The 52,516-nt window shown below is 62.7% G+C and carries 41 protein-coding genes and 6 pseudogenes; 31 read left to right on the top strand and 16 right to left on the bottom strand.

Annotated features, from left to right (window positions below; all coding sequences use genetic code 11):
• The first annotated feature begins 311 nt into the window (after positions 1-311).
• Both ACFU5V_RS40310 and ACFU5V_RS40305 read left to right on the top strand, forming a co-directional pair.
• Positions 312-1,499: a YncE family protein gene (locus ACFU5V_RS40310; protein ID WP_378706657.1), complete on the top strand. Its 1,188-nt coding sequence runs from the start codon at positions 312-314 to the stop codon at positions 1,497-1,499.
• Between the two features lie 678 nt (positions 1,500-2,177).
• Positions 2,178-3,062 (top strand): arginase family protein, encoded by an 885-nt coding sequence (locus ACFU5V_RS40305; protein WP_378706655.1) that lies wholly within the window; start codon positions 2,178-2,180, stop codon positions 3,060-3,062.
• Between the two features lie 210 nt (positions 3,063-3,272).
• Here ACFU5V_RS40305 and ACFU5V_RS40300 read toward each other — a convergent pair whose 3' ends face one another.
• Positions 3,273-4,727, bottom strand: coding sequence for an NF041680 family putative transposase (locus ACFU5V_RS40300; RefSeq protein ID WP_378706653.1), 1,455 nt, complete (start codon positions 4,725-4,727; stop codon positions 3,273-3,275).
• A gap of 311 nt (positions 4,728-5,038) precedes the next feature.
• Here ACFU5V_RS40300 and ACFU5V_RS40295 point away from each other — a divergent pair.
• Both ACFU5V_RS40295 and ACFU5V_RS40290 read left to right on the top strand, forming a co-directional pair.
• Positions 5,039-5,182 (top strand): annotated as a pseudogene (locus ACFU5V_RS40295) (transposase); the annotation flags it as partial.
• 208 nt (positions 5,183-5,390) lie between these two features.
• A complete protein-coding gene (locus ACFU5V_RS40290) occupies positions 5,391-5,570 on the top strand; it encodes a hypothetical protein (RefSeq protein ID WP_378706665.1) in 180 nt (59 codons plus the stop codon).
• 899 nt (positions 5,571-6,469) lie between these two features.
• Here the strand turns inward: ACFU5V_RS40290 and ACFU5V_RS40285 are convergent.
• From ACFU5V_RS40285 to ACFU5V_RS40275, 3 genes and pseudogenes are all read right to left on the bottom strand, one after another.
• Positions 6,470-6,643, bottom strand: coding sequence for a hypothetical protein (locus ACFU5V_RS40285; protein WP_378706661.1), 174 nt, complete (start codon positions 6,641-6,643; stop codon positions 6,470-6,472).
• A 20-nt stretch (positions 6,644-6,663) separates the two neighbouring features.
• Positions 6,664-6,948 (bottom strand): hypothetical protein, encoded by a 285-nt coding sequence (locus ACFU5V_RS40280; protein ID WP_378706663.1) that lies wholly within the window; start codon positions 6,946-6,948, stop codon positions 6,664-6,666.
• Between the two features lie 305 nt (positions 6,949-7,253).
• Positions 7,254-8,419: pseudogene (locus ACFU5V_RS40275) on the bottom strand (IS701 family transposase).
• 188 nt (positions 8,420-8,607) lie between these two features.
• Between ACFU5V_RS40275 and ACFU5V_RS40270 the strand changes: the two are divergent.
• The 3 genes and pseudogenes from ACFU5V_RS40270 to ACFU5V_RS40260 all read left to right on the top strand — a co-directional run.
• Positions 8,608-9,567: pseudogene (locus tag ACFU5V_RS40270) on the top strand (IS1380 family transposase); the annotation flags it as partial.
• Between the two features lie 665 nt (positions 9,568-10,232).
• Entirely contained in the window at positions 10,233-11,627 is a 1,395-nt protein-coding gene (ltrA, locus tag ACFU5V_RS40265; protein ID WP_378706659.1) for a group II intron reverse transcriptase/maturase, read from the top strand.
• 113 nt (positions 11,628-11,740) lie between these two features.
• Positions 11,741-12,178: pseudogene (locus ACFU5V_RS40260) on the top strand (transposase); the annotation flags it as partial.
• 176 nt (positions 12,179-12,354) lie between these two features.
• On the opposite strand, the gene ACFU5V_RS40255 reads toward ACFU5V_RS40260, so the two are convergent.
• Positions 12,355-13,083 carry a GntR family transcriptional regulator gene (locus ACFU5V_RS40255; protein ID WP_378706651.1) on the bottom strand — a complete coding sequence of 243 codons (729 nt, stop codon included), beginning with the start codon at positions 13,081-13,083 and terminating at the stop codon, positions 12,355-12,357.
• A 353-nt stretch (positions 13,084-13,436) separates the two neighbouring features.
• On the opposite strand from ACFU5V_RS40255, the gene ACFU5V_RS40250 reads away from it, so the two are divergent.
• The 7 genes from ACFU5V_RS40250 (at position 13,437) to ACFU5V_RS40220 (ending at position 20,460) form a co-directional block, all read left to right on the top strand.
• Positions 13,437-14,024, top strand: a complete 588-nt coding sequence (locus ACFU5V_RS40250; RefSeq protein WP_378706649.1) for an amino acid synthesis family protein — start codon at positions 13,437-13,439, stop codon at positions 14,022-14,024.
• A 47-nt stretch (positions 14,025-14,071) separates the two neighbouring features.
• The gene (locus ACFU5V_RS40245; protein ID WP_378706647.1) at positions 14,072-15,247 is read left to right on the top strand and encodes an amidohydrolase family protein; all 1,176 of its coding nucleotides are present in this window, start codon (positions 14,072-14,074) and stop codon (positions 15,245-15,247) included.
• Positions 15,248-15,824: 577 nt separating this feature from the next.
• A complete protein-coding gene (locus tag ACFU5V_RS40240) occupies positions 15,825-17,198 on the top strand; it encodes an MFS transporter (protein WP_378706645.1) in 1,374 nt (457 codons plus the stop codon).
• 48 nt (positions 17,199-17,246) lie between these two features.
• A complete protein-coding gene (locus tag ACFU5V_RS40235; RefSeq protein ID WP_378706643.1) occupies positions 17,247-18,068 on the top strand; it encodes an alpha/beta fold hydrolase in 822 nt (273 codons plus the stop codon).
• The gene (locus tag ACFU5V_RS40230) at positions 18,065-18,823 is read left to right on the top strand and encodes an SDR family NAD(P)-dependent oxidoreductase (RefSeq protein ID WP_378706642.1); all 759 of its coding nucleotides are present in this window, start codon (positions 18,065-18,067) and stop codon (positions 18,821-18,823) included. The genes ACFU5V_RS40235 and ACFU5V_RS40230 overlap by 4 nt, the downstream gene beginning before the upstream one ends.
• Positions 18,816-19,604, top strand: coding sequence for an enoyl-CoA hydratase/isomerase family protein (locus ACFU5V_RS40225; protein ID WP_378706640.1), 789 nt, complete (start codon positions 18,816-18,818; stop codon positions 19,602-19,604). Before ACFU5V_RS40230 ends, ACFU5V_RS40225 begins: the two co-directional genes overlap by 8 nt.
• A gap of 7 nt (positions 19,605-19,611) precedes the next feature.
• Positions 19,612-20,460, top strand: a complete 849-nt coding sequence (locus tag ACFU5V_RS40220) for a MaoC/PaaZ C-terminal domain-containing protein (RefSeq protein ID WP_378706638.1) — start codon at positions 19,612-19,614, stop codon at positions 20,458-20,460.
• 14 nt (positions 20,461-20,474) lie between these two features.
• On the opposite strand, the gene ACFU5V_RS40215 is transcribed toward ACFU5V_RS40220, so the two are convergent.
• Positions 20,475-21,140, bottom strand: coding sequence for a GntR family transcriptional regulator (locus ACFU5V_RS40215; protein ID WP_378706636.1), 666 nt, complete (start codon positions 21,138-21,140; stop codon positions 20,475-20,477).
• 103 nt (positions 21,141-21,243) lie between these two features.
• On the opposite strand from ACFU5V_RS40215, the gene ACFU5V_RS40210 reads away from it, so the two are divergent.
• The 4 genes from ACFU5V_RS40210 to ACFU5V_RS40195 are packed head-to-tail and all read left to right on the top strand — an operon-like array spanning position 21,244 to position 26,316.
• Positions 21,244-22,653, top strand: coding sequence for an amidase (locus tag ACFU5V_RS40210; RefSeq protein ID WP_378706634.1), 1,410 nt, complete (start codon positions 21,244-21,246; stop codon positions 22,651-22,653).
• 34 nt (positions 22,654-22,687) lie between these two features.
• Positions 22,688-24,388 carry an acyl-CoA synthetase gene (locus ACFU5V_RS40205; RefSeq protein WP_378706632.1) on the top strand — a complete coding sequence of 567 codons (1,701 nt, stop codon included), beginning with the start codon at positions 22,688-22,690 and terminating at the stop codon, positions 24,386-24,388.
• 43 nt (positions 24,389-24,431) lie between these two features.
• On the top strand, positions 24,432-25,577 hold the full coding sequence (locus ACFU5V_RS40200) for an acyl-CoA dehydrogenase family protein (protein WP_378706630.1): 1,146 nt from the start codon (positions 24,432-24,434) through the stop codon (positions 25,575-25,577).
• Positions 25,578-25,617: 40 nt separating this feature from the next.
• Positions 25,618-26,316: a hypothetical protein gene (locus tag ACFU5V_RS40195; RefSeq protein WP_378706628.1), complete on the top strand. Its 699-nt coding sequence runs from the start codon at positions 25,618-25,620 to the stop codon at positions 26,314-26,316.
• A gap of 1,450 nt (positions 26,317-27,766) precedes the next feature.
• Here the strand turns inward: ACFU5V_RS40195 and ACFU5V_RS40190 are convergent.
• The 7 genes from ACFU5V_RS40190 to ACFU5V_RS40160 form a co-directional block, all read right to left on the bottom strand.
• Positions 27,767-29,449 carry a purine-cytosine permease family protein gene (locus tag ACFU5V_RS40190; RefSeq protein WP_378706626.1) on the bottom strand — a complete coding sequence of 561 codons (1,683 nt, stop codon included), beginning with the start codon at positions 29,447-29,449 and terminating at the stop codon, positions 27,767-27,769.
• Between the two features lie 165 nt (positions 29,450-29,614).
• Positions 29,615-31,021: an NAD-dependent succinate-semialdehyde dehydrogenase gene (locus tag ACFU5V_RS40185; protein WP_378706624.1), complete on the bottom strand. Its 1,407-nt coding sequence runs from the start codon at positions 31,019-31,021 to the stop codon at positions 29,615-29,617.
• A gap of 57 nt (positions 31,022-31,078) precedes the next feature.
• Positions 31,079-31,540 (bottom strand): hypothetical protein, encoded by a 462-nt coding sequence (locus ACFU5V_RS40180; protein WP_378706622.1) that lies wholly within the window; start codon positions 31,538-31,540, stop codon positions 31,079-31,081.
• A 28-nt stretch (positions 31,541-31,568) separates the two neighbouring features.
• On the bottom strand, positions 31,569-33,173 hold the full coding sequence (locus ACFU5V_RS40175) for a GMC family oxidoreductase (RefSeq protein WP_378706620.1): 1,605 nt from the start codon (positions 33,171-33,173) through the stop codon (positions 31,569-31,571).
• Between the two features lie 41 nt (positions 33,174-33,214).
• Positions 33,215-34,363, bottom strand: coding sequence for an amidohydrolase family protein (locus ACFU5V_RS40170; protein WP_378706618.1), 1,149 nt, complete (start codon positions 34,361-34,363; stop codon positions 33,215-33,217).
• A 47-nt stretch (positions 34,364-34,410) separates the two neighbouring features.
• Positions 34,411-34,998 (bottom strand): amino acid synthesis family protein, encoded by a 588-nt coding sequence (locus ACFU5V_RS40165; protein WP_378706616.1) that lies wholly within the window; start codon positions 34,996-34,998, stop codon positions 34,411-34,413.
• Complete coding sequence (locus ACFU5V_RS40160; protein ID WP_378706614.1) at positions 34,998-35,696, bottom strand: aspartate/glutamate racemase family protein; 699 nt, start codon at positions 35,694-35,696, stop codon at positions 34,998-35,000. Before ACFU5V_RS40160 ends, ACFU5V_RS40165 begins: the two co-directional genes overlap by 1 nt.
• A gap of 198 nt (positions 35,697-35,894) precedes the next feature.
• Between ACFU5V_RS40160 and ACFU5V_RS40155 the strand changes: the two genes are divergently transcribed.
• The gene (locus ACFU5V_RS40155; RefSeq protein ID WP_378706612.1) at positions 35,895-36,092 is read left to right on the top strand and encodes a hypothetical protein; all 198 of its coding nucleotides are present in this window, start codon (positions 35,895-35,897) and stop codon (positions 36,090-36,092) included.
• A 213-nt stretch (positions 36,093-36,305) separates the two neighbouring features.
• Here ACFU5V_RS40155 and ACFU5V_RS40150 read toward each other — a convergent pair whose 3' ends face one another.
• Positions 36,306-37,442 carry an NADH:flavin oxidoreductase gene (locus ACFU5V_RS40150; protein WP_378706610.1) on the bottom strand — a complete coding sequence of 379 codons (1,137 nt, stop codon included), beginning with the start codon at positions 37,440-37,442 and terminating at the stop codon, positions 36,306-36,308.
• A gap of 565 nt (positions 37,443-38,007) precedes the next feature.
• The gene (locus ACFU5V_RS40145; RefSeq protein ID WP_378706608.1) at positions 38,008-39,009 is read right to left on the bottom strand and encodes a LacI family DNA-binding transcriptional regulator; all 1,002 of its coding nucleotides are present in this window, start codon (positions 39,007-39,009) and stop codon (positions 38,008-38,010) included.
• A 191-nt stretch (positions 39,010-39,200) separates the two neighbouring features.
• On the opposite strand from ACFU5V_RS40145, the gene ACFU5V_RS40140 reads away from it, so the two are divergent.
• From ACFU5V_RS40140 to ACFU5V_RS40090, 11 genes and pseudogenes are all read left to right on the top strand, one after another.
• Positions 39,201-40,181, top strand: coding sequence for an asparaginase (locus tag ACFU5V_RS40140; protein WP_378706606.1), 981 nt, complete (start codon positions 39,201-39,203; stop codon positions 40,179-40,181).
• A gap of 85 nt (positions 40,182-40,266) precedes the next feature.
• Complete coding sequence (locus ACFU5V_RS40135; RefSeq protein ID WP_378706604.1) at positions 40,267-41,145, top strand: polysaccharide deacetylase; 879 nt, start codon at positions 40,267-40,269, stop codon at positions 41,143-41,145.
• Between the two features lie 214 nt (positions 41,146-41,359).
• On the top strand, positions 41,360-42,556 hold the full coding sequence (locus tag ACFU5V_RS40130; RefSeq protein WP_378706602.1) for a GAF domain-containing protein: 1,197 nt from the start codon (positions 41,360-41,362) through the stop codon (positions 42,554-42,556).
• A 114-nt stretch (positions 42,557-42,670) separates the two neighbouring features.
• A complete protein-coding gene (locus ACFU5V_RS40125; protein ID WP_378706600.1) occupies positions 42,671-43,975 on the top strand; it encodes an MFS transporter in 1,305 nt (434 codons plus the stop codon).
• Complete coding sequence (locus ACFU5V_RS40120) at positions 43,972-44,820, top strand: TIM barrel protein (protein WP_378706598.1); 849 nt, start codon at positions 43,972-43,974, stop codon at positions 44,818-44,820. Before ACFU5V_RS40125 ends, ACFU5V_RS40120 begins: the two co-directional genes overlap by 4 nt.
• A pseudogene (locus ACFU5V_RS40115) lies at positions 44,817-45,509 on the top strand (NAD(P)-dependent oxidoreductase); the annotation flags it as partial. The gene ACFU5V_RS40120 and the pseudogene ACFU5V_RS40115, both read left to right, overlap by 4 nt.
• A gap of 4 nt (positions 45,510-45,513) precedes the next feature.
• On the top strand, positions 45,514-45,834 hold the full coding sequence (locus tag ACFU5V_RS40110; protein ID WP_378706596.1) for an NAD(P)-dependent oxidoreductase: 321 nt from the start codon (positions 45,514-45,516) through the stop codon (positions 45,832-45,834).
• A 12-nt stretch (positions 45,835-45,846) separates the two neighbouring features.
• Positions 45,847-46,455 (top strand): NAD-dependent epimerase/dehydratase family protein, encoded by a 609-nt coding sequence (locus ACFU5V_RS40105; protein ID WP_378706593.1) that lies wholly within the window; start codon positions 45,847-45,849, stop codon positions 46,453-46,455.
• A 919-nt stretch (positions 46,456-47,374) separates the two neighbouring features.
• Positions 47,375-48,688: an MFS transporter gene (locus tag ACFU5V_RS40100; protein WP_378706591.1), complete on the top strand. Its 1,314-nt coding sequence runs from the start codon at positions 47,375-47,377 to the stop codon at positions 48,686-48,688.
• A 98-nt stretch (positions 48,689-48,786) separates the two neighbouring features.
• Entirely contained in the window at positions 48,787-49,509 is a 723-nt protein-coding gene (locus ACFU5V_RS40095) for an Asp/Glu racemase (RefSeq protein WP_378706589.1), read from the top strand.
• Positions 49,510-49,765: 256 nt separating this feature from the next.
• Positions 49,766-50,557, top strand: a complete 792-nt coding sequence (locus ACFU5V_RS40090; RefSeq protein ID WP_378706587.1) for an HpcH/HpaI aldolase/citrate lyase family protein — start codon at positions 49,766-49,768, stop codon at positions 50,555-50,557.
• A gap of 1,294 nt (positions 50,558-51,851) precedes the next feature.
• Here ACFU5V_RS40090 and ACFU5V_RS40085 read toward each other — a convergent pair.
• Entirely contained in the window at positions 51,852-52,067 is a 216-nt protein-coding gene (locus ACFU5V_RS40085; RefSeq protein WP_378706585.1) for a hypothetical protein, read from the bottom strand.
• A 315-nt stretch (positions 52,068-52,382) separates the two neighbouring features.
• Here ACFU5V_RS40085 and ACFU5V_RS40080 point away from each other — a divergent pair.
• Positions 52,383-52,516, top strand: a pseudogene (locus tag ACFU5V_RS40080) (IS110 family transposase); the annotation flags it as partial.

Here is a 52,516-nt window from a genome sequence, read left to right as displayed (position 1 = left end):
GGGTTCGGTCTCCATCGAATCGGACTTGTGTCGGCTATCACAACCGCGTACCGTCGCTTCTACGAGGCAACGCCCCAGCGCAGCACCCGGCTCGACCGGATGGTCAGCGAGGTGGCCCGACACCCGCTCACTTTGACCGCTCCGCCGGAGCGATCGGGGAAGAAGTTCGGTGACTCGGCCCGCGAAAGGCTTCGTCCACGAAACGACAAGCAGCCGGATCGATCCCCTGTACACCCAATCCGCTCCGACGCCCAGGCGACGGAATTCGGGACATTCATTGCGGCAAGTCCCGTTCGAGAAAGGCAGTATCCATGCCCCGTCCGGTCAACTCGATCCCCACGACACCAGGGAAATGGGTGTCGCGCCGAACGGCCTCAGCCCGTCGCCACCCTCTGCGGCGAAGCCTGATCTCGGCGCTCGGCGTGGTCGCGGCTGTAGCGTTGGCGTCCTGCTCCACCGTGCAGGAAACGGCGGCCTCTGCGCCGACCAGGCTCGCGGCGGGGACCGAGCACAGTGAGTGCACACCCGAGGGTGGCGCCGAATACATTTGCGGTGTCAACAATGTTGAGGATTTCGTGCGTCTACCCGGTGACCGGTTGATCGGCAGCGATCTCGCAGCACCAGGAAAGCAGGGTTACCTCTATCTGTTTGGTGTCGATCGTACCGTCCACACGATCTCTGCCGAGGAAATCGGCATCGCACCCGATCCCGCCTACGCCAGGTGTGCAGGCGCCCCCGATTGGACCGTGTTCAGACCACACGGAATGGATATCGCCACCACCACGGGAGATCACGCGACTCTGTATGTGGTCAACCACGGCGGCCGTGAAGCCGTGGAGATCTTCTCGGTCGATCTGTCTGTCGGCGACCCGACGCTGACCTGGACCGGCTGCCTGACCGCGCCCCAGGACGCGTGGCCGGACGACGTGGCCGCACTCCCCGACGGGGGACTGCTGGTCACCAGTCTCTGGGACCCGCGTGACGAGGAAAAATTTCAGAAGGCGGTCGAGGGTGAGCCGAACGGCGAGCTTCTCGAGTGGCACGCCGACAGTGGCTGGACCTCGCTGCCGACGGTGGCGGGCCGGTCCGGACCGAACGGCGTCATCGTCTCTCCGGATGGATCGACGGTGTACCTGGCGGCGTGGTCCGGCAAGCAGTTGTTGACGATCGATCGAACCACGGACGCGGTCGACACCATAAACTTGGACTACACCCCCGACAATCTCACCTGGGCGGCCGATGGCAAGACCATCTTCGTCGGCGGAACCACCGCAAACGTCAAGGACGCACTGGATTGCGATACCTCCCCCAATGTCAACTGCCCGTGGACCGGAGTGCGAGTCGATCGCTTCGACCCGGCCAGCGGCACGATCGACACCCTGATCAATGGAAACGAATTCGGCGAGTTCGGCATGACTACCGGAGCGATCGACCTCGGGGACGAATTGTGGGTGAACAGCTACCACAGTGATCGGGTCGCCGTGTTCCCACTGAACTGACCTACCACCCGAACCCAGCCTGAAGTCGCGGGGCGGTGGTCATCGCGTGCTCCTACTTCGAGTGACTTGTTGCAGCCACCCCAGACCATGCCCGATGAAGCTGCGCCTACCGAATCCGAGCGCACCGGAATCTTCTGTCCCCCCAGCAGCGCCGGGCGCCGGCCGGTAGTCGGGCAGCGAGTGCAGCGCCCGGGGCAAGACGGTGACACGGTCGGCAGTGGTATCGCTCCCCGGCATTCCCGGACCGCAGCAGCGCGGCCATCACCTGGCCCCGGCCGATGTCGGGACGGTCCAGGTACGCTGACAACGGGTGGTTACCGAAGGTCTTCTCCAGGTCGCGGGCATGATTCGACCGCCCAGAAGACCCACATGCACTGCAGGGCAGATTCTTTCGCCTATTTGGACGACCCAGTCGACGTTATGCCGCCAGATGCTGGGGCTAAGGCGGCCGGGAGTTGGTGCCGCGAGTAGAGTGCGAGGCGAGTATCTGGAATCGGTGTGTGTTTCAGCCGGCGCAGCTCCCATTCGTAGCCATCAACCCGATGTACGCTGCCGTTCAGTGACCCCAGAACCGCGGCATGAACGCGGGAGGTCAGGGAGTTTCACCACACCCACGACGACGAATTCACCGATAGAGCTCGTCCAGACAACTGTTCTGCATCGAGAAAGGACCCTGACATGTCGCCCGATCGAGAGCGAGATGCACTTCGACTCATTTTTCCCCAGTGGCAGGCCTGCGGAGCCGATTACGCTGCGGAGTTCACAGCGAACCTGTCACGAGAGTCGGTTCGTCATGGCTACGAGCTCGGCTCCCGACTCTTGAGCGCTGTCTTCCCTGCGACGGACGACGATACGGTGATCGTTCCAGTCGTCGAATACGACACCGGTGTCGATCGCGGCATCGAATCTCGACCGGCCGTTCTGGAAAACCTTCGAACAGCGACGAGGTTGATCGCGGATCGGGACCCGGACCGGATCGTCACCTTCGGCGGCGATTGCTCGGTAAGCGTTCCATCACTGACCTATCTGGCGGCGAAGTACGGTGATGATCTGGCGATCGTCTGGCTGGACTCTCATCCTGATTGCTCGTTGCCCGGCGGGAACTACCAGGGCTATCACGACATGGCACTGGCTCATATCACCGGACACGGCGACGACGAGTTCCTCGCGGAGTTACCGGCGACGGTTTCGCCCGATCGGGTTGTCCTTGCCGGTACTCACTCGTGGAATGATGACGAGTACGAGAACTTCCAGAACTGGGGCATCGCTCATCTGCCACCGGACACCCTTCGGCAGTCCCCACAAAAGGTCATGGAGTGGCTGCACTCGACCGGTTGCCGCAAGGTGGTCCTGCACCTCGACGTCGACAGTGTCGACGCGAACCAATTTCACCTCGGAATGGGCGCCGAGCCCGATGGACTGACGAAGGATCAAGTACAGGCCATCATCTCGGCAGTATCCACGCACCAGAACTTCGACCTAGTGGGCTTCACTCTCGGTGAGTTCATTCCGCGACAGGTTCTGGCAATACAAGAACTCGTCCAGGACGTGCCGTTACTCTAACGCCGATTTTCGCGGAGCGGTGATTGCCTGATAATTGGGTGCCGCGGACCGTGCTCATGGCGTCGCGAGAATTGGGCGGATTTGTGCAGTAGGCGATTCGGTGCGCGGCGATGTGATCACCGCACGAGATGGTGAAGGCCATTCGCTGACTGGTAGGCGGATTCCCGACTGGCATTCCCGCCGTCCGGCCGAAGGCCTTGAGCTTGTTTTTTAACCTGGGCAGGCGGCCCCGACGGGTTTTCTCGCTTTGGTTTCGGCGCGTTTGCCCACGTGGTGATGCGGTGCGCGGTGGGTGTTTTTCGATCCGGGTGGGAGTCCGGGTCCGGGTCGACTGGGTTTCGGTGCACTGGCCGGAACAGGCATCGTCGCGCGGGTGCGCGAAAACCCTCGACGGACCCGTGCCGGCGTCAATCGTGTTGGTGGGACGGGCCGTTCCCACGGGCGGCGGAGGTCCTCGGCCAGAGGACGGGCGAGCCGGAGTTGGGCGTAGGCCACCAGCACGATCCAGGTCCAGCGGTCGGCCGCCTCGGGACTGCGGAGCTTCGGGGCGGTCCACCCCAACGTCTGCTTGAAGAAACGGAAGGTGTGTTCGAGGTCGAAGCGCCGCAGAAACATCTGCCACAATCGGTCGATATCGGCGGTTCCCCCACCAGGATGTGAGTACCAGAGCCACACCGGTTTGGGATGCCGGTCCCCGGGCAGGTGATCGACCGTCAGCCGGATCACCGTGCCTTCGACGATCGGCGGCGGTCCTGGGTGGTCCGCCCACGAGCCACGGTGGACGAGCCTCGGGTGCAACCGATTCCACGACGCAGCGGTGGCTGTGCCATATCGGTCCGTCTCGGTGCTCGAGGTGGTCTCGGGTGCAGGCCACGTAATCGGGTCGGCGAATCGAAACTCGGGGCCGTGCCGGGAGCTGTGCTTCCCGGTACGGCCTCGCGGCGGCGCCGGGAAGCACAGCACCCGGTCCGAACGCATCCGACCCAACACCTGCACCGGGAGATCGGCGAGCACGAACGCCAACCTCGCCAACTCGTATCCGGCGTCGAACACCAGCAGAATGTCCGGGTCGCCGTCGCGGTGGTGCCCGGCCTCGCGCAACCGCGTGTTCACTTCACGCACCTGGGTCGCCGTCACATCGGTTTCGTCATCGTCGGGACGCAAGCGGACCGCGTCGAGCACCGACGTCCACGAGGTACGCCCGGTCTCGAGTGCGGCGACGAACGAGTACGGCCACCCCGGGATCAGCTGCGCCTGATTCTTCCCGCGGCCGTAGACGTGGCAGAACCCGCGCTGCGGACTGGTCGATGCGTCCGGGCGCAACCAGGCACTGATGTCGACGGCCAACACGATCCGGCCGCCGCGATCACGCAGGATTGTCAGCCCGCCGAGGGCGCGGCGCAGCCGAGTGAGATCTATTCGGCCGCAGTTGATTGCGTCGTACAAGGCGCCGTGACCGCGCCGATGCTCGGCGGCCAGTGACAACTCGACCAGGGTGCGAACCGCGGTGCCGGAACACAGCAGCGCATCGGTCAACTCGAACAATGCATCACCTCGGGCCGGCAGACACCGGTAGAACTCTTCGCGGAACGACACCAGGTCGACACGCGGATCGGGGACCGATTCTTCCCCGACCGCCCACCGATCGGGCACACTGATACTCACGGCCACCGCCTGTTTTCGTCTCGAAAGTTCTGTGGAAGGAACCTCAAGATGATCAGGCGGTGGTCGCCTCATGCCGCGGCGACACGCCGAACAACACCAGCACCAACTGCCCCACGCGATGGCCGAGGTCAAACGACAAGCTGAGAGAGTGTTTTGAAAGTGTTCGATCGGGGCGTGGCGGACGGGCCGGTGGCGGCATGATGGGTTTGTGGTTGCTCGCAGGAAACGTCGCAAGCCGACGCCGTATCCGTCCGATCTGACCGACGCCCCATGGGAGTTGATCGCACCGATGGTGCCCACGGCGCTGCCGGGTGGTCCACGATCGTCGGCGGATCGTGGAGGCGATCCTCTATGTCAACCGCACCGGTTGCTCATGGCGGCAGCTCCCGCACGACTTCCCGCCCTGGCAGACCGTTTTCGGGTACTTCCAGCGATGGAACGAGTCCGGGGTGACCGACCGCATCCACGACGCGCTGCGGGCGAAGGTCCGTGACCGTAGCGGCCGGGATCCGATGGCGTCGGCGGGGATGGTCGACGCGGAGGCGGTCGAGGGCGCCGACACGGTGGGCTCGGACACCCGCGGGTGGGACGGCGGGAAACGGGTCAACGGCAGGAAGCGACACGTGGTCACGGACTCGCCGGGCCTGTTGGTGGTCGCGGCTGGTGACCGCGGCGAGCGTGCAAGACCGCGACGGCGGGCGCCTGGCGTTGTCCCGGGGGAAGACCGTGATGCCGTCGATGGTGTTGGTGTGGGTGGGCGGCGTCTATGCCGGACGTCTCGTCGGGTGGGTCGCGGAGCATTGCCGGATGACGCTCGATGTCGTGGGGAAACCCAAGGGGTAGATCGGATTCAGTGTGCTGCCGCACCGTTGGCTGATCGAACGGACTTTGGCGTGGATCGTGTGTTGTCGTCGACTTGACCACGACTACGAATGTCTCGCGGCGCACTCGGAGGCGATGATCACATGGGCAATGATCGGGTTGATGACCCGACGACTGGCCCCCGCACGCGGACGACGCCCATGGCAGTCGACCCGCGGCGTGACACTTTCAAAACACATTCTGAGCTACATCGGCTACCCCGTCGGGTCGTTGCTATCAGCCCCCTCCTCGCATACCTGGAGAGAAAGTATCTTCTGGTCGGATCGATCGCAGTCCTGGCAGTCTTCGGTTTATGTTTCGCTACCTCGACCAACAGCACGCTGATCGTGTTGTTCGGGTTCCTCACGACAGTCACAGGCCAGATCTACTCAAACACTTTCCACATCTATCAAGCAGAAATCTTCCCCACGCCAATCCGCGTCATAGCGGTGGGCTGGACGTACTCGCTGTCCCGACTCTCGTCAGCGGCGATGCCGTTCCTGCTTATCCCGGTGCTTGAGAATCACGGTGCAGGCCCCATGCTCGTCATCATCGGAATCGCCTTGGCGACAGTCATCCTGAATTCATTTGGATTCCTGCGGAACCAAGACCGGGGTCGCTATCTCGTCCGAGCACCCGGCCAGCACCTCGCCCCCTTCAGGACGAGGTCAGTACTTGGCGAAGGCGCAGTACCCGGTATCTGCGCCACTCGACCCTTTGGTGATAGCCCTCGAGGTTCTGGACGGGTCCCGACTCGCAGAGTTGGACGACAGGGGACTCCGCTCGGATTCCATGGAACCCGGTACTGCCTTGGTCAAGAAACCCATGTCTGATCGGTGTGCCGCTCGGCGAGGTCCGGGATGTGCAGGGAACCCGTCGGGTCAGGTGCTGGTGCGCACTGTGAGTTCGGGGGTCAGTTGGAGGGATTCGACGTCTTCGCCGTTGAGGATGGCCATCAACATCTCGAAGCTTTGGCGTCCGATGTGGTGCATGGGGGAGCGTGCGGTGGTGAGTCCGACGCTTTCGGCGAGGGGGGTGTCGTTGAACCCGGCCAGTGCGATGTCGTCCGGGACCGTCAGGCCTGCCCGGATGCTTCGGCGAGGATCTCGGCGGCTGCAGTGTTGCCTGCGGCAGCGTCGAAGCCACTCGGGACGAGGTGGGCCGGGTCGACGTGGAAGCCGTGCTGCTCGCGTGTTTCGAGGAAGCCGGCGCAGCGGTCGATGGAGGTCGAAACGTGGGGATCGCCGGCGATGAGGCCGAGGGTTGTTCGGCCTGATGCGATGAGATGCTCGGCGATCATCCGGCCGCCGGCACGGTCGTCGCACGTCACCGACCGATGTCCGGGGGAGCGACGGCTCACGAAGGTGGATGCGATGCAGCCAGCTGGGACGAGCATCGCTCGGGTCGAGTGTGCTCCCGCACGGGACTGCCTGTCCGGGTGGCGCCTGTCTGAACGACGGCGTTTCGTCGACGGTGTGGCGCGCCGCTTCTAGTACTACAGTCGCGTTTAGGGCAGGTGTCCTCGGGCTCGGTAATGGCATTGTCGGGCTCGGTGTTGATGGCGGCGGCGCCAGTGGGAGCGTGCGAGGACGTGGTCGGGATCGGGTAGATACGTCCAGATCAGGTGGCAGAGCAGCCGTCGGATCTCCGGCACACTCAGTGCGATCAACTCGCTGTCGTCGCCGGGTTCTCGGGCCCCCTTTTTGACCGAGTGACGGTGAGGAAGGTGTGCGCGAGCATCGAGAGGGTGATGTGCCGGTACCAGCCCGCGTACTGCCGAACCTGGTAGTGGTCGAGGCCCGTCTGGCCCTTCGCGGTCTGGAAGGTCCTCTATCGCCCACCGTGTTCCGGCGACGGTGACCAATTCGGTCAAGGTGGTGCGCGCCGGGCAGTGGCACAGGTAGTACGCCAGATCCTCCGGGTCGGTGCGACTGCGACGGGCCAGGAGCCAGTACACCCTCGTCGGCCAGTTCACCCCGCGCACCGGCGTGCGCGCCCAGTCGTAGAGCCGGGCACCTTTGCTGCCGTGACCGGCCGAGCGGGTCCGCCACGCCTGGGCAGGCACCGCCGCGATCGCCTCGTCGACCCGGAGCTCGGCGCCGTCGACGGTGATGACGCGTTGGTTCACCGAAGTAGCCAGCACGTAAGACAATCCGAGTTCCTCGCAACGGGCACGGAGCCGGTGCACCTGCCCATATACGGCATCTCCGGTGACCCATCGTGCCGGCACGCCGGCGCCGACGGCGCGGTCGAGCATCGCGATCGCCAGCTCGGGTTTGGTCGCGAACTCGCGCTCGGCGGGGACCCCGGCCTGCGCGCACCGGTCCCGGTCGTCGGTCCAGGCTTTGGGCAGGTACAACTCTCGGTCGATCAGCGTTCGACCCGCCGCAGTGGCATAGGTCAAGAACACCCCGATCTGGCAGTTCTCGACCCGGCCCGCGGTCCCCGAGTGCTGGCGGGCCACCCCGGCCGAGCGGGTGCCCTTCTTCAAGAACCCGGTCTCGTCGAGAATCAACACACCGGACGGATCCGCGAGGTGCCCGACCGCGTAAATCGCGGACATCGTCGCGGACCGCGTCGGGATCCCAGTCCGCCGTCGAGAGCAGTCGCTGCATCCCGTCCGGCAACCGATCACCCGCGCGCTCGGACAGGGTCCACGAATTCTTCCGCTCCTCGCCCGAGAGCAACCCCTGCACATATTCCACCGCGTGCTTGCGGGGCTCGGACCTGGCGAAACGATGCCCGATCAAGGCATCGATCTCCGCCAGCCCCTCCGCCCACACCCGCACCTGCGCCACGCACACATCATCGCCCACACACGGACCATGCATCCTGCGACTCTCGGAACCTGCGCCGACACACCGACAAGATCAAAATAAACGCGACTGTAGTACTAGCCTCGGGCTTTCACGCTGGTCATGCCCCGGCCGCGTGTTGATCATGAAGAAAGGTGCTCTGAACTGCAAGAATATGGCTTGCTGAGGGCCGATATTCACTTCGTTCGAGGAGCACCTTTCTGGTGGGCAAGTCTACTTCGTGGTACCCGTCGCTGTCCGTTGACCCTGCCGGAACCGGTGTCGTGTCGCACGCCGGGGCGGTGTTGTTGCTACGCACCGCAGAGAAAACTGGTCTGACGACCGCGTTATCGAGCGCGCTCGAGCCGTGGCGTAAACCGACGACCTCCCATGATCCGGGCAAGATCATCGCCGATCTGACGATGGCACTCGCCCTGGGCGGCGACTGCCTGGCCGATATCGCGCTGCTACGTGAAGAACCCGCAGTCTTCGGCCGGGTGGCGTCCGACCCCACCGTCTCGAGACTGATTGCCGCATTGGCCGCTGACGCTCCGAAAGCGTTGGCGGCAATCAACTCCGCGCGTTCGACAGCCCGACGGATCGCCTGGAACGCCGCCCGTGAACAGGCTCCCGACCATGAGATCGACGCCGGACATCCGCTGATCATCGACCTCGACGCCACCCTGGTCACCGCCCACTCGGAAAAGGAAAAGGCTGCCGCCACCTACAAGAGAGGGTTCGGTTTCCACCCGCTGTGCGCGTTCGTGGACCACGGACCGGACGGCACGGGAGAGCCGTTGGCAATGATGCTGCGACCAGGCAACGCCGGCTCCAACACCGCCGCAGACCACATCGAACTGATACGGCAAGCATTGCGGCAGTTGCCGTTCACCGCCAAAGGCGGACGGATCGGCCGCAAGGTACTGATCCGCACCGACGCGGCCGGCGGCACCCATGCCCTCATCGACTACCTGACCACACAGAAGTTGTCGTACTCGATCGGATTCGGTCTGACCGACACCATTGTCACCGCCATCGACGCCCTTTCCGAACAGGCTTGGATCCCCGCCTACAACGCCGACGGGCAACCCCGCGACGGCGCCTGGGTGACGGAGGTAACCAGTCTGCTCGAGCTTCCCGGTTGGCCCGACGGGATGCGGGTCATCGTCCGCAAAGAACGCCCAGTGCGCCGTGAGGCGCTGTTGATTCGAATGGAGGTGAAAGACCTGCATCGCCGATCCTGTCGCAGCAGGACGGTGGAGCTGAGGGCAGCCTGATCCGGGTGGTGCCGGGGAGGGCGGGAAGCAGCCCTGACAAAGCCGGGACGTGTCAGCACTGCCAGATGGTGCGGGTCCGGCGAGCGGGACGGAAAGGAGTACGAGAGGAACCGGCGTTTACGTCTCTTCATCTTGCACCGGCTCGAATCTGGCGGATCTGGGCCGGCAGCGGTGCGCACCCACCGACTCGTCGGTGGGGAACTCCTGGGTCGGATAGGTCGGCTGGCCGGGAGACCACGGTGAAATTGCTGCGGGGTAGCCGTGGTGAGGCCGCAGGGACAGAGTCGGGCTCCTCCTCCGTCGAGCGAACAACAGTGAACACGGGAACCATCTCGGTCTTACCGACCTACGGGCATCCGGTCCGTGGGGACGGTTGGGCGCACCGACCGCCGATCAGGTCGGGATGGGGCGGAGCCGTCGTAGTACTCCGAGCCGGGGAAAGCCCGGCACATGGGGAAGGGCGGCAGCGGTATCGAGAAGGGAAGGAGACTGTAATGCCGAAAGACGCGGCGGTGAACATCGTCGCCCCGGACATCGCGGACCCACCGGGCCCACGTGCTCGGGTATCGGGGATGCAGGCCAAGCTTCACCATTGGGCGGCGGCCGATTCCGGCCGCAGGTTCGATGACCTGTTCAATTTCGTGCACGATCCGGCCACATTGCGTGTGGCGTTCGAACGGGTTGCGGGCAATACCGGCGCGAAGACTCCCGGCGTCGACGGTATGACCGTCGCCGACGTGGAGGCGAGTGTGGGGATGTCCGGATTCCTGGACGATCTGCGGACTCAGTTGAAGGACGGCTCGTTTCGTCCGCTTCCGGTGCGGGAACGTAAGATCCCCAAACCGGGCGGCAGCGGGAAGGTCCGGAAGCTGGGGATTCCGACGGTTGCGGATCGGGTCGTTCAGGCGGCGCTGAAGCTGGTGCTGGAACCGATCTTCGAGGCCGACTTCCTGCCGGTCTCCTATGGGTTTCGGCCGAGGCGGCGGGCGCACGACGCAGTCGCGGAGATTCAGTATTTCGGCACCAAGGGTTATCGCTGGGTGCTGGATGCCGACATCGAAGCGTGTTTCGATTCGATCGAGCACACGGCCCTGATGGGCCGGGTGCGAGAACGGATCAAGGACAAGCGCGTGTTGCTGCTGGTCAAGTCGTTCCTCAAGGCCGGAGTGATGAGTGAAACCGGCCATCACGAGGACAATCCGACCGGCACGCCGCAAGGGGGCATCTTGTCGCCGCTGTTGGCCAACATCGCCCTGAGCGTGCTCGATGAGCACGTTCACGGGCCGTGGCAACCGGGCGGCGTTATGAGCACCCCGACAGGTCGCGCTCTCCGTCGTAGGAGAGGCCTGCCGAACTGGCGAATCGTGCGCTACGCGGACGATTTCGTCGTGCTCGTGTTCGGTAGCTGCGACGATGTGAACGACTTGCGCGAAGAGATCGCTGATGTGATCGCGCCGTTGGGGCTTCGGTTCTCCGAATCCAAGACCCGAGTGGTGCACATGGGCGAGGGGTTCGACTTTCTCGGGTTCCGCCTCCAGTGGAAACGCAAGAAAGGGACGGACAAGTGGTACGTCTACGTGTTCATCGCCGACCGGCCCCTCCGGTCGCTGAAGGACAAGATTCGTGCCGTGACGAGCAGGCTGTCGCAGCAGCCACCCAGGGACGTGCTGATCCGGCTCAACCGGATCATGCGCGGCTGGTCCAATTACTTTCGGTACGCGGTAGCCAAGAGTGTCCTGCAATCCCTCGCCATCTTCGTGTGGCACAGGATTGCTCGCTGGTGGATACGGCTGCATCGGTGGAGTTGGACAGATCTTCGACGGCACCTCATCGGCCCTCACGGGACGTGGAAGATGCCGTCGGCGGACGGGGTCGAACTGTTCAATCTCGGCCGGGTACCGACTGCACGATATCGGTACCGCGGCAGTAAGATCCCGAATCCCTGGGCAGTGGCTAACCACGCTTGATGGCAGAGACCGTGGAGAGCCCGGTGCGTGGAAACGCGCACGCCGGGTTCGGCGAGCGGCTCGCAGAGACGGGCCGGTGGTGACACCGGTACCGCGCTGCGGGCCGACTCAACCACCCCGGCGCGCAACTGCGCTTCACCGACCGTGACGGGCTGCGGCTGACCGCGTTCGTCACCAACACCGAAGGTGGACAATTGCCCGATCTGGAACTGCGGCACCGGCGCCGGGCACGCTGCGAAGACCGGATCCGCATCCTGAAAGACACCGGCCTCGAGAACCTTCCGCTGCACGGCTTCGATCAGAATCGGATCTGGCTCGCCCTCGTCGCCCTCGCCGTCGAGGTCACCGCATGGATGCAGATGCTCGCGCTCACCGACGACCCAGCCAGCCGGTGGGAGCCGAAACGGCTACGACTGCGCCTGTTCGCGATCGCCGGGCGCATCGCCCGTCACGCACGAAAAGTGCATCTGCGGCTATCCGCCCACGCACCCTGGATCGACTTGCTGATCACCGCATTGGCCCGTCTCAACGCAATCCCCGACCCTCTCTGACCAGTACCAATCAGACTGCCGAAACGAAAGGAAATCAACTTTCGGGGCCCTGGACCCCGACGACCACCCGACCGCGTCGGGCGACCGCGCGTTGCCGAGCACCGAATCCACGCCCGAAACACCCAACCCGAAACTAATCAGAGCGACACGTCAGACGCATGCAAGATCGAGGCTAGCTACGGGCGCGCCAGCGAATCCAGGATTCCTTCGTATAGACCGCGTAGATGCTTACGCATTGCCTCGCGTGCGCCTTTGGGATCGCGTAGGCGTAGCGCTGCGGTAATTGTGGTGTGATCGTCGGTTATGCGGCCGCTCGTTGCCAATCCTGAGCCGACCAGATTGAGCCGTTGACTGTCACTGAAGATCATCTCGAGTGCAGAGAGGAGTCGGGGACTGCCGGCGGCTTCGGCGATTTTCCTGTGGAATTCGTACGATTGCTCATCGAAGGCCAGGCCCGATCCCGCGCCGCTGGCTGAATGCGCCTCGCCCAGGGCTTCTAGCTGTGCCAGCGCTTCGTCGGACATTCGAGTGGCGGCTCGTTCGGCCGCCTCAGTCTCAATGAGCTCCCGCACGAAATAGATATCGAGCGCATCTTCAAGTGACAGGGGGCGTACGACGTGTCCTCGGTATGGAAGCACGGTGAGGACGCCAGCCCGCTCGAGTGCGCCCAGAGCTTCTCGTACTGGGGTTCGAGAAACCCCGTACTTCTCAGCAAGCTGACCAGTGTTGATGACGTCGTTCGGGGCTAGCTCGCCCGAATGGATTGAGGCCAGTATCTGTTGACGAACCATCTCGGACAGCGGTGTATCACGAGTGGTCCGTGTACTGCGGCCGTCCACCGCGCCGCTGGCGGTACGTCGCCTTTGCGTGCTGCGTGTTGATGAACTGGGGCTTTCGGCTGTCACGGGTCCCTCCTTGAGGGGTATATGTTACAGAAATTTTAGATCAGGTGGGGCTGCAGGGAACGGCGGCCCCGGCGTGCGAAGGCATTGACATTTCAGTAACATGTTGCGAGTATACATATGTTGATTGTGACGTGCCGCACGCCGTAGACCATGCATTTCGGCACGCGACGCCTGACTATTCGTGACGTGTTGGCCGGCGACATCCAGCAACTGCATGGCGCCGCCTTTGATTTGGGCTGCGCGGGGGCATCGCCGACGAAACGCTGCGAGAGGCGGCTTGCCATCCATCGAGCCGCGATGCGGCATCGAAACTCGATCAACCAACTTCACAAAAGCCAATGTCGAGGAGAGCAATGTCCAACCCTTCGTTGAAAATCAGGAAAGTCTGGAGCCAGGTAGAGGAGATCCGCACTGTGGCCGGAAGCGCCGATGGCGATAGCCCGCTGCGCAAGGTGGCGGTATGCGCGATCGTCAGCAATCCGTGCGCGGGACTCGGCTACGTCGAGGACCTCTCGCCGATCATTGACGAATCGTCCGAGATCGCGACCTACCTCGGAGTCGAGGCGGCGCGTCTGCTCGGGGAGCCTGTTGAAAGCTATGGCAAGGGAGGGATTGCCGGATACGCTGGCGAACAGGAGCACATTAACGCTGCACTCACCTCTGTATTCGGCGATGCGTTCCGCAACGCGATCGGCGGCGGGGCGGCCTGGATCACCTCAGTGACCAAGGTCGGGGGCCCAGGGAGTGCAATCGACGTCCCGCTCGCCTACAAAGACGACGTCTGGGTGCGGAGCCACTATGACGCCCTCACGATCACCATCCCAGACGGGCCTCTGCCTGACGAACTTGCGATCATCGCCGTCGTTGCGAACAGGGGTCGGATCAACGCCCGTGTCGGGGGCATGTCGGTCGCGGAGGCACGAGAGAAGGCAGTTCTGTGAGCACGAGTTTGGTAATCACCGGCGCTGGAACAGTTCTGTCCGGAGACATGACCGAGCCCATCCTCCGCGGTGTCGACACAGTTGTCAGTGTCGACGGCGTCATTACCGCTACGGGCAGGGCGGAAGCACTGAAAGATGAGATCGCGTCGGCGGACGTAGTGCTTGACGCAAAAGGCACTACCGTTGGCCCGGGACTCATCGACTCCCATTGCCACGTGGTACTTGGTGACTACACACCGCGCCAGAAGACAGTCGACTTCCTCGCCAGCTACGTACACGGAGGCATCACGAGCGTCGTCTCGCCCGGAGAAATCCATGCGCCCGGTCGCCCCCACAGTGCTATCGGTGTCAAAGCTCTAGCGATTGCAGCCAAGACCTGCTTCGACGAGTTCAGACCTGGCGGGATGCGAGTGCACGCCGGCGCGGTGGTTCTCGAACCCACTCTCGAGCGTGAAGACTTCGCCGAACTGCAGCGCGCAGGTGTCCACCTGGCGAAGTTCGGATTCGGACTTTACCAAGATCCGGGCGACGGGGTGAATCAGGTCCGCTGGGCGCAGGAGCACGGCATCACGGTGATGTGCCACTCGGGGGGTGCGAGCATTCCGGGGAGCCAGCCGATTACCCCCGAGCACCTTCTGAAGCTCGCCCCGGACGTATGCGGGCACGTCAATGGTGGACCGACCGCGCTGACAGCGAGCGGTGTCGACCGGATCATGGACGAGACGAGCATGGCGCTCCAGCTCGTCCAGGCCGGCAACCTGAAGTCGGCGGTCCGAATTTTGAAGCGCGCTATCCAGACTGAACAGTTCCACCGAATCGTTCTGGGCTCGGACACCCCGACAGGTACCGGCGTTATGCCCCTCGGTGTTTTGAAGACGGTCGCCGAACTGTCGTCCCTCGCCGACATCGATCCCGCCCTGATGTGGGCGGCCGCGACTGGAAACAACGCGCGAACCTGGGAACTACCATCAGGGTTCATCCGCCAGGGCGCGGCCGCAGATCTCGTCATCATGGACGCTCCCTGGGGCTCCACCGCGGACACCGCGCTCGGTGCGCTCGCCGTCGGTGATATCCCCGGAATCAGCGCCATCGTGACCGACGGAACACTGCGTGCACTACTGAGTCGCAACACCCCGAGGGCAGCTCGACTTGCATCATCGACCCCCTCGTTGACACATTTCGAGGATGCACACGCAGCCGACTCCGGGCCAGGGTGTTGCTGAGTTCAGGTGCATGTGCTTCCGGTGGTGGTGCCGCGGGCGCGTTGGGGCGAGGCGGTCCCCAGCAGCGTCCGGCCTTCGCGAGTTCGGCAACCTGACACCGGTGCGGGCGTTGCGGCGATCCCGCTCGTGGTTCTGCGCTGCACAGGGATGAAACGTGACCTGACCGTTGCGGGCGCCGTGAAAAGGCGCGCCGACGGTTCTGGGTCGGTGCCTATGCGGCCTGAGCGCGACGGGGTTGCAGACCGCGATCCTGCCGAACGATTTTCTCGTTCGGCAGGTTTCGCGTATATCCGCTGTGATTCTCTCTGGCGGTGACCGGTTCGACGCTCAGGTCCCGGCTTCGAGTGTCCCGCTTCATACGCCTCGTCGGTCGAGGGCATTGGCGAGTTCCTCTTCGTGCCAGAGCGCGGCGTCGACTGCTACGGCGGGTGTGCAGATCTACGCGCTGCGCCAGCCTTCTCGTGCGACGACTGGTGCTAGTTCAAAATTCCTGTTCAGGGGTCTTGTGTGAGCAATATCTACGTAATATATTGCTTGAACGGCCGTCCTGAGTACTCCTCCAAGTAAGGACCCTTGCGTGACGAACAAAACCTTCGAGACCTCGGTCGTCCATCAGGACGACCGGGCCAGCAGCGCGGTACGAGGTGCGGCTATAGGCTTTTACGTGGACATGTTCGATGTCTACCTTCCGGTCATTGCCCTGGCGCCTGCGATGATCTATTTCGTGTCACCCGAGCTCAGCATCGGTGCGAAGTCGTTGATCGCGGGAATGATTTTCGCCGCCACGCTCGTCGCCAGACCTCTCGGTTCGACCATCTTCGGCGTGCTCGCCGACAAGATCGGTCGTCGCCTCGCCACGATCTATGCTGTTATCGGGTGTGGTGTCACAACATTGGCAACCGCCTTTCTTCCCGGATTTCAGCACATCGGAGTCGCCGCGGTCGGGATTCTGATCGCACTCCGATTCGTCGGCGGAATCTTCATGGGCGGTGAGTACACCGGAGCAGTACCACTGGCCATGGAGAGCAGCCCGATCTCCAAGCGGGGAAAGTACGGTGGTGCAATCGCAGCGACCTTCCCGTTGGCCTACTGCACCATCTCTGGCATCTCGTTCCTTCTTCTCCAGACGATGCCATCCGACGGTTTGATGTCTACCTATATTCAGTGGGGTTGGCGGATTCCATTCGTGGTCGGTGCGTTGGCGACCTTCTGGTTCGCCTACTACTATGCCCGTTCGGTGCACGAATCCGAGTCATGGATCGAGTCGAAAGCGGAGGCCGCCTCGAAGGGCGCCACAAAGGCAACCAGTTTCCGGCTCCTGATGATGCCGCAGAACAAGCGTTCCCTCATCCGCATTTTCATCCTGATGACGGGGGTGTGGTTCGGCAGCAACGTCGTCTCGGTCATTCTTCCCCAAATCCTTCGCGAAGACGTCGGTATCAGTGTGTCCGGCGCGACAGGCGTCTGGATCATCTGCCAGGTTGTTCTGATCGGTGGGTATTTGGCATCCGGCCTGATCAGTCAGAAGATCGGTCGCCGGGCATTCTTTCTCGGCTGCGGGATCACCATGGCAGTTATCTCCGGAACAGCCGTCACCCTCCTGGCTACTGGCACTGTCGGCGGGTACTTGGCCATCACCATCGTCGCGACGCTCGCCCTCCTCGCGGGCACCACAACCTTCGGTTCCGTTCCAACGCTGGTGTGTGAGAGCTTCCCGGTCGATGTGCGAGGAACTGGCTACGGACTGGGCTACAGTCTCGCGATCATTATCCCGTCGTTCTATGCCTTCTACCAAGAACTGCTTACGGCCGTCATCCCCCGTGCCTACACCCCGATGGTGCTGCTGGTCCTCGGTGGAGTTCTCGTGGCGGCCGGGGCACTGATGGGGCCCGACACGCGGGACCGCGATCTGAGCATGACCACCGAGCAATTGTATGGGCCGAATCGCTGAGGCGACGACCCCGGCGTGGTGTCGCACGATGAGAGGAAATTGATCGTTATGTACAAGAAGAGATTCCGGACCGACGACATCGAGATCAGCTACCTCGAAGCCGGCGACGGTGAGCGGTCCGTGGTATTCGTCCATGGCATGGCGGAAACCGCCGATAGTTGTTGGTCTGAGCAAATTGCTACGTTGTCTGATTCTTACCACTGCTACGCGGTAGATCTGCGTGGGCACGGCGAATCCACCGTCGGCGCTGCTGACGCTACCCTCGAACAGCTCGGATCCGATCTACTGAAGTTCCTCGACGGTGTTGCGGGGCCGTCGGTGGTCATCGGATTCTCACTGGGCGCCACGATCGCGCTCTGGGCTGCATCGCAGCAATCACCTCTCGTCCGGCACGTGATCGCCATGGGGGGCTCGTCGGTCATCAGCCGTACCACCGCGGGGTTCTTCAGGGACAAGGCCGCCGCGATCGATCGCCACGAACTGCGGGCGGTCCACGACGAGATGCGCAAGGAAGTTGGCGCCATGTTCCAAGCCAACCCACACAAGGCCGAGGAATACGGCGCCCGCCGTGTCGCATCGATCGGCGAAGGCCGCGGGTATGCCAACGCAGCTCTGGCAATGGCTCGCATGCGAGAACACCCGCTGCAGCCCCAGCTGCAAAACGTTACGTGCGCAGTGGATGTCGTCGGTGGAGAGAACGATCTGTGGTGCCCGCAAAAGGCCAGCGACATCATTCTCGACGGCCTGTCGACTGACAGCGCAGGGTTCACGCAGATCCCCGAAGTCGGGCACCTGATGTCCGTCGACGACCCAGACACCGTGACCGACACCCTGACGACCCTTCTCGTGAAGGCGAGCGAATCCAAATGACCGAACCGAAGGTTGCAGTAGTTACCGCCGCGGCCGGCGCAGGTATCGGCGGAGCTGTGGCCCGGCGACTCGCCGACGACGGGTATCAGGTGGTCGTCACCGACAAACACGCGCAGCGCAGCGAAGAGTTCGCCATTGCTCTCAGCGAGACCTATGGTCGGGAATTCACATCCTGGGAGCTGGATGTGGCTGATCCCGATTCGGTCGACACCGTGTTCACCGCGATCATAGACCGCCACAGCAAGATCGACTTGCTGGTGAACAACGCGGGATTCAGTGTCAGTAAGCCCATCGTCGAGCTTTCTGTCGACGATTGGAGGAGGTGCGTCGATATCGACCTCAACGGGACCTTTTACTGTATGCGGGCAGTGCTACCCCACATGATTGGGCGGGAAACCGGAAACATCGTCAATCTGAGCTCGACGGCCGCCTGGGAATCGATTCCTGATCACGGCGCACCCTACTCGGCGGCCAAGTCCGGAGTTCTCGCCTTGACCCGGGTCGCCGCCTCCGAAGTGGGTCAGCACAACATTAGAGTCAACGCCGTCGCTCCCGGCTTGATCTACAACGATTTTCTAAAGAAGATCTATCCGGACGAGTTCTTCGAAGGTTTCGCGAACCGTCGCACGTTCCTTGGCCGGCTCGGGCAGCCTGACGATGTTGCGAATGTCATCGCATTCCTGGCGAGCGATCAAGCCTCCTATGTCACGGGTGAGGTGTACGGGGTCAGTGGAGGTACGGCGCCGCATGCCTGACCCGGAAGCACCTTCTCGATCCGCTGTAGCCACTAGATCCGGCATCACGCTCGACCACTTCGATCACGGTGTATCGGAGTTGGTGATCGACCGATTTGCCCAGCGCAACGCGCTGTCGTCAGCGGTGCTCGACGAGATTGTCGTGGGGCTCGAAAAGACTGTTGCAGTGGGAAATCGGATCATCATCCTGCGTGGGTCCAACGGGTTCTTCTCGGCCGGCGCCGATGTAACGGAGCTGACCGGGATGATCGCAGATCAAGAACACGATGCAAAGGTCGCAGCGGTCGTTGACGCTCTCACGAACGGTCCGGTGGTCTCGATCGCAGCGGTCGAACGCGGCTGTATTGGGGCAGGGTTGGAGCTTGCGGCGGCCTGCGACGTCAGAATCGCGGACTCGACGACATTCTTCGCCTTCCCGGCCCTCGAGATGGGGTTGGTGTATCGACCGGCGGCGCTCTCGCGGACCGTGCGGTTGGTCGGCCCCGCGGCCGCAACGCGAATGTTGATCTTGGGGGAGCGGTTAATGCTCGACGAGGCCTACCAATGCGGGCTCGTGACGACGACAGCGTTTACAGGCGACGTCTACGCGACGGCTCGAACCCTGGCGGACCGGTTGAGTGGAGTTCCCAGTGACGTGCTGCGCGACACCGCACGGATTTTGTCATCGGTTCTGGCCGGTTCCGATGAGCCGGATAGGTGGATGAACGAGCACCTCGAGTCGTTCGCGTCGCTATCGCGATACGAGTCCGTCACCGCCAAGAAGAACGCCATGAAGAAGTGAGGACACAATGACCATCGCCGATTTGCAGGGTCGACTCCTCGGCGCCCGCGCGCTCCGGTACGACGCGGCAGACGCGGCACTCTACGCCCTCGCGGTGGGCGCCGGCGCCGAGGACCTCGACCTCGTCTACGAGCGTGACCTCAGAGTGCTTCCCACGTACGCGGCGGCGCTGGGGATCTGGGCAACCGGCGAAGCGGCCCGAGTCGGCGGATACGACGAATCAAAAGTGCTGCACCTGAGTCAGGTGGTGCGGTTGCACACCGCATTGCCCGCCGCCGCGGCTTTCGATTCTCGGGCAAGGGTCGTCGAGGTATTCGACAAAGGTTCGGCTGCCATTGTGCACGTTCTCGTCGAAACCGAGTTCTTCGACGCCAGATACGTGATGTTCGTTCCCGGGGAAGGAGGATGGGGTGGAGATCGCGGACCTGCGGCCCGACGTATCGCAGTCACCGACCCGGCGTCGGCGGTGGAAGTGAAGACCGCAGCGAACGCGGCCGCACTCTATCGACTCACCGGTGATCCACACCCGGTTCACATCGACCCCGTCGTCGCGCGTGAGAACGGATACCATGAACCTATCCTGCACGGGCTCTGCACTTTCGGCACAGTCATCCGCGTGGTGATGCGGGCGCTCCAGATCCCCCCAGTGAGTGTCTGCGATATTGAGGCGAGCTTCCTCGCCCCGGTGTTTCCAGGCGATGTTCTCGAGGTGCGCGCACAGCCGGGGGAGGACGGATCGACCCTCTTCGAGAGCAGAGTCGGCGGCACCCCGGTGCTCAGCGGCGCCTTCACCACCCGGCCGCACAATGGACCCCCGGCTGCTCCGCTCCGAGTGTCGACTGCAGGGGTGCGCTGATGCGGATCCTGTGGTCAGTCGGTCAAGGTTGCAACGGCGATCCGACGCAGCGTCCCGATGTGTGCCTCCATCTGCTCGCGCGCCGCGGTGGCATCACGTGCCGCAAGCGCCTTGTAGATCGCTTCATGCTCAGCCATCACGATCTGGGGATCCGGCGGATTCACGCCGATGCTCTGCAGCCGCATGTGGTCGCCGAAAATGGATTCCACAGCGCCCAGCAAGCGCGGACTGTCAGCGCCCTGGGCGATCCTGCGGTGGAAGTCGTGGCAGAGACGATCGAACTCGATGTCGTACCGAGATGCTGCCACCTCATGGGAGAGTTGGTTGATCTCGGCGAGAAGTTTCATCGCGGCATCATCGAGACGGGTCGCCGCGCGTTCGGTCGTGGCCCCTTCGAGTACGGCTCGCATCGTATAGATGTCGCGGACATCGGCAAGAGACATCGTGCACACGAGGAACCCCTGGTTCGGCACCACCGACACCAAGTTCGACTGTTGCAAGGACAACAGCGCTTCGCGTACGGGCGTCCGCGACACACCCAACTCCTCAGCGACCGCGGCAATCTGGATTATCGAACCCGGCTTGATCGCACCGGAAACGATCTGCTCGTACACGTGCCCGCGGACCCGTTCGGCCAGTCCACCGGATTTTCGACCCGACAGTCGCCGACCGTCGAGCATCTCGGCCGGAGCCGATGCGTCCGCGGAACCGGACTTCGACCTGCTTTGAGACATATTGCAAGAATATCTCAGGGGCATGTGTCCTCCGTGCAGGGAGGCACCCATGACAGTCACTGAGCTGGATTGGCTGGACGCAACCGCACAAGCCGGGCTCATCCGCCAGACAAAAATCACTTCGCACGAACTTGTTCAGGCATCGATCACCCAGATATCGCGTTCGAACGACCGAATTAACGCCGTGGTCAGCACCCGGTTCGAGAAGGCGATCCGAGAGGCCCAGCAGGCGCCTCACCAGGGCCCGTTCGGGGGTGTACCCGTCCTCGTCAAAGACTTGGGCTGCGGGATCGCCGGCGAACCGATGTGGTGCGGAAACAGGGTCCTCAAACGGCGAAACCACCGGGCCGACAGGGACGGCGTAATCACCGAGGCACTCCGCTCTGCAGGCTTCATCATCCTCGGCCGAACCAACACCGCCGAGTTCGGAGCGACGATCGCCACCGAGCCCTATGCCACAGGTGTGTGCACCAATCCTTGGAGATCCGGCCTGGCGGCCGGTGGATCGTCCGGGGGATCCGCCGCTGCCGTGGCAGCGGGCTACGTCCCGCTCGCCCACGGCACGGATGCCTCCGGGTCCATCCGTATTCCGGCAGCAATGTGTGGTGTCATCGGGCTCAAACCCACCAACGGCACTCTCCCGCTCGACGACACAGATGGCGGAGGCTGGTTCGGGCTGTCGACTCCCGGACTGTTCGGTCGGACCGTCCGCGACGTTCGCGACAGCTTCAGCGCTCTGCGGAGCCTCGTGACCAGCGGTCGGTCAGAGGTCGCGCTCGATAATTCGCTCACCGTACGACCGACCGCTCCGCTGTCCATTGCAGTGGTCCGACCCGACTCCGCTGACTCGGACACAGCGGCAGTCATGGACCAAGTGGTAACGGTGTTGAGGACACTCGGCCATTCCGCCAGCGACACGACACCGGCCTTTCTGAAGGAAAGGTATTGGCGTCGCACATTTCTCACTCTCGCAGGTGCGGGCGTCCTCGCCGACATCCGGCAGTGGGAACGCACCATCGGCGCCCCGATCTACCCCGATCAATTGGACCTCTCCACTGCACAACTAGCGGGTATCGGAACACAAGCCTCTACCAGCGCTGTCGCGCGCGCCTACGACGACATGCACGAATACCGCAGGACTGTCGCACGGTGGTGGGACGGCCCCGGTAGGGACGGCATCATTCTCACTCCGGTACTCGCGGACCCGCAGGCTCCCCTCGGTTGGCTCACCGATCCATCCGAAGGATCCAGGCGAGTTCGACAAACCATGCTCTACACGGCCCAGTTCAACCTGAGCGGCAACCCGGCCCTCGTGCTTCCCCTTGGAGCCACCGCCGCGGGGCTACCCATCGGCCTACAGTTCGCCGCTCCCCGTGGCCGAGAGGACCTTCTGTTTCACCTCGCCACAGAGCTCGAGCGTGAAATGCCCTGGTCCCATCGCACACCTGGTTCCCACTGAGGCGACACCGAAACCCGGTAAAGGAAGAACACTTATGCATATCTCCTCCCAACGTGTCACCGAGCTGTTGGACGAACGCCGAGCGACCCCCCAACAGGTCTGGGAAGCAGCCGAAGACCGACTCGCCAAACACCCCGCCCTCGGGTTGAACACTGCATTCGAAGCATGCGACAGGTGGGCCGACGACCCCCGCCGCCTCGCCATCGTCGTGCGGCATTCCCCGGACACTCCCGCGCAGCGCTGGACCTACGCAGACCTGGCCCGCGCTTCGAGTCGGTTCGCCACCGCTCTCGCGGCGAAGGGGGTCCGCCGCGGCCACCGTGTCGCCACTCTCCTGCCACAGGGAATCGAGGCCTACATCGCTGCCCTCGCGATCTGGCGGATCGGAGCGATTGTCGTCCCCCTTTATCCCGGCTTCGGAGTCGACGGCATTGCCCAGCGGCTCGGCGCAGCCGAACCCACCGCCGTCATCGTCGATCAGTCATCGGCGGCAACACTCGGCAGCGCACTGTCGTCGTCTTCCCGGTTCGACCCGGTAGTAATCGAAGTCGCCGACCCGGATCCGAACGTCGGTCCGCTCGGAAGAAGCTCTGACTTGTCGTTTTGGGACCTCATCGACAGAAATGCAGCCGACGCGGCCGTCGTGAATACGGCCGCGCACGACACCGCCACCCTGCTCTACACCAGCGGGACGACTGGTGTCCCCAAAGGCTGCCTCCTACCGCACTCGTATCTGCTGACGATGCAACCCTTCGTCCGCCATGCGTTCGCACTCGGCGACGGTGATCTGTTCGCATCGACATCCAGTCCCGGATGGGTGAACGGGCTTTACTCCGCGGGCATGTGTGTGACAGCGGCAGGCCGTCCCAGGCTGATCTACACCGGCCGCTTCGACCCCCAGGCCTGGCTCGACATCCTGAGGCAAGAAGGCGTCACCTACCTGTCTTCTGCCCCGAGTGCAATGCGGCAACTCATCCCCTTGAGCAAGCAGCAGGGAATGCCACCGAGCCTGCGTGCGGCTGCCTCCGCCGGAGAGCATCTCGGCGCCACGCTGGCAGGCGCCTGGGCGAAGCTGTGCCCAGAACCGATCCAGGAAACGTACGGGACCACCGAAGTGGGTCTCGTCCTGGCCACCCCGGCGTTCGACCAGTCCCCAAGTGATCTGGGTGCCCTTCCTGCACCGGTCCCAGGATTCGAGGTCGCGTTGATGGACGACCGCGGAGACCTTCAGGAACACGAGGGCATCATCGCCGTCCGCAATATCGGTTACGTCGGGTGCACCGGCTACTCCAATGCACCCGATAAGTGGGCGCAGCGCTGGCGCGGCGACTGGTACCTTACCGGTGATCTTGCAACCCGAGACGACCGAGGACAGTTGTGGTTCAAAGGTCGTGACGACGATCTGATCGTCACGTCCGGCTATAATGTCGGTCCCGCGGAGGTCGAGGCAGCCATCACTCTGCACCCACAGGTCAAGGACGTCGCGGTAGTTGCCGCTCCGGATCGGGCGCGTGGCTCTGTCGTCCGGGCTGTCATTGTGGCGCAACATGATGCGGACGAATCACAGCTGGCCTCCGAGGTGAAGAACCTGGTACGCACCCGCCTCGGTCGACATGTGTACCCCCGAATCATCGACTTCGTCGATGATCTCCCTCGAAATCAGGCGGGGAAGGTGCAACGCAACGTCCTGCGCGACACCTTTCGCTCCGAGGCGGAACCCGAACCCGCCGTGTGAGCCAGCATCAGCCGACCGTTCAAACGAACAGCTAGGAAGCACAGTGTATTTTGACACCGACCAGCTCGACCTTGCCGCCTCCGTTAGCGCGTTCTGTGCCCGCGAATGCGGCACCCGGGAACAGCGCGCTCACTGGACCAACAATGGGACGCTTATCCACAGCCGCGAGCTGTTCAAGAAGATGGCGCAGCTGGGGTGGGCCGGCATTGCCATCCCCGAGGAGTACGGTGGCTCGGGAGGCGGCCTGGTCGAGCAGTGCATCTTCTTCGAAGAGACCTCTCGCGCGATGGCACCCGTCGCGGCGGCCGCGAGTAGTCAGCTCGTGGCGCAAACGCTGATCAAGTTCGGTAGCGAACAGCAGAAGAAGGAGCGCCTCTCCGCTCTCGCTGAGGGCGACAGTATGTCTATCAGCGTGTCCGAGCCCGACGCCGGTTCCGACGTGAGCAATGTGTCGTGTAAGGCCGAGATCTTCGACTCGACAATTGTGGTCAACGGTCAGAAGACTTGGGCGTCGTACGCTCACCTCGTCGACAGGATCCTGCTCGTCGTGCGCACCTCGCGTGACAAGGACAAGCGCCATTTCGGTCTGACTATGATCGATATTGATCCAGACACCACCGGCGTCGACATCAAGCAGATCCAGACAATGGGAGAGCACGAAGTCAACGATATCTTTCTCACCGACGCCCAATTCGCGCGCGAGAACGTGGTCGGGCAGATCGACCAGGCCTGGAAGCAGGTCATGGCCAGCCTCAACGGTGACCGCCTCATCATCGCCGCACAGGGGGTCGGAAACGCCCGCCGCGCAATTGCGGACATCATCAAGTTCATGAATGAGCGCCGGCAATTCGGCACCACCATCGCGAGCTTCCAAGCGATGCGACATCGGCTCGCGGACCTCGCCGCCGACGTCGAAGCCGCGAAGGCGCTCACCTACACCGCCGCCTACCGACTCCAGAATGGCCTGGGCACCGCCGCCGAGCTGAATCGGCTCACCTCGATCGCTAAACTCAAGGCAACCGAGACCGCACGAGACGTCGCGCTCAACGGAATTCAGATGCTCGGAGGCTACGGGTACACCACCGAGTTTGACATGGAACACCTTGCGCGCAAGGCGATTGCCGCGACAATCTACGGCGGAACCAGCGAAATTCAACGCGACATCATCGCGAAGACCCTACTTCCCTGACCGAAAATGTCCGCTCCCGATATGAACAAAGGAATGAACAATGATCGTTGTTGACGGAACAGTCGATCGCAAGCGACTCGGCCTGCTTGTCCCCTCATCGAACACCATCATGGAACAAGACCTCCAGCGCGGCCTGAAGGACATCGCCAGCGTGCATTCCGCCCGTATGTACCTCGTCGAGACCACCGACGGCGGCGAAAGCGCGATGCTGGACGAATACCTCGATCGAGCTGTAGAGGACCTCGCCACCCTCAAACCTGACGTGATGGTCTTCGGCTGCACGAGCGCAGGTGCACTGCGCGGTCCAGACTACGACCGCCAACTCTGCGCCCGCATCCAAGCACAGACCGGTGCGACCACCATCAGCACCATCGACGCGGCCGCCAGCGCCCTCGCCGAATCTGGCCATCAGAAGGTAGCCGTCCTCACCCCTTACGTCGACGAACTCAATGTCAAAATCAAGTCGAGCGTCGAGGCTGCAGGTGTCGACGTCGTCGAGATCGAAGGACTGGGAATCACCGACAACCACGGCCTCGCCGAGCCCACTCCTTCGGAGATCGCCAATCGTGCGATCGCCCTGATCCGGCGGACCAACCCCGCAATGCTATTCATCTCGTGCACCAACGTTCGCGCAATCGAAGCTGCTCAGCGAATTGAAACGGTAACCGGCGTAGAGGTATTGACCAGCAACCTCGCGGTGATCCGTGCAGTAGAGAAAGCAGTAACCGAAAGGGTGTAATCGTCGCCGACCGGGGGCGTGCACGGCAGTCGTCACCGCCGGCGCGCCCCGATTGGGGAGTTCCTCACCATCAGCAGCCGACCGTCTGTGTGATACACCCTGACGCGGAGGACGGATCCACCGCGCCCCTCACGCATCGTCGCTGCCGCCGCACCTGCAACCCAGGACGGCCCGATGACACCCTCCCTCGTGACTTCCGGATTAGGCGCTTCCGCCTATCCTGTCAACACCGCAATCCGATCGGTTGACGCCGTGTCCGACTCGCCGTGCTGCCACACGCCGGGAACTGGTAAACGCGTGGTGCCAAATAGGCCGCCCTATTCTCGCGATGCGCGACCTTCGCCACCGTCGGCATCGAGTACACCCGCTAGGCGGGCTGTCGGTAGCGTGGGGCAAAAAGTTTGACGGTCGAGGTTGTCACCGACGAGCTATGGCGAGATCAGGTCACGCTCCCGGAGGAGTTGCGTGCGCGAGCACTGCAATTACCGACCGCTTATAGACATGCTCCGGCGAGGCCGTCCCATGCCGAAGTCGGGCCAATTGGGACCTCGCAGCATCGCGGAGCCTGTGGTTGTACTCGATCATCCCGATGGAGAAGGCGGATTCAACGTTTTCCGGGGCGTGCCCTCCGAGCGGATCCCAGAGGAGCGCAAAGTCGAGTACATCATTGTCGTCGAGGCTATTCCACATCTCTTCCCACCTGGGTGTGCATGCCCGATGTCACTCGGAAGTCTTTGAGACCTGTCGGATCGTCAACTATGTCGATAGCGCCCCGTATCGGATCGGTTGGGCCCAGGGAGTGGGGGGAGGGTTTCGCCGGCGCAAAGGGTACACGCTCGCCAGCTGGCCTTCTTCGTTTTCGGTACAGTTCGACTCGGCTATGACTTGCCACAATCGCTCGGTGAACCGCCGCCTTGTCATTCCGAAGTGCACGAGTATTTCCCCGTCGGGGGCGCCCCCGTACGGTGTCCACGTCCTGGCGAACTCGATGAGGCGCTGCGCCTCGATGTCAGGATGAGTGCGTGTGCGGTTGGCTCCAAGCCAAGCGACATGACGGCGCTGGCGCATATGACGATACTCACGAGAGTTCATTGGACTTCACACCTCTAAGCGGGACTGTGGAAGCCCCTCGAAAGTTCTGGACGCCGAAGCCGCAGTGTGGGCTTCGTGGAGGACGCCTGTGGTGCCCATCCCGGCTCAATTTACGTAGCTCGCGCCGCACTAGAGCCGAACCGTGGAACCCCCGGTGGATGTGCCCTCTCTCGACAAGCACCTCCACCGGAGGTTCGCCGCTCTGCGCCACGCCGACACGCCGCACCGCCACACGGATGCCTGTACCGAAAGTGCGGAGAATCATCTAAGTCGATTGCCTTTGGCGAGCGTTGCCGAAAAGGATTCTTGTACATTTGAATTCCCTGCACAAGATCATCCTTCTTCCGCGCCAGTACTACTATTGCGCGCTGCTCCGCCGGGACGGTGTCGTGGGCTGCCGAACGCCCGCCGCCTCGGCACGAGCCGCTCTGAGGAAGCTTTGGCCGGCTGCGCATTCTGCGCAGATCGCGCGGTGTCCATGTTCGGGATCCCGGTCCATCTCGACTGCCACGTAGTACTTGTCGCAGACGTGGCACTGAACGCGTGTATCCCAAGGAGAGGAGACCTCGTCGAGCGGGTCATGCGGTCTTGCGAGTCGGAACCAATTGTCGCGAGCGAAGAACAACGCGCCCGCGTAGGCAACCGTGGACACAACGTACGTCACGATCAATGCGAATGTGAGTGAGAACGCGGAATCGGTCGCGAGAAGACCAATACCCACAATCGATCCGGCCGCCCACGCACCGAGTCCGCCAGGATTGACCGAGGGGATCCGCCCCGGCCTAAACTCGAATCGCTTGCCATCGCCGCGCGAATTGTGCGCAATCTGAACGATCGCCACCGCGGTCCATGCAACGAGGAGCGCACCTTGGTAGGCGAGCCACTCGGTCAGGAAGCTGAAAACGTCGGCGTACATGACTGCCACCATGATCACACCGACGACGAGCAGCCAGAAGGTGCGCGGAAGGTGCAGCCGGAAGATGCGTGAGAAGAAGCTCTGGAAGTTACTCGACCCGAGGTAGAGGTTCGCTGTCTGAATCTTGGTTTGGGTCGCAAAGATGTAGATCAGTCCCCAAAAACCCATCATCTTCACGATGCCCGAGACGACTCCGACTTCGCTCACACCATCGACTGGAATCGTCTGCGAGAGGTAGATGCCGATCCCGCCGACGCCCAGAAAAGCCAGGATGTAAAAGACCCACCCGAAGGTGACATGACCGTTGTAGCGCACATCCTTCTTCTTGCCCATTCTGGCGAAGTCGAATGTGAAGAACATATTCGAGAAAGCGCCCATGTAGAGCACGAACACGTAGAGCCAACCCGGTCCGACGATGTCGACCGGTGCCGAAGCCTCGCTGTGAATCCACTCGGAGTGGTAGCCGTATTCGACGATGGACCAGACCAGCGCTCCAATCAGCCCCAAGAGAAACACCGGAAGCAGCCAAGCGTTCAACTTCTCCAGCCACACTCGAACACCACCGAGACAGATCGCCACACAGAAGACCGCAACGACGGCATACCACAGATAGAGGCTGCCGCCGATGTAGGTGTGGAAGGCGACGGCCAGGACGGATCCCTCGAAGATGGCAAAGAACGTCGCAGTGATCCCGAAGACGAGTGATGCAACTGCCGCCCCGATGTGCCCGAAGAGATTTCGCGAAAAGAGTGCCAGCGTCAGTCCCGTTTCCGCGGCGGCCTTCTGCAGGTAGAAATTGATGACTCCGTGACAAACCACTGCGGCCGCCATGCCGATAAGCGCTTGCTCCGCGCCGACGAGCATCGCACCGGTTGCCGAAAGCACGACCCAGAACAGCGCCGCGAGCAGCGCAGACCAAGCAAAAGCGATCTGCACGCGATTCAGTCGCCACGTATCCGGGACGGCGTGCAGGGAGTAGTCGTCGACGGCGGCATCGGCGACCACCCGCGGATCGTCGTCACCACGTGTTACAAGGGTCGGCAGTCCGCCGGCGGTCGCCGCATGTCCGGCTGATGAGATAGGTGAATCGCACATGACACCTTCTAATAGTTCGGTGCCGCCCATTCGGCAGCGGGAGGAATAGGAACCACAGATTGAGGGCAACCACACTCTGTGCCATTGCCGTTTTCGATCTTCAGAAGGCGGTTATGCAGCGGCTCAGCGGGCCTTGGCGCGGCCAAGATCGAGCGCAGTTGCCTTCACTAGCGGATGGGTAGAGCAGTGCACGGGCTATTGCTGTGCGCCGGTGGGCGTCGGTGCAATCCAGACGGTTTGGAGGTTCGTGAACTCCCGGATTCCAGATCTGCCGAGTTCACGTCCGTAGCCACTGCGTTTGATGCCGCCGAAGGGGATACGCGGGTCCGAATCCACAGACGCGTTCACGAACAGGCATCCGGTAACGATCTTTCTGCCCAGCGCCAAGGCTCGGTCACGGTCCTGGCTCCAGACGCTGGCGGCAAGACCGTACTCGGTGTCGTTCGCAATGGCGATGGCCTCATCGTCGGTTTGGGCGGAGATCAGCACTGCTACCGGCCCGAATGTTTCCTCGGCGAATACCGGCATGGTGCGGTCGATCTCGGTGAGGACGGTGGGTTCATAGAACCATCCCTCGCCCTCGCGGCGGTGGCCGCCGACAAGAACCTTCGCGCCTGAGCGAACCGAGTCGCGGACCTGCCGGTCGATGGCGTCGAGAAGGTCGGGGCGAGCCATCGGGCCGGTCGTCGTACCTTCTGCCAGCGGGTCGCCGACGTTCAGATTCTCCACCGCCTTGACGAAAAGCTCCTGGAAACGGTCCGCCACTTTGGCATGGACGATGATTCGCTTGGCAGCGATGCACACCTGTCCTGTGCACAAAAAACGTGATGCTGCTGCTGCTTTGGCCGCAGATTCGAGATCTGCGTCGGCCAGGACGATGAACGGATCCGAGCCGCCCAACTCGAGGACGCTCTTCTTCAGGGCACGGCCTGCAGCGGCCGCGACCGATCCGCCCGCACGAGTGCTGCCGGTCAGCGTCGCTGCAGCTACGCGTGGGTCGGTCATCACCGTGTCGGTGACTTCAGAGATGTCGGAATCGTCGATGATCAGGGTGCGGAGCAGTCCCGAGGGGAATCCGGCATCCACGATGATCTTCTCGATTGCCACCGCGCATCCGGTTACGTTGGGCGAATGCTTGAGCAACACACCGTTGCCGGCAAGCATGGCAGGGACCGCGAACCGGAAGAGCTGCCAGAACGGGAAGTTCCACGGCATGACCGCGTAGATCACGCCGAGAGGCTCATATGTGACGAAGCTGGATTCGGCAGAGGTCGGGACATGCTCGGGTTCGAGGAAGGCGGGACCGGACTCGATGTAGTAATCACAGTTCAGTGCACATTTGTCCACCTCAGCGAGGGCTTCGGCAAGAGGTTTGCCCATCTCCGAGGTGATCAGTCGGGCAAACTCTTCTCGCCCGCTACGCAGTACCTGAGCCAGCTGCGCCATTGTCGTGCAACGCTCTGCAATTGGACGCGCCGACCAGATCGCTGTGGCGGCGTGAGTGTCAGCGATGGCCCCATCGACCTGGGAAGCAGTGAACGTCTCGTACTGCGCGAGCTCCGCCGCTGTGGCCGGATTGAATGTGCGGATGATCGGGGTCATGGTTTTTCTCCAAGGACTGTTGTCGAACAGCGGTCGACAATGGGTGTCTAACAACGATTACACGTGGCGGAAGCGGCCACCGCGTTCGATGACGCGTTCGAGCAATCCCTCCTCGATGTACTCGGGCAGCTGGTCCACGCGCACCGGCTTCGGCTCCTGCCCGGTGTATCCGAGGAGTGAGCGGACCGTGCTGTGTGTGTAGTAGCCACCCGCGACGACGAGACAGACCGACTGGTAGGCAACGGGATCGCTGGCGTTCAGTTCCTCGAGGGCTGACTCAGGCGACATCCCTTCGGTCAGGGTCGCAGCGCGAACGAGGTGCCGCATCAGATCCGGGCGTGCCCGGGCAACGATATCGAGCTGTCCTTTGGCGACACCCATCGCGCTAGCTGAGGGCATCTCACGACCGCAGGCGCTGCCGGCCGGAATGAGCAGATCACAGATATCGGCCAGCCAACTCCTCGCCAAGTCTTCGACCGGCGGACCCGCCGCGCATGTCGGTGTCAATGCGATGTCCATCTTTCCTCCTTCTCCGTATCGGCGGTCATCAGATCGGTATCTGTTGGTGACGGCGGGTTGCGATCAGATGCTCTACTGACCGCAGGGCGAGGGCCGCAATCGTGCTGGTCGGATTGACTCCACCCGAGGTGACGAAGACACTGCCATCCACGATGTAAAGGTTGGGAATGTCGTGTGAACGTCCGTAACCATCCACCACGGAAGATTGCGCATCCTCGCCCATGCGAGCCGTTCCCAGTAGGTGCCAACCGGAATAGCGCATCAGAGGCTCTGCGACCACTTCATAGGCTCCGGCGGTGCGAAGTGACTCGGTCGCACGGTCGATATTGAAGTCGAGCAGTTGGCGCGAATTGTCGCTGACCGTGTAGTCGATCTTCGGTGCGGGGATCCCGGACGAGTCGGTCAACGCCGAATCGATGGTGACCCGATTGGCTTCGTCCGGCAGATCCTCCCCATAGATGTTCCAGTTGATGGTGCGGCCCAGATGCTTTCGAACTTGCTCGTGATGCTCTGGTCCCCAGACAGCGTGCCCTGCCCGAGTGGGTATCGCAGCTTGTAGAGGGCCTCCGGTTGGCGTTACGCCCCACTTCGCACCTCGCACGAAGCCGCGATCGGTGTCGGTCTCGTAGAACTCGAAACTCGAGATCTTGCCGCCTACATGTCCGTTCCAGCTGTGCATGTCGTCGCTGAAGTAGCCCATAACGTTTGCATATGGGTGCATCATCAACCGCTTGCCCACCAGTCCGCTCGAGTTCGCCAATCCGTCAGGATGGCGAGGACTGGCGGAGTTCAGCAGGATGCGGGATGTGCCGATGGCATTTGCGGCCATGACGACAACCTTCGCCTTGATGGTGTGCCAAGAGCCGTCCGGACGCACGTACTCGGCTCCGGTGGCCAGACCCTTCTTAGAGACGAGAATGCGAGAAACGCGAGCACCGGTGATCAACCGCGCGCCGCGTTCGACCGCGGAGGGCCAGTGAGTGACGTCGGTGGACGCTTTGGCGCCCTCAGGGCACCCGTACATGCACGAACCGTACTGAACACAGGCGCGTCTACCGCCATAGTTGGCAGAAAGCACGGCCTGTGGTGCCGGCCACCAGTGCCACCCCAATTTGTCCTGCGCCCGGGCCATTCTGAGACCGATTTCTCCGATGGGCAGCGGAGGCAGAGGCGGTTCGTCTCCATCGGGGTAGGCGGGGTCCCCACCGACTCCGGAGACTCCGAACGCGCGATCTGTCCTGTCATAGAACGGCTGGAGATCGGCATAACGCAACGGCCAGTCGTCCGCCACGTCGTCAAGTGTGCGGACTCGAAAGTCGGACGGAAGAAGACGGGGCCAGTCTGCGGCGTACAAGACCATGCTTCCACCGACTCCGGAGTACATCAGTGGAGATATGTCGGACGACGATTCGTTGATCGGGTAGTCGGTGGTGGCACCGCGAAGGTTGGGGCTGGCCGACCATTGCTTGCGTGCTTCGAGTTCATAGGTGGACCGATTGGCCGGGTAGTCCGACGGTGTGGGCCATTCCCCCTGCTCGAGGCACACCACATCGAAACCTGCTTCGACGAGCGCGCCTGCAGCGACGCCGCCGGAAGCCCCGGCTCCAATGATCAGTACGTCTGCTTCATCCATGGTCGACTCCTTTCAAGGTCGTTGCAGTTGGGGGATCATCATCAGTGGCCGACGTCAAGGTGTGCTTGCGGCGGGTTGGCAGATGCCAGTCGCGCGGCACGCGGCGTGTTCCGGCTCTTGAGCGCGCGAACGGTGCCGTCCGTGATCACGGCACTGATCCCAGGGATGTCGCCGACGGCGAGGGCACCGAGGGCCGTGTCGGCCGTCGATCCCCAGGGCGCGTCCATGACCACGATGTCGGCCACGGCACCCTCACGGAGAAACCCGGAAGGAAGACCCCAGGTGCGCGCGTTGTTTCCGGTGGCACCCGCCCAGACCAATGCCGGATCGAGGCCCGCGAGGGAGGAAAGTTCGGCGACGGTCTTCATGACTCCGAGCGGCATGACACCGGTACCGGTGGGTGTGTCGGAGCCGATAACAATTCGGTGAAATTGGCCGGAGTCCAGGGCGCGTCGAATGATTCGTATCGACGACATGAGGTTTCCGGCCTGAACCAGCTGCAACGCCATATCGGTGCGATCCATGATCGCGTCAACACCATCGACACTCAGGGCGGTCGGTCCGCCGTTGACATGCCCGCACACATCGGGTGCCAGCTTCATGAGATGGTCAGGAGTGATTGGCTGACTGCCCGGGATGCTCGCACCGCCGGAATGGCACATGACTGTGATTCCATGTTCCTGCGCCCACCGAACCTGATCGACGCCGTCTGCGGGATCCTTATACAGGCCGAACCCGAACTTCGCCAAATGGACGCCCGCCCGTTGAAGATCTGCGAAATCCTCACGGGTAAGCGTCGGTTCGAGGACCACTGCACCGGCGTGCACGCGCATCCCGCCGGGGCGGAAATTGTCGAAACAAGTCTTGGCAGCAATTGCGAGGGCCTTGACACCGATGGCACTATGCGGCCTGCCCGGCGCATGAATCTCGCCAGGCGAGACCACGCTCGTGATCCCGCCGTGCACGTAACTTGCGAGGAAGTCCACGGTCTTCTGCCGGGGAGTGTAGTCACCGAGCACGACGTGACAGTGCGAGTCGATCAACCCGGGTGCGACCGTACTTCCCACCGCATCCAACACGACATCGGAATCGTCAATCAGGGCGCGAAGATCCTCCGCACGGCCGATCGCAGTGATGATGCCGTCCTCACACAACACGGTATCGACCCCGTCCAGGACCGGAATCGTCATGTCCCCGGATAGGACCGCTCCTGCGCCGGTCACCGCCAACCGCGCGCTCACGCCGTCGCCTTTTCTCGAGCTTCGGCGAGAGACATTCCACCCAGACGTGCATTGATGCGTCCCCGGTTCGCCACCACGGCGATAATGACCAACTCGTCGGGCATCGGGCCGTCGGGAATCGTCACCGTAAAGGCGTCGTAGTGACTGCGCACCCAGACATCGTCTTTGTAGGCGAGCGGCACGTCGATCGACGATCCCGGTGCAGCGACCTTCGTCACCGACGTGATCCACGCATCGCCGCCGCCGATCTCGTTGCGGAACGCGTCGCCGAACACCGATGTCAGGGCCGCGTTGACATGCTCCTGCTCGCCCGCGGTTCCGGCGATACCCCCCTTCCCGTAGCTTTCGACGGGCTCGCCGAGAAGTCGAGCTGCCTCGGCGCCTAGATACGCCGCCACGTCGCCCGAGGCAGTCACGACAGAAGAGAGATCTTCTACATAGCCTCGTCCGGCGAACGGGTTGTTCACGACAGCGCACATGGCAACCTTGCGCAGGGGCCCGCGGTCGTCCTCGGATAATGACACCGTTCGGATCTCTTCGACCTGACTCCAGACCTTCCGGATGGTCAATACTGCGTTCGACACTATTCTCCTCGTACTTCAGGGTGGATTTCGAGAGCGGATAGCACCGACGCGACTACCGCCCGGTTGCTGGTTACTACCGGGACGCCGAGCGCATCCTCGATCTGAGAGGCGGCCTGGGAGGCCGCAAGATTGGTGCATGAAAGAAACACGGTGTCGATCTCGGTCTCGCCCACGCTTCGTACCGTGAAGTCGACGATCTCGGGGGTAGTCACTGCAGCAATCGCAAAGTTGTCCAGCAACCCCATGCTTCCGGTCGATGGAACTGACAAGCCTGCGTTGATCAGGCTGCCTGCAACTCGATTCGTCAGCTCGTCGGGATAGGGGGTGACGACCGCGACCCGGGTCCCGCCTGTGGCCGCAATTGCAATCTGCGCAGCCTGCAGCGTGCTGACCGGTATTGCATCGGTCTTGAGGCCGATCTCTCGGCAAAGTTTGGCGTCGAAGTCATTGCCGCGCAATGCGCCCGCGCTGGTACAGCCGAAAACAACCACATCGGGCCGGGCGCTGGCGAGGTCTCGAACTGCAGGCTCGACGTGGTGGTCGAGCATTCGGTTCTCTGCGGCGGCATCGCAGTCGGCGAGGTGCATCCTCGCGACGTGGACGGTCGCATATGGAGTGAGGGCGCGGGCCAAATCAATCTCCATCGTCGTGTTCGACGAGGGAACCAGCAGTCCCACACGGGACGATGAATTGCGCATACAAGAGTCCTTTCGAGAGGAAATGTGCCATCGGAGCGATGACCAGCGTCACATTTCCTACACAAATATATTGGCAACATGTTGCTGGAATGTCAATGGTGAGGTGTGGGATAGGTGAGCGGAGGGCACGCTGGGTTCCGACGATCATGGCAGCAGACTGCGAAGCCCATGATCTTGACGTGGTGAGAGATGGCGAGGGTGTCCGCTCGCGCGAGCTCCTCGGATCCGGCCGTCATCGTCCGCGACATCTCGATGGCGGTCCGGTCCACCGCGATCCGTGGCCACACCGGGCGGGTCGCCGACGCGGGCAAGGAAACCCCGACAACATCGTGTGGCGGTCTTCTTCATCTTCGCGTGGTAGCTCTCAGCGTTGCCGCACCGCTGGAGCCCGAGTAGAACGGGCCGATTCTTCGTCCGCAAAGGCCTCGGCTCGCGCTCAGAGGCTTGTCGATGCCAGGGGGCTCTGCCCGCTGATGGCTGGGATGCAACTGCAGGTGGAGCGGGCCGAACTCATCGAGAGCGCCATCTGCGTGCGCCGACGACAGTAGGCGCCTCGTCCCGGCGCGCGTGTTCGAAGTGCTGCGAGCCTGAGTAGGCAGGCGCTGGCGGTCAGAGCCCTCCCTTTTCGCGTCGTGTTTTGGTTTCCCAGTCCTTGATTGTCGCGAGCGGGCCGAGAATGTCGGCAGGGAGATCGCTGGCGAGCGGTTGGCCGTCGCGCACCCGCTGCGGCCAGTTCCGGTTGGCGAGGGCGGGCTTGCCCAGCGCGACGATGTCGGCGACACCGGATTCGACGAGTCCGGCCGCGTCATCCGGATCGTCAAGGTTGCCGTTGACGATGACCGGCACCCGGCCGTGCTCGGTGGCCAGTTCGGCGAGGGACTTGCCGGCCTCTCCGAACGCGGGCGCCAGAGCCTTGTACTCGGTGGTGTGGATGAAGTCGATGCCGGTGCGGCCCAGGGTCTGGAAGATCACTGCGGCATCCTCGTCTGCGCCAGCCCACCGGTGCGCGTAGTCGGAGACCTTGCCCTGGGAGATCCGGATACCGACGGCAATGTCGTCGCCGACCGCGTCGACTACGTCGGCGCAGACCTCGGCGGCGAGGCGGACCCGGTTGGCGACCGATCCGCCGTACTCGTCGGTGCGGATGTTCATGTAGTCGGTGAGGAACTCGTCGAGCAGGTAGCCGTTGGCACCGTGAATCTCGACGCCGTCGAAGCCGGCGTCGCGGGCGAGGCGCGCGGCAGAGACGAATGCACGACGGGCCGCGGTGATGTCGGTGGTGGTCATGGCGGTGGGCTCGCGATACGGACCCGAGCCGCGATACATGGCCAACTGTTCGCCCTTGGGGCGTACCGCCGAGGGGGCGAGGGTGACGTCAGTGAATGGATTCGCCTGGGACTGGCTTCCGGCGTGCATGAGCTGGGCGAAGACTTTCGCACCCGTCTCGTGGATCCGGGCGATGATCGGGGCCCAGGCCTTCGCGTGGGCCTCGGTGGCGATGCCGGGCTGGAACAGGTAGCCCTGGCTCGCCTGCTGGTCGATATAGAGGCCTTCGGTGATCAGTAGACCGAATCCGCCCTCGGCGAAGACCCGATAGTAGTCGCCGACTTGGTCGGTGGGATCGCCGTCGGCGGTCGCGCTGACCCGGGTCATCGGGGCCAGCGCGATCCGATTGCCGAGCAAGACCTTGGCGATCTCGGTCGAACCGAACAGTGCGGAGTGGGCATCGAGAGTGCGAGCGGACATGTGACTTCTGTTTGCTTTCTGTCGATACGGCGGACTGGTGGGTGACGGTGAACGTCGATGCGCTCAGGCCGAAAGCGGCCGACAGGCGGCCGACTCCAACCGGCCCGCGGCGTCGGTCGGGCCGCGTCGGTCGTGTGTCCTTTCCCTGCGCCGACCAGGATCCGCACCGACCGATCGAATCGCCGAGCACTGAGCGCGTCAACGCCACTTTCCGTGGCCCGTATTCCCGTCCCCGGCCAACTTTGAGCGGTTGTGATGCCAATCATCCTGAGTTCATTTAGATCCCTGCCGAACCCAGATCGGGATCCCTACCTCGCCCGACCGCCGGGCAGTACCTCACCTGCTTCAGGACGAGGCCAGTATCTGGCGAAGGGCGTAGATATCTGGTATCTGCGCTATTTGACTGTGGTGATCGCCCTCGATGTTCTCGAAGGGTCGACTCGCGGAGTCGAAGGACCGGGGTTCGGGACAGATTCCATGGAACCGGGCCACCGCTTCGTTCCAGGCCATGCCCGATCGGTGTGAATCTCGGCGAGGTCCCAGGATGTTCAGGGCGCCTGTCGTGTCAGGTGCTGGTGCGCACCGTGAGTTCCGGGGTCAGTTGGAGGGATTCGACGTCCTTGCCGTCGAGGATGGCCATCAGCATCTCGAGGCTTTGGCGTCCGATTTGGTGCATGGGGGAGCGTGCAGTGGTGAGTCCGACGCTTTCGGCGAGTGGTGTGTCGTTGAACCCCGCTAATGCGATGTCGTCCGGGACTGTCAGGCCTGCCCGGGTGAACGTCCCGAGTGCGCCGATGGCGGCGAAGTCGTTCACCGCGAAGACCGCCTCGGGCAACGATGCTTCGGCCAGGATCTTGGCGGCTGCAGTGTCGCCCGCGGGAGCGTCGAATCCACTCGGGACAAGGTGGGCCGGGTCGACGTGGAAGCCGTGCTGTTCGAGCGCTTCGAGGAAGCCGGCGCAGCGGTCGATGGAGGTCGAGACCTGGGGATCGCCGGCGATGAGGCCGAAGGTGGTTCGACCCGATGCGATGAGATGCTCGGCGATCATCCGGCCGCCGGCGCGGTCGTCGCATGTCACCGACCGATGTCCGGGGGAGCGACGGCTCACGAGGGTGAAGGCGATGCCTTGCTCGGCTAACTCGTCGAGGAACGGGTCCTCGAAGCGAGCATCGCCGAAGATGAGCCCGTCTGCTCGTCGGTCTAGGAGCTCTCTCGCTTTGGTGCGGTGTTGTGTCAGGTCGTCCAGTGAGTTGGACACCACGGTGAAATAACCGTGCTCCGCCGCGGCCTCGTCGATGCCCTCGTACATCGTGGCCAGGACGTAGTCCTGGAGGCGGGGAACAACGACCCCGATCATGGTGGACTTGGCTGTGCGCAGTGAGGCGGCATACGGGTTCTTGCGATAGCCGCGCTCGTTGGCGAGGGCAAAGATCCGCTCCGTGGTCTCCGGTGCAGCCCACTTTGATGCCGGGCCTTGAGGATCGTTGAGGACGCGGGAAACGGTAGAGGCATTGAGCCCCAACTCCTCGGCCAGCGCTTTCAGCGTCACTGCAGATCGTCGACTCATATCCCCTCTTCTTGTGGGCAGGTGCACAGAGAGAACGATAGATCTTCACTCATCATGTTGCGGATCACCCTAGTTCTGTTCTAATGTCGTGCCAATCACATTACACAATCGATTGCGGCATTCGATTGCGGCATTCGATTGCTTAGGACGTTTGCCGCCGGGCCGGTCGTCCCGGAGGGAAGAGGCAGCAAGTGACACACATTCAACTGCTCGGCACGGGAGGGACCATCGCCTCGCGCGGTCAACGCGGTGATGCCGCAGCGGGTGCGGTGGCCACCGATGCGGCGGCCGACCTGGTGTGTGGACGGTACGGACAGATGAGCGTGTCGGCCCGAGACATATTGATGACCAACAGCTTTCGGCTGATGTTGGCCGACCTTCGCATGATCGCCGAGGCCGTGCACGAGGCACTCGACGACCCAGGCAACGACGGGGTCGTAGTCACCCACGGCACAGACACCCTGGAGGAGACGGCGTTTCTGCTGAATCTAGTGCACACCTCGACCAAAACGGCAGTGCTGACCGGAGCCCAGCGTCCTGCGGACAGCCCGGTGCCAGACGGGCCCGGCAACGTCGAGCAGGCGCTGCTCGCGGCCTCGTCTGTGCGACTGCGCAACAGCGGCGTGCTCATCGCCTTCGACGGCACGGTCCGCTCCGCCCGGGGTGCCCGCAAGGCCCACACCACTGCGAGCAGCCCGTTCCAGGGTGGCGTCGAGGTTGCGCATATGGAGGGAGAGCAACTGGTGGTCACGGCGGCGCCGCGGCGCAACCCGCCGCTGCCCGTCCCCGCGGTGGCGTTCGACACTACCCGCGTGGAGATCGTCACCGCTTATCCCGGCGCGACGCCCGACATGTTGGGGTTCGCGGTGAGCTCGGGTGCCCAGGCGGTGGTGCTGGCCGGTACCGGCGTCGGCAACGCCGGCCCCGAGTTCGCGGAGACGGTAGCAAAAGTCGTCGAGGGCGGGTGCGCGGTGATCCTCAGCACCCGCGCCCCGTGGGGGCCCGTTGTCCCGCTCTACGGCAACGGCGGAGGTGCCGACCTTGTCAAGGCTGGGGCCATTCCGTCCGGGGACCTCAACCCCTTTCAAGCGCGCATCCTCGCTGCCTTGTTGCTTTCCCATGGGATCCCGGCAGCCGAGATGTCCAGTGCGTTTCAGGCACACCTCCACTAGTTCCCATCTACCGAAGGCGACGTCGACCGTCGCAATACCGGATCCACCACCCGATTCGGATCCACAACCATCAGAGGAAGTGAACATGTCCAAGAAGATCTATGTTTCTGTCGGGATTGACGTCGACGCCGTCGGCGGCTGGCTCGGCTCGTACGGCGGGGAGGACTCTCCGGGCGACATCTCTCGGGGCCTGTTCGCCGGCGAGGTCGGTGTGCCACGGCTGCTGCAGCTCGCGCAGCGGCGGGAGATGCCGGTGACCTGGTTCTGGCCTGGTCACTCGATCGAGACGTTCCCCCGAGAGTTCGACGCGGTCGTGGAGGCCGGACACGAGATCGGGGTGCATGGCTACAGTCACGAAAACCCGATCGCGATGACCCGCGCGCAGGAAACCGAGATCCTCGACTACTGCACCGATCTGATTGAGAAGCGCTCCGGTAAGAAACCGGTTGGCTACGTGGCCCCGTGGTGGGAGTTCTCTGCGGTGACCAATGAAATTCTGCTCGAGCGCGGTTTTCTCTACGACCACTCACTCATGCACAACGACCACACTCCGTACTACGTACGGGTCGGCGATACCTGGACGAAGATCGACTATGCGGCGGACTCGGCGAAGGAGTGGATGAAGCCGCTGGTGCGCGGTGAGGAAACCGACCTGATCGAGATCCCGGCGAGCTGGTACCTCGACGATCTGCCTCCAATGATGTTCATCAAATCCAGCCCAAACAGTCACGGCTTCGTTTCCCCCCGCGACGTCGAGCAACTGTGGAAGGACCAGTTCGACTGGGTCTACCACGAGATGGATTACGCCGTCTTCCCGATCACCATCCATCCCGATGTCTCCGGTCGGCCGCAGAATCTGCTGATGCTCGAGCGGCTCTTCGACCACATCGACGGCCACGACGGGGTGGAGTTCGCCTTCATGGAGGACGTCGCCCGCGACTTCGCGAAGAGAAGTCCTCGCTGAGGCCTCTCCTGCGATCCGCAGTCGACCAGTACCCGTGAAGGATCGACAACTCTGGTGTCCAGTACGGGGTGGTCGCCGGTCCTTGTGTGTCGTCCTCGCCGCGCCGAGTAGGCCGTTTCAGAGCCTCGGTGCGGTGCGGGCGACACGAATCGGCTAACCCCAAGCATCCTGTCTCGTACCGCCAACCGATTATCAGCACCATCTAAGGACCATCATGGCCGAAACCAGCGACACATCGGCGGCTCCAGCCGCACCTGCCCCATCGAAGCTTCGCATGCGGTGGTACACCCGGCAGTGCATCCCCACGCTCGAGAACTACCTGCGTGAGGTGCTGGCTGGTCGCACAGACGTCGACGTCAACCTCTCGGACAGCGTAGAGGAGCAGGCGACCACCGAAGCCGGCATCGGCGACCCAACCGTGTCGGCGACCACGGTGCAGTCGGCATCTGCACTTCAGCAGTGCCATGACGGTCACGACGTCGTCTTCTTGGACGCGCGGGCCGAACCTTGCATCGGTGCGGATCCCGAGGCATTTGAGAGTCAGTGGGCAGCCGAGCGTGCGAGGCAGCGAGCTATCACTACCACAGCAGCCTTGATGGATGCCCTCCACGTATACGGGGCGACGAAGGTGGGACTATTCAGCGCGTTCGGAGATGACCTGACTACGCAGATATGTCAAGCCTTGGCAGAACAAGGTGTGAATGCACTGCCCGTGAATCTTCCGCATGATTCGGTCGGTAGCGCTACACAGGTGTCGACTGTGATAGGAAGTCTTCTGCAGCAAGAGCCAGAACTGCACGCCTGTGTGGTCCTCGGAGCTGAACCACTCCTTCCCGTCGACATCGAACAATTGGAGTGCGTTCACGGTCTGCCAGTGTTGGATTCGGCGACAGCGTTGCTGTGGCAGGCGCTGCGTCTCGGTGGAGGAACCGGCAATCCGGGGGCTGGCACTCTGTTGCGGGACGGCATGGTGCGCGCGCAAATGCAGCGCATTTGCGAGGACCTGCTGGTATCCACCGGCGGAGACCGCACCACGCTGCGCATCGACATAGACAAGCACGGGCTGCACATTGATACCCCCGCAGCCGAGGCGGCCAACTCCGGGGTGAGGCATATTCGACACGAGAAATCTCTGCACATGCGACAGCTCGATACCGTGGCGTGGCTCGAGGCCGAGCGGTCGAACTTGCTTCAGCCTGACTTTGGTCGCCCACCGTTCCCCCCGAAGGCGCTCATCGAGGTTTATGGCGTCCAGGCGCAGATGCTTGGGCCTGTGATCCTCGACGGTCACTTGACCGGCTTTCTTTCAGTTCACAGCCTGAGCCAGCGGGCATGGACCGCCCGCGACGAGGCTGCCCTCAATGGCGCCCGAACCGCTGTCGAGTCGCTCTTGGGCCGACTAGGTGACTAACACCGCCATGACTCTTGCGTATTGAAATCCACTATCCGAAATCCGCAGTGGGGCGATGTATCGCACGCGCGCGTTACCTCGCACCTCAATGGTCATTTGTGAACTGGAGTTGAAATGAACGAACAAGCGGTTCGAGACCGTATCGACAATCGTGGATGGGGTCCATTCTTCCGCAAGCTCTGGATTGCCAGTGGCTTAGGCTGGATGGCTGATTCCATGAATGTAGCCGCTTTGGGCCTGGTCCTTCCGTTGATTCTGGTCGATCTAGGGATTAGCAGAGCGGAGGGGGGATTCATTGTCAGTGCCACCTTCGTCGGGTTCATGCTCGGAGGCATCCTCACGGGACGGTTGGCAGACATCCTGGGCCGTCGCACACTGCTTACCGGCAACATCGTTCTCTTCAGCTTGGCTGCAGTAATGGCGGGGCTGTCCCAGGACTTCTGGTGGCTTCTGATCTTCCGATTCATCCAGGGAATTGGCATGGGCGGTGAGTTCCCCATCATCGGGACCTACCTCAACGAAATGAGCCCCACCCGCTACCGTGCCCGCATTGTCGGACTCACTTCCGCGTTCTACGCCTATGGATTCGCGCTGATCCCGCTGATCGGCATGTTCGTGGTGCCCGTCGTCGGCTGGCGTGGATTGTTCCTTGCATTGGTCATCCCCGTGGTCGTTGCTCTCTGGGCGCGGCGAGCCCTGCCCGAATCCCCAGTCTTCCTGGCTCGCAAGGGCAGGACCGCCGACGCTGAGGCTGCACTGCAACTCATCGAATCCGGCTCGACTGAGAAGCCTGCGGAGAAGGGCACCCAGGAAATGGAGACCGGCGGGAAGATCCTCTCGGTCCGCACCGGGATCCTGGTGATCACTTGGATTCTCATCTTTTACGCGCAGTATGGATTCGGCAGCTGGCTGCCTTCCGCCATCAATGAGGCGGTCGGAAATGCTGGGTCGAGCTACCTGCTCACCTCCCTCCTCTTCAGTGGCATGGTCGCCGGTTACCTGCTCGGCGCCTTCTGGGGCGGCCGATTCGCCCCGCTTCGGTTTCTTACCTTCGCATTCATCGAGTTCGGCATTGCCTTGATCCTTTTCGGTCTGTCCTCGGGCATCGTGTTCATGATGGTTTTCGGCTGGCTTGCCGCTGCGGGGTACGGATTCACGACGGTCTCTGCGTACTTGTACACGCCACGACTGTTTGATACCAGCGTCCGCGGCACAGGTATGGGACTGGTGACCGGGCTCGGCAGGATCGGCGCTGTCGTCGGGCCATTTGTGGTCGCTGTGCTCAATCCCGAGGGGAGCCTGGGAGCTTCTTTCGTGTCGTTTGGACTGGCTTCTCTGGCCATCGTCGCCCTATTCCTTCTGATCGACTCGCGCCGGGTACCGGCAGTGCGCACTCAACACCAGGCGGTCACGGCATGATCACGCCCGTTGCTGCCGGACTTGTCACCTACAACCTCTACCCGGAACTGGTGTCCGGATCCGTCGAGCATGCCGAAGCCGCCCTCGGCGCGATTCGAGAACACGACATCTTCGAGGTCTGGGAAATCCCTTATCGTGACGGCATATACGACGATCCCAAGGTGCGCTCCCTGTTGCAGGACAAGACACTGTTGATCGGCACGCAGACCTCCTTCATTCAGCAAGGGATGAGCGTCGCTGCCGTAGACGACGACGCCTGGAATCACGCCTACACACATCTGACCTCCGCCGTGCAACTGGCGGCCGAGATCGGAGCCACCTACCTGGCAATGTGGGGCGGGGAGTCCACGCAGGAGCGTCCCGGTTCTCCGGAGAGAACGCTCAAAGCGATCGAAGGCGTGCGAACACGAGCCGAGGACGGTGGCGTACGACTCTTGATCGAAGCCTTCCCTCGCTGCAGCTTCAGTGCGTCCTTGGTACCAGATCACCACACCGCGGTCGAATTGTGCAAAGCCGCGGGCGGAGCACTGGGCATCATGTTCGACCCGGCCCACCACACCCTGGCAGGTAGCAGCCTGCCCTTGGACTCGTGGGAGCATGTCGACTACCTGCAGTTGGCCGCCGGGGGGATCGATCCCCACGGCCAGCCCGTCGACAGTCACCCACTCTTCGGTGCCGACGACGCTAACCTCGGTTGGGCAGACATGCTCTCTCTTGTCGACAATGGAGTCCGTGCCGGGTACGAGGGTGCCGCAACTTTCGAGGTCAAGGCGGAGCCAGCGAAACGGCGCGCGATGCTCGAGACCTTGGCCGGACTCGGTCGTGAACTAACGGAACCCCGATGAACCGCACCGTCTACGTCGGCCAGCCCATCCACCCGGACGCACTCGAGCTGTTGCAGGCCCACGGGACCGTCTTGTTGGGCTACGGACCCGACGCGGTATCCCTCGATGAAGCGATAGCCGGCATCGGGGCGATAGTGCTGCACTGGCAAACAGTTGATCGGGAGTTCCTCGATCAGGCGCCAGAGTTGCGGATCATCGCACGCCACGGTGTTGGCGTGGATAACGTGGACGTTGCCGAAGCCACCGCCCGGGGGATCCATGTAGTCAATGCTGCCGAGTCGAACTTCCGGTCTGTGGCCGAGCAGGTTTTCGCCCTGTTGTTCGCAATACGTCGACACATTCCGCGAGGAGACCAACTCGTGCGGCGCGGTGACTTTTCAAATCGCGACGTGACCTTCCTCGGGGACGAGCTGTTCGGCTCCACCATCGGAATTCTCGGGTTTGGACGGATCGGTAAGCATGCGACTCGGATTGCTCATGGCCTAGGTATGAGGACCGTGGCATTCGATCCATACCTCAATCCTGAGCAGATTTCCCGCTGCGGGGCCGATCCCGTCGAGTCTCTCGAGGAACTGCTACAGGCCGTGGACGTCATTACCATCAATATCCCACTGTCCGATCAGACACGCGGGCTGCTCGGGACACGGGAGTTCGCCCTGATGAAGCCCGGCTCGGTACTGATCCAAACCTCACGTGGGGGGGATCATCGACGAGCAGGCGCTGGCGGCAGTGTTGTCCAGCGGTCAACTGGCAGGGACCGGACTCGATGTGTTTGCACACGAGCCTCCCCAACAGGACAACCAATTGTTGGGAAGGGAAAACGTTGTTCTTTCCCCCCCACGTCGGCGCGTACACCCGGGCCGCGGAACGACAGATGAGCGTCTTCTCCGCCCAGGCGATCGTCGACATCTGGAGCGGAGTAAACCCGGACGCCACCGGACGAGTGTGGGCAAGAACTCCAGAGCAAAAACGCCTAGTCGAGACCGGTCACTGGAAATCAAAGTCGGGGCATAGGAAGACCGAAACATGACTGTAATGATCACCGGTGGAGCGGGATTCGTTGGACTCAACATCGCCGAGTCGCTACTGGCGGTTGGCGACGATGTGGTGTTGTTCGGCCTCGAAGCACCATCAGAGGCGTTCATCGACAGTACCGCGTCCTTGCCTGGGAACCTTCACTCAGTTATCGGTGACGTGCGCGACCGAAACGCGTTGACCGAAACTATGTCCACCCACGCCGTCCGGCGCCTCGTGCATGGGGCAGCCATCACTGCCGGTCCCGACCGGGAAGCGACTTCAGGGGCAGACATCGTGGCCGTGAACGTCACCGGGACAATCAATGTCCTTGAAGCGGCCCTGAAACATGGCGTGGAACGTGTGGTTCAGCTCAGTAGCGGGTCGGTATACGGCCCCAGCTCTGATCCCGCCAACAGTCTTGACGAAGTAACCAATCATCCGGTGCCCGAATCGGTATACGGAATCACCAAATATGCGAGCGAGCGCCTGGGAGTGCGATACAGACAGACACGCGGACTGGACGTAGTCGTCGCCCGACTGGGCGTGGTCTTCGGAAAGTGGGAATACGCCACCGGAATGCGCGACGCTCTCAGCGTGCCCCGCACTTGCTGTCCCTAGCCAGTCTGGGCGAAAAGGCCCGTGTCTTCCACGACCTTCCCGACGACTGGGTATACGCCACGGACGTAGCAACTGCCATCGTTGGTCTGCTCAAAGCGGACCACGTGGCCGAGGGGGTACTGCACGTCGCCACCGGAAGGCGTTGGTCAGTTGCCCGTTGGTGCAATGAAATCCGTCGGCACTACCCACACATGGACATCACCATCGTTGCCGATCGCGCATTGGCCAATGTCGGCAACGGGACGCCAAGCCCGCGCCCACCCTTCTCAATCGCTCGGCTCCAAAAAGAAATCGGGTACCAGCCTCGATTTCGTGAGACCGAGGCCGCGTCGGACTACATAGGTTGGTGGAGAGCAGTCAGTGGGAATGTGAGCTGACGACAGAAGACCAACAAGAACGGTAGCCCGCACCCAGGGTGGACTCCAGTGCTGTGCCGAATGCCCGTACCCCAGCAGGTGCGGATTCGTGTGAATGGGGCCGCAGAGGCCGACACCATCGCCCCGGTACGTGTGAGTTCGCTCAAGTTCTGGGATCCGGTGCTGGTGTGCACCGTGAGTTCCGCGTCGGTTGCAGGGGTGCTGGAACCGGTTGGCCGGAGGGAAGAGGCAGCACGTGACACACATTCTACCGCTCGGCACTGGAAAGACCATCGCCTCGCGCGTTCCACGCGGTGGCCATGGCCCCGCGGCGGCGGACCTGGTGTGTGGTCGGTACAGAGAGGACCACAGCGTTCGACTGGCGTTGGCCGACCTGCGCATGATCGCCAAAGCCGTGCACGAGGCGGTCGGCGAACCCAGGCAACAACGGGGTGGAGTTCGCCTTCATAGAGGACGTAACCCGCGTCCCTGCGGCCCGCAAGCCCTACGCCGTGGGCGCGTAAACATCGCCCCGTGGATCCATGACGAAAGAAGGAATTCCGATGACCCTCATGTCCGAAATCAGAGATGTCGAGACAATCGACCGTCGCACGAGAGCTAAAGCGCTCGTGGCCAGCGGAATCGGCAGCACCATCGAGTGGTACGACTTCTTCCTCTACGGGACCATGGCGGCACTCGTCTTTGGCCCCTTGTTCTTCCCGTCAGATAATCCGAGCGCGGCCCTGATGCTCTCGTTCGCCTCCTTCGCGCTGGCGTTCGCCATGCGTCCCCTCGGCGGCATCATCTTCAGCCATATCGGGGACAGGATCGGCCGGAAGAAGACGCTCGTGATGACACTCTCACTCATGGGCGGCAGCACCCTGGCCATCGGTCTATTGCCGGACTACACGGCCATTGGAATCTGGGCGCCGATCCTGCTGACGGTACTGCGTCTGATCCAAGGACTTGCGCTCGGCGGCGAATGGGGAGGCGGAGTCCTGCTCGCCGTCGAGTATGCACCCAAGAAATACCGTGGCCTCTTCGGCGCCGTTCCCCAGGCGGGCACCATGCTTGGCCTCGCCCTCGGCTCGGTGGCGGCCTCCGGCGCCACCGCTATCTTCTCCGAAGAAGATTTCCTCAGGATCGGCTGGCGCATCCCGTTCATCCTGTCGTTCGTCCTCGTCCTCATCGCATTCTGGATCCGCCACACCGTCGACGAAACGCCGTCGTTCAAAAAGGTCCTGGCCAGAGAGAACACGAACAAGGTACCGCTGGTGGAAACCATCAAATATCACTGGCGGGCGGTGCTGGTGACCATCGGCGCCAAATTTATCGAAACGTCGGTCTTCTACGTCTTCGCGGTGTTCTCCATCTCCTACGCCATCGGGCTCGGCTTCGAGCGGACCGACACGCTCAATGCGGTGCTGTCCGCCTCCCTGGTCGCCGTTCCGACGGTCCTCTTTACCGCCTGGATCTCCGATCGAATCGGACGGAAGAAGACGTTCGTCGTCGGCGCCGTGTCCAGTATGGCCTTTGTTCTGCCCTTCTTCTGGCTTCTCAACCAAGGCTCGGTCGCACTGCTGTTCGTCGCCGTGGTCGTCGGCTTCGCCGTCGTCTATCCCATGTCCGGAGCCGTCATGGGCCCTCTGTTTGCGGAGAACTTCCCGCCGGAAGTCCGCTACACCGGAATATCGCTGGGCTACCAACTGGGAACGGCATTGGTTGGTGGCACCCTGCCCTTGATCGCAACCATCATGTTGGCCACCTTCAACGACTCCTACATCCCGATCGCCCTGTTCATTGTCGCCTGCGGCATCGTTTCCCTGACCGCGATCGCCTTCGCCAAGGAAGGCCGCGGCCGAGACCTGGACACATAGCACTCTCACGAACGGCTAACCGTGAGTCGGTCGCAATCCGTCCCGCACCGATTCCGGCCGACTCAACCAGTCGTCAACTCATCACAAAAGGACCCGCAATGCCGCCGATGACGCGAATCGGAATGATCACCCCGTCCTCCAATACCTGCCTCGAACCCCTCACATACGAGATCCTCGGCGACCTCAAGGATGTATCGGCACACTTCACCCGGCTCAGCGTGACGCAGATCTCGCTCGGCGACCAGGCAAAGGCCGCGTTCGACACCGACCGGCTCGTCACAGCAGCAGAACTTCTTGCCCAGGCCGGAGTGGATGTGATCGCGTGGAACGGAACGTCCGGATCGTGGCTCGGCCCGGCACAGGACTCGGAACTATGCGCTCACATCACTAACACCACCGGGATCCGGGCAACGACGTCGACGCTCGCGATGTTCGACGCATACAAGAAGCTGGGAGTCACGCGTCTGAGCCTGGTCACGCCCTATACCGAAGACGTGGTGGCGGACATTGTCGATCATTACGCGCAACTCGGTTTTGAGGTGGTTCGAGAGGCCCACGCCGGCCTCACCGACAACGTGGAAATCGGAAACCTTAACCCCGACAAAGTCGGCGATCTCGCGGTGCAGGCGTCTAGCGACGCGGCCCAGGCAGTCAGCGTTGTTTGCACCAACATCTCCACGGGACGGCTGACCGAAGCCCTGGAAGACAGAGTCGCAATGCCCCTCGTGGACAGCGTTATTGCAACCCTCTGGAAATGCCTTGACCTATCCGACACCAGCAGAAGGCCGGTTCCAGGGTGGGGCCGTCTGATGAACACATAGCACCACCCGAGGAACAGCAACGTACCTGGCCACTCACCCCAATTCTCTGGTCGTGACCAACGATTGACATGCGGCCGATCGCGCCGACGAACCCTGCTCTGCCGAGGCTACAGAGGAAGGGAACGTGCCCCAGCACCGGAGTGAGAACCTGCCGGTCGCCTCGATCCCTGAACTCTTGTAAAAATGGAAGGACCCGATGAATTCATCTGCTGTAGAGGACGCACTCGATCCCAGCGATGCTCGCTCATGGCTTCTGGTGCCAGCGACACACCTGCTCGTTGCGCAGGACGAGGTTCGCCGGTGCGGTGCCGATGCCGTCGTCGTCGATCTTGAGGACGGTGTGGCGCCGGCCGACAAGTTACGAGCACGCGACGCTGTCCAGCAGTGGAGCGCGGCGGGTGGACGGGGATGGGTTCGGGTCAATGCAGCACCGACGATCGACTGGGAAGCCGACCTGGAGTTGGTGACCCACTGCCCTGGTGTGGTCGGAGTGGTACTCGCGAAGGCCGAGTCCGCAGATCAGATCCGGGCAACGGCGGAGAGGTTGGACCCTAAGGTCAGCATCGTCGCGCTGATCGAGTCGGCGACTGGAGTGCTTGAGTCAGCGTCCATCGCGCGGGTGCCCGCGACGACGCGGTTGGCTTTCGGCAGCGGTGACTTCAGGCGTGACACACATGCACTGGACGATTCCCACACGGCGATGGCTGCCCGTTCGCAACTCGTTCTGGCCAGCAGTTCGGCGGGCCTACCGGCTCCGATCGATGGGCCGGCACTCGACGCCGACATACTGCAGGCGTACTGCAAACGAGGTGCGGCTCTTGGTATGGCCGGCATGTTGTGTCTCCATCTCGATCACGTGCCGGTCGTGAATGCAGAGTTCACCCCGAGCGAGGACGAGGTTGTTCGGGCACATGACGTCCTTGCCGACCGCGGTGAGGAACTCGACGGCAGTTACCTACCGCGACGCCGTCACGCACAGGCGGTTCTCGATCGCGCACGCCGATTCGGCGTCGATCCGCTGGCGCGGCGCGAGCAGGCAACAAATTGAGGCCGGGTCATCCCATGCTCGAGTACATTGGAGCAACACGACGTCGCCTCCTGGCCTGATTTCAACCCATCACCCTTGCTCAGGGCACCGACATCCTTATCGAAACTATTTCCAGCCGCGTCAGCCAGACGCGAGACAGCCGAACCCTTGGAGGTGCACTCGAAATGTGTGGAGCCTGTTCCTCGACAATGCCCGATTGGGCTGGACCTTTGGTCTCCGGCCAAGTCAGGCGCCAGGCGATCGCGAAGTACGTAACAGAGGTATGTCCCGCGATCCACGCGCGTGCAATCCCGAAGGGGTGGATGGTATCGGGCCGAAAGGGCGGGGCGACTGTCGCCAACACATTCGACGGGTTGCTGGCCAGCGTTGAACCATATTGCAGGGCCGCCAGCTGGGACGAGCTCGACGACTCGTTGCTGCATTGGTCAGGTGCCTCCGTCGATAACAACGATGCCTACTGGCCCGCCGTTGCACCTGGCGTCACGCAAGCCCGAGCTGTATTGAGACTGTCCAGGAATGCTCCCAACCACTTAAGGCTCACCGCGTTCGCGCTGGGGGTCCGATGCTTTGAATCCGGTTGCGTAGTAGCCATGTTCGGAGCTCCCGGGGAGGAGTCAGGGATTGTTGCCCACGACGGGTACATCCTCGGAGCAGCTGCAGCTGAGTTCGAACCTTGTTGAGTTGTTGTGCTACTCGAAGCAACGGATACGGTCTCCGACACGGGACGGGGCCCTCTGGGAGGGCATCACCGAGGACATCGCGATTGTGCGATGCCGATGTAACCGGCAACTGCGGGCGCCGATAGGAACCGGTGGATTCAATCGACCAGACCGCGTAAACCGGCCGGTGATGAGGTACGGCCTGCACAGCTCGGCCAGCCCGGTGACGGACTCGATGGCCGCTGCACCGAGTCGCTTGCCACCCGGCTCATCTGCCGATCCAGTTGCAGTGAGAGTATTGCGAAGACTGTGGGCAGGATTCTTGGGACGCGCTATTCCGCCAATGTCGGACGTGCCCCGGAATAGTTCCCGCTGCGGACATCGTATGCCCAACTGGGCCTTCAGAGGGTGGCGGCGGTGACGCCAGCGACCGCGAGCGAGAGGAGGGCAAGCGGGGGAGGAGCCGAGGACTGCCGTGCACAGGAGGGTGGTCACGGCGATGCTCGCTTCTCGGCGGTCGAGGAACGCCGTGTCGTCTGGTGTACTGCCGTCGCAACCGCTGGGCTCGGGGTCGGGTTGGGGTGGCGGTCACCGGCCCCACAGATCCGTCCACCGGACACGGTAGGGTGTTTGCTTCACAGGTACTCGAGTATGGGGAAGAGCGCGATCTCGGACACCGAGATGCCGGGGACTCCGGCGACGATGCCCAGCAACGCCCGCAGGGGGTCGGCTTCGTCGTTGGCGACGCGAGAACGTGTTGTGGCGACGGCGCCGTAGAATATCGCGCACAGACCGAGGGCGAATCCGAGCCCGAACACCCAGAACGACGCGATCGACGACGCTTCCAGCACGATCGAGATCGTAGGCAACACGAACCGTGTTGCCTCGAGCACCGAGGGGTAGGGCGGAGGAACACCCGTGGCCGGTTGTTGCTGGTGGTTCGAACGGGGCGAGGGCTGTCATATCCTCCTTTCGAGGATGGGGGTGTCGGTCGGTGAGTGCATCTCGGTGCGAGCGTTTCTCGCGGCCCGGCGGGGGTGTCGGCTACGAAGAATTCAGCATCCTCGATATGGGAGTGCTAGACGGTATGGGGGTGGCTGGGGCCTCGCTCACATGTGAACGTGGGTTACCGACAGGAATGTGGTCCTGGCCGGTAGAGCCACAAGATGTGGGAGGCCCCAGTGATGAGTCAGCGTACGAGTGTCGGGTTGGATGTGCACGCGCGGTCGGTGGTCGCGTGCGGTCTCGATGGTGAGACCGGTGAGATGTTCGAGCGTCGGTTGACGCCGGATCATCATGA

Origin of the sequence: Rhodococcus sp. NPDC057529 (genome assembly GCF_042802055.1) — a bacterium.
Classification (GTDB): Bacteria; Actinomycetota; Actinomycetes; order Mycobacteriales; family Mycobacteriaceae; genus Rhodococcus_F.
The sequence above is the reverse complement of the archived record's forward strand: the minus strand, read 5'-3'. Positions and strand labels throughout refer to the sequence as shown.

What these genes read in the sequence shown, in the direction of transcription:
- ACFU5V_RS40135 (WP_378706604.1), top strand. Translation starts at nt 40,267, where the DNA reads ATGTCCAAGAAGATCTATGTTTCTGTCGGGATTGACGTCGACGCCGTC.
- ACFU5V_RS40205 (WP_378706632.1), top strand. Translation starts at nt 22,688, where the DNA reads ATGCATATCTCCTCCCAACGTGTCACCGAGCTGTTGGACGAACGCCGA.
- ACFU5V_RS40210 (WP_378706634.1), top strand. Translation starts at nt 21,244, where the DNA reads ATGACAGTCACTGAGCTGGATTGGCTGGACGCAACCGCACAAGCCGGG.
- ACFU5V_RS40235 (WP_378706643.1), top strand. Translation starts at nt 17,247, where the DNA reads ATGTACAAGAAGAGATTCCGGACCGACGACATCGAGATCAGCTACCTC.
- ACFU5V_RS40245 (WP_378706647.1), top strand. Translation starts at nt 14,072, where the DNA reads ATGACCGAGCCCATCCTCCGCGGTGTCGACACAGTTGTCAGTGTCGAC.
- ACFU5V_RS40180 (WP_378706622.1), bottom strand. Translation starts at nt 31,540, where the DNA reads ATGGACATCGCATTGACACCGACATGCGCGGCGGGTCCGCCGGTCGAA.
- ACFU5V_RS40230 (WP_378706642.1), top strand. Translation starts at nt 18,065, where the DNA reads ATGACCGAACCGAAGGTTGCAGTAGTTACCGCCGCGGCCGGCGCAGGT.
- ACFU5V_RS40125 (WP_378706600.1), top strand. Translation starts at nt 42,671, where the DNA reads ATGAACGAACAAGCGGTTCGAGACCGTATCGACAATCGTGGATGGGGT.
- ACFU5V_RS40130 (WP_378706602.1), top strand. Translation starts at nt 41,360, where the DNA reads ATGGCCGAAACCAGCGACACATCGGCGGCTCCAGCCGCACCTGCCCCA.
- ACFU5V_RS40215 (WP_378706636.1), bottom strand. Translation starts at nt 21,140, where the DNA reads ATGCTCGACGGTCGGCGACTGTCGGGTCGAAAATCCGGTGGACTGGCC.
- ACFU5V_RS40225 (WP_378706640.1), top strand. Translation starts at nt 18,816, where the DNA reads ATGCCTGACCCGGAAGCACCTTCTCGATCCGCTGTAGCCACTAGATCC.
- ACFU5V_RS40145 (WP_378706608.1), bottom strand. Translation starts at nt 39,009, where the DNA reads ATGAGTCGACGATCTGCAGTGACGCTGAAAGCGCTGGCCGAGGAGTTG.
- ACFU5V_RS40170 (WP_378706618.1), bottom strand. Translation starts at nt 34,363, where the DNA reads ATGACGATTCCGGTCCTGGACGGGGTCGATACCGTGTTGTGTGAGGAC.
- ACFU5V_RS40095 (WP_378706589.1), top strand. Translation starts at nt 48,787, where the DNA reads ATGCCGCCGATGACGCGAATCGGAATGATCACCCCGTCCTCCAATACC.
- ACFU5V_RS40250 (WP_378706649.1), top strand. Translation starts at nt 13,437, where the DNA reads ATGTCCAACCCTTCGTTGAAAATCAGGAAAGTCTGGAGCCAGGTAGAG.
- ACFU5V_RS40120 (WP_378706598.1), top strand. Translation starts at nt 43,972, where the DNA reads ATGATCACGCCCGTTGCTGCCGGACTTGTCACCTACAACCTCTACCCG.
- ltrA (WP_378706659.1), top strand. Translation starts at nt 10,233, where the DNA reads ATGCAGGCCAAGCTTCACCATTGGGCGGCGGCCGATTCCGGCCGCAGG.
- ACFU5V_RS40175 (WP_378706620.1), bottom strand. Translation starts at nt 33,173, where the DNA reads ATGGATGAAGCAGACGTACTGATCATTGGAGCCGGGGCTTCCGGCGGC.
- ACFU5V_RS40105 (WP_378706593.1), top strand. Translation starts at nt 45,847, where the DNA reads ATGACTGTAATGATCACCGGTGGAGCGGGATTCGTTGGACTCAACATC.
- ACFU5V_RS40220 (WP_378706638.1), top strand. Translation starts at nt 19,612, where the DNA reads ATGACCATCGCCGATTTGCAGGGTCGACTCCTCGGCGCCCGCGCGCTC.
- ACFU5V_RS40100 (WP_378706591.1), top strand. Translation starts at nt 47,375, where the DNA reads ATGACCCTCATGTCCGAAATCAGAGATGTCGAGACAATCGACCGTCGC.
- ACFU5V_RS40310 (WP_378706657.1), top strand. Translation starts at nt 312, where the DNA reads ATGCCCCGTCCGGTCAACTCGATCCCCACGACACCAGGGAAATGGGTG.
- ACFU5V_RS40305 (WP_378706655.1), top strand. Translation starts at nt 2,178, where the DNA reads ATGTCGCCCGATCGAGAGCGAGATGCACTTCGACTCATTTTTCCCCAG.
- ACFU5V_RS40160 (WP_378706614.1), bottom strand. Translation starts at nt 35,696, where the DNA reads ATGCGCAATTCATCGTCCCGTGTGGGACTGCTGGTTCCCTCGTCGAAC.
- ACFU5V_RS40190 (WP_378706626.1), bottom strand. Translation starts at nt 29,449, where the DNA reads ATGGGCGGCACCGAACTATTAGAAGGTGTCATGTGCGATTCACCTATC.
- ACFU5V_RS40150 (WP_378706610.1), bottom strand. Translation starts at nt 37,442, where the DNA reads ATGTCCGCTCGCACTCTCGATGCCCACTCCGCACTGTTCGGTTCGACC.
- ACFU5V_RS40185 (WP_378706624.1), bottom strand. Translation starts at nt 31,021, where the DNA reads ATGACCCCGATCATCCGCACATTCAATCCGGCCACAGCGGCGGAGCTC.
- ACFU5V_RS40195 (WP_378706628.1), top strand. Translation starts at nt 25,618, where the DNA reads ATGATCGTTGTTGACGGAACAGTCGATCGCAAGCGACTCGGCCTGCTT.